This window comes from Terriglobales bacterium (assembly GCA_035691485.1).
Taxonomy (GTDB): Bacteria; Acidobacteriota; Terriglobia; order Terriglobales; family Acidobacteriaceae; genus JAIQGF01.
In genome coordinates this window covers 1-57,671 of the sequence record DASSIZ010000033.1, presented here as the reverse complement: position 1 = coordinate 57,671, position 57,671 = coordinate 1, and the positions used below count along the sequence as shown (strand labels likewise).

Below are 57,671 nucleotides of genomic sequence, written 5' to 3'. Positions count from 1 at the left end.
TCGTCGACTGGAGTCAGAACGACCAATACAAAACCACGGTCTGCGTGTATTCACTGCGCGCCAAGGATCGCCCAACCGTCTCCACGCCGGTCACCTGGGAAGAGGTCGAGCGCTGCCTTCAGAAAGAAGATGCCGAGCTGATGGTTTTCGACTCCAGCCAGGCGATTGAACGCGCCGCCGCCTCCGGCGACCGGTTCGAACCGGTGCTGAAGCTGAAGCAGAAGCTGCCGCCCCTTCCCGCGCTGCAAGAGCTTTTTGCTTCCGGCAATCTCGCCAAGGCGGCTCCTGTCCCCGCGAAAAGGAAAAAGGTTGTGGTGGCAAAAACGCCGAAGAAAAATTCCGTGCGCGTCCGGCGCGCCGGCTGACCGGTACTCTCCCCCTATTTCCTTCGCGGTTAACAAGCAAGCGTGATGCGAGTCACTGGCAATTGTGCGCCCTTCGCTGCATACTGCGTGCGCTCGTGGTATAAACCCAAGGCGAAATTCCGGCTTGGAGGTCCTTATTGTGAAAAGAACTGTCTGTTTCTTTCTGCTGTTTTTCCTGTTCTTCTGCGTTGCCTCGCAGGCCCAAACCATTACCGTGGGGTTCACCGTGTCGAAGACGGGAGCCCTCAACGTCGATTCCCTGGAGCAGTCCAACGGATTTGAGCTGTGGCGCGACCAGGTGAATGCCAAGGGCGGCATCAAAGCGGGCGGGAAGAGTTACCAAATCAAGTTCGTCTCTTACGATGACGAATCACAGGCAAAGCGAGTCCAGCAGCTGTACTCGCGTTTGATCCTGGAGGACAAGGCCGACTTCCTGTTCAGCCCCTATTCCTCTGGTTTGACCACCAGCGCGTCCATCGTTTCGGAGCAGTACGGCAAGGTGATGCTGACCACGGGCGCGGCCGACGAAAAAACCTACCGACAGGGCAACAAGTACCTGTTCCAAATTTTCGCGCCGGCGACGCAATACCTGGAGACTGCGATTGACTTACTGAAGACCAAAGATCCGAAGGCAACAATCGCCTTCGTGTATGAGGACCATGCGTTCTCGGTTGCCGTGGTGAATCCGGCGAAGCCGTATGCGCAGCAGCAAGGGTTCAACGTGGTCTTCAGCGAGGCCTATCCTCCCAACACGACGGACTTCAGCGCCATTCTCGACAAGGTAACCTCTTCCAAGGCGACGGTGCTGCTGGGCGGCGGCCACTACGCCGATGGTTCCACCCTGGCGCGGCAACTGCTTGCGCGCAAGGCCAAGATGAACATGGTCACGATATTGGTAGCACCCGACAGCCCGAAATGGTCGGAACTGGGGGACGCCGCAGTCGGCATCTGCGTGCCCTCGCAATGGGAACCGCAGGTTAGCGTGAAACCGCAGTTCGGACCGACGGTGGCGGAGTTCAACAAGGCGTACGCTGCCAAGTACAACGCCGAGCCCAGCTACGAGTCGGCGGGTGGCTATGCGGCGGGCCTGATCCTGCAGCACGCCATCGAGCAGGCCGGGAGCCTCGACTCGGAGAAGGTAGCCGCAGCACTGAACGGGCTGGATGCGACCACGTTTTACGGGCGGACCAAATTTGCCACCGCGGCGAATGAGCATGGTCTGCAAGTGGGCCACACCATGGTGATCGCGCAGTGGCAGAAGAAGGGCGGAAAGCTGACCAAGGAAGTGGTCTGGCCTCTGGCTAACAAGAGCTCCAACCTGGTTTACCCGATCCACTGATTTAGAAGGCCAGCGGCAAACGGCGGTCAACCGCTTGCTGCTGGCCAATTCCTGGACCACGAGGTAGGCAATGGGCGGCATACTGGCCTCAATGATTGATGGTGTGCTGGTCGGCTCCGTCTACGGTCTCGCGGCCATGGGCCTGAGCTTGATCTGGGGCGTGATGGACGTGATCAACCTCACCCATGGCTCGATGATCGCTCTGGGTATGTTCGGCATGTACACGCTGTTTGCCGCCTTCTCCACCAATGCATACATCCTGGTATTGCCGGTCATCGTCGCGGGGCTGGTCCTCGGGGTGATCGTGTACTGGATGTCGGTGCACTGGGTGGTGGGACGGCCGCCTCTGATGAGCCTGCTGTCCACCTTCGCCGTCAACATGATGGTGATCGGCATCGGCACGATCATCTGGAGCACGAGCCCGTACAACGTGAACTTCAGCCTGCCGGGGATTACGGTGGGTGCGTATACGTTTACCGGGAACCACATTGCGGCGGCGACCTCGGCCGTGGTAGTGGCGCTGGCGTTGGAGCTGTTCCTGTTTCGCACCCGAGCCGGCAAGGCCATTCGTGCCGTCGCCCAAAACCGTGATGCCGCGGAGTTGATGGGCATCTCCTCCACCACGGTGCTGGCCACCGCGTTCGGCATCGGCATCGCGCTGGCGGCAGCTTCGGGTGCGCTGGTATCCACACTTTTCCCCTTCACCATTCTTTCCGGCGGGGTTTACGAGCTGAAGAGTTTCGTGGTGACGGTACTGGCGGGTCTGGGCAAACCGCTGGGGGCGCTGGTCGCGGGCGTGCTGTTGGGCCTGCTGGAAGGACTGGTTTCACCCTTCATCGCGGTCAGTTGGGTGCCGCTGATTGAATTCGGCCTTTTTGTCGTGGTGCTGGTCTTTTTCCCCAAAGGCATCTTCGCGAGGGCAAACGCGTGATTGTCCGCCGGCCAGTGTTTTGGCTAATTCTGATCGTTGCGGCGCTGTTCATCGCCATCCCGCTGCGAACCAATAACGTTCCACTGCGGGAGGACCTTCTTCTTGTCGCCGTAGCCATCATCCTGGCCAGCAACCTCAACCTGATGATCGGCTACACCGGGTACGTCAATTTCGGCAACATCGTGTTTTATGGACTGGGAGGATACATCGGGCTGTACCTGGCGACGGTGAAGAGCTGGAACTTGGTGTTGGCAGCGCTGGTGGCCGGCGTGGTGGTCATGATCTTTGCCTTCCTGTTCGGGCTGGCCATCCTGCGATTACGAGGTGCGTACTTCGCGCTGGCCACGATTGGCATTCTGCAGGCGGTGCAGTCGTTCGTCTCCAATTTCGATCCCTGGGGCCGTTCCACCGGGATGTACGTTTCCTTTGAATCGTACGCGCCGCTGGGCGGCGCCATGCGCGCGCTCTGGATCACGTACTACCTTATGGTCGGGGTGATGGCGCTGTCGCTGTTTCTAAGCCTGGGAATCAAGATTTCGAAATTCGGCCTCGGGCTGTTTGCCATCCGCGAAGATGAAGACGCGGCCGTGGTCCTGGGCGTCAACACCACGGTGTACAAGGCAATCATCTATAGCCTGTCGGCGTTCTTGCCTGCGGTCGCGGGCGCGCTGATGTTCTACAAGAACGGCATGATCGATCCCCAGATCGCGTTCGAGTTGATTGCCTCCATCGAAGGCATCGTGATGCTGATGCTGGGAGGGCAGGGGACGGTGGTGGGCGCGGCGCTGGGGGCGGGGCTGTACGAGCGATTACGATCGTCGTTGCTGACCTCTCCGAAACTCTCCAACTTCCACCTGGTAATTGCGGGTGGTTTGCTGCTGCTGGTGATTCTGTTTGCGCCCGGCGGTCTGATCGGCTGGGTGTATCGGCTGGTGCCGAGAGCGCGGAAGGTGATCGAATGAGCGTGCTGCTGGAAGGCCGCGGCGTCAGCAAGCGGTTCGGAGGGCTGTTGGCGGTCTCCGACGTCAGCTTCGTCGTCAATGAAAACGAAATCCTCGGCCTGATCGGACCCAACGGCGCCGGAAAAACGACCCTGTTCAATATCATCAATGGCGTGTACAAGAACGACGGCGGCACCTTCACGTTCATGGGAAAAGACATCACCGGTTGGCCGCCGAACAAACTAGTGCACACCGGCTTGGCGCGCACCTTTCAGGTGGTGAAGCCGCTGAACGAGATGACGGTGCTGGACAACATCACCGTTGGCGCCTGCTTCGGCCGCGAGTACCTGGGACTGCGCGGCGCTCACCATGTCGCACTGGAAGTGCTGGAGAGGGTGCACCTGACAGACCGCGCCAACGTGCTGGCCAAGCACCTGACGATAGCGTTCAAGAAACGCCTGGAAGTAGCGCGCGCACTGGCGGCCAACCCCAAGCTGCTGCTGCTGGACGAAGTGCTGGCCGGATTGAATCCGACCGAAGTGGCGAAGATGCTGGAGTTGATCCGCGCCATCCGCGACCAGGGAGTTTCCATCATCATGATCGAGCACCTTATGCACGCGGTGATGAACGTCTCGGATCGGGTGATGGTGCTGAACTTCGGCATCAAGATCGCGGAAGGCAAGCCCGACGAGGTGGTGCAGGACCCGGCGGTCATCGAGGCTTACCTGGGCAGCGCCGACATCGCGGACAAATTGCGGGAGGGGCAATGAGCGAAGTTGCCCTCGAAGTCGAAAACGTCGAATCCGGGTACGGCGAGGTGCAGGTGCTGTGGGGCGTCTCGCTGAAGGTGCGCGCCGGGCAACTGACCACCATCCTGGGCGCCAATGGCGCCGGCAAGTCCACGACGCTGCGCACCATCATGCACTGGCTGAAGCCGTGGAAGGGGCGGGTGCTGCTTGGGGGGCAGGACGTGACGCGGCTCTCCATGCACGCCAAGGCGCAGCGCGGCTTGGTTCTGGTTCCGGAAGCGCGGCAATTGTTCGGCGACATGACGGTGGAAGAAAACTTGCAGATGGGCGCCTACACGGCCCGCGCCAGGAAGACCGTGGCGGCGAACCGTGATCGTGTGTACACCCTGTTTCCGCGCTTGAAGGAACGCCACGATCAGCTGGCGGGAACGCTCTCCGGCGGCGAGCAGCAGATGCTGGCGGTGGGGCGCGGGCTGATGCAGGAGCCGCAGGTGCTGATGATCGACGAGTTGTCGCTGGGCCTGTCGCCGCTGCTTGCGCAGCAGCTGTTTCTCACCCTGAAAAAGCTGAAGCAGGACGGCATGACCATTGTGCTGGTCGAGCAGAACGTACACCTGGCGCTGGCGCTGGCGGACTATGCTTACGTCATGGCCGAGGGAAGAGTGAGGCTGGAAGGGCCCGCCGAAGAAGTGGCAAACAATAACGAGGTGCGGACAGCGTACCTCGGACTGTAGCTTCCCGCTTGGTCCGGCATCGAAGACAAAAGCCAGGAACGCACTATGCCCGAGCCGGAAACAAAACCATCCTCCACCTTTTATGCCGGCACGTCAGGTTGGGCGTATGCCGCGTGGAAGCCCCAGTTTTATCCCGCCAAGTTGCCGGCAAAAGACTTCCTGAAGTTTTATTCCACGCAATTGAACGCGGTGGAGGTGAACTATTCCTTCCGCCGCATGATCAATGAAAAAACGATCGCCGCGTGGGTCGCGCAAACGCCGCCTCATTTTCGCTTTGTGCTCAAGGCGCACCAGGCAATCACCCACTTCCGGCGTTTGAAAAATGCGGAGGAGCCGCTGCAGCGCTTCCTGGAATGTATCCAGCCGCTGGCGGCAGCCGGGCGCCTGGGCCCGGTCCTGTTCCAACTACCGCCGAACCTGAAAGCCGATCTCAACCTGCTCAACGCCTTCCTGGACTTGCTGCCGGGAAAGTTGCGCGCCGCATTTGAGTTCCGCGAAACTTCGTGGTTCAGCGACGACATTTACGCACTGCTTCGCCGTCACAACGCGGCGCTGTGCATTGCAGAAAACGACGATTTGCAGACGCCCGAGGTGGTAACCGCGGACTTCGCCTACTTCCGCCTGCGGCGCTCCCAGTATTCGGCTGAGGATCGCACCCTCATTTCCGACGCCATGCGCAAGCGACTGAAACAGGCCGGCGAGCGCGAAATCTATTCCTTCTTCAAGCACGAGGAAGTCCCCGAAAGCCCTCTGTATGCGCGAGAACTGCTGGAATCGGTGAGCGGAATGTCGAACGCCGCTTAGTTGCGCCCAGGGAACCTTCTTTAGTAATTACGACGCCTGAAACTTATCGGACATAATCGCCGCGTGTGGATTGCTGCGCCCAACGACCGTATTCTTGCGGGTTTTTCTGATTACCTGAAGATCGAGAAAGGGCTGGCGCCGCTCTCGGTGAGCGCGTACCGCCGGGACCTGCTGCAGTTCGCGGCATTTCTTCAGGGGCGAAAGCCGTCGCGGGCCTTGCTGCAGGCGCGGCGGCGCGACGTTCGCGATTTTCTCGATCACCTGTTCTCGCAGCAGTCGGACGGGCGTTCGGTGGCGCGAAAACTTTCCGCCATGCGGCAGTTCTACAAGTACCTGTTGCTGGACCGGATGATCGATCAGGACCCAACCCTGAACATCGACACGCCGCGGCAATGGAAGGTCTTGCCGAAAGCGCTCTCGCGTAGCGAGACGGAGAGCATGCTGAAGCCGCGGACGCCTCTGGCAGCCGATCCGTACCGTGCGGCGATCGCGGCGAGGGACCTCGCCATGCTGGAGATGCTTTACGGCGGCGCGCTTCGGGTCAGCGAAATGATCGGGGTTGCGCTCAACGATCTCAAGATCGAGCAGGGCTACGTGCTGGTGCGGGGCAAGGGAGACAAGGAAAGAATCGTGCCGCTCGGGCGCGCCGCCGTGGAAGCGTTGCAGACGTACTTGTCGGGAGCACGACCGCTGCTGGCGGGGCAGCGCAGCTCTCCGCTGGTTTTCCTGGGCCGCGGTGCGCGCAAATTGTCGCGGCAACGCGTATGGCAGATGGTGCGTGCGACTTCGCGGGCATGTGATCGCGAGGCGTCGCCGCACATGCTTCGCCACAGTTGCGCGACCCACATGGTGGAAAACGGCGCTGACCTGCGGACAGTCCAGACGATTCTCGGCCATGCCGACATTTCGACGACGCAGGTTTATACGCACGTCGCCTCCGACCGCCTGAAGGCGGTGTTGATGAGCCATCATCCGAGGGCAAAAAAGAGAGCTCCGTTTTCCGGTTCGAAGTTGACGCTGGTGGAGCGTGCCGGCTCGTAGCAGGTGGCGTGAGTTCATGATCACGAATGGACAAGACGGGCGTGCGGCCCGCACGCCGTGCGAGAAGGGGGTTGCGAATTTCCTGCGCAACCTGCGCGAGCGGAATGCCTCGCGCCACACCGTCCACGCCTACGCGCGCGACTTGGGTGAGTTCGCGCAATTTCTCGGCGGCCAAAAGTGGGAGGAGATCGACCACCTCCAAGTGCGCGGATTTCTTTCTCGGCTGTACGAGCGCGGCTTGAGCAAGACCTCGGTGGCGCGGGCGCTGGCGGCGGTGCGCTCGCTGTATCGCTGGCTGGCGCGGGAAGGCATCGTCGAGCACAACCCGGCGGCGCTGGTGGCGACGCCGCGGCTGCCGAAAAATCTGCCGCGGGTGCCGACGATCGAGGAGATCAATTCCGTGCTCGATGCCGAGATGCCGGAGAGCCGCGCATTTCCGGAGCGCGACCGGGCGATCCTGGAATTGCTTTACGGATGCGGCTTGCGCAACTCCGAACTGGTCGGAATCAACCTGGCCGACATTCATTGGTCGAAGGGCGCAATTCTGATTCGCGGCAAAGGCAGCAAGCAGCGGGTGGTGCCCTTCGGAGAATCGGCGAGCGCAGCGTTGTCGGCGTACCTGCCCGCGCGGGAAGCGGTGCTGAAGGAGCGCAAGAAGACGTCCCCGGCGTTGCTGGTAAACCGCCTCGGCGGCAGGCTGACGACCCGAAGCGTGGGGCGGATCGTCAAGAGCATTGCCATTGCACGGGGATTGCCGCCGGACCTGCATCCGCACACGCTGCGGCACGCTTTCGGCACGCACATGCTGGAGGAAGGCGCGGACTTGCGGGCGATCCAGGAGATGCTGGGCCACGAACGGCTGGCTACAACCCAGCGTTATACGCAATTGTCCATGAAACACGTGATCGACGTTTACGACGCCACGCACCCGCGAGCCAAGTAAACGGCGCTGTTCAAGGAGCAAGCTATGAGTTCGATAGCTGCAGCAACGGCCGGCCGCGAGTCCCAGGCCGCCCGCGCGGGTAAAGAAAGTTGCGCTGCGCCGGCGGCTGGGGGCGGTGAACCGCGAATTGTGGCTGCTGCTGGGAATGTTCGCGATCGCGCTGCTACTGAATTCGATGGTGGCACAGCATCGCATGCTCCTCGGCTTCTACGTGCTGCCGACTATTTTCTCAGCCTACTTTTATGGCCGGCGCCACGCCGTACTGACAGCCGTTGCGAGCGTGTTGCTGATCCTGGCAATCGCCTACTTCAACCCGGTGGTGCTGGGCAGGAGTTTCGAGTTCATCGCCGAGGAACCGTGGTTCGACTTCGTGGTCTCAAGCCTAGTGGGCCGCGGCAGCGGCAGCGGCGGCGCGGCACTTGGGCTCACGCAATGGCGTCCACATCTTCATGACGCGGGACTTCAATTCTGCCGTCAGCCGATCGTATTCCGCTTCAAGATTGGAGACGTGCTGCGGCGGGTAAATGGGATCGCCAAAGACGATCTTCAGGCGAGTGAACTTTTGGAAACCCTTGCCGCGCGGCCAAGCTTCAAAAAATCCATCCAAAGCAACGGGAACGACCGGCACCTTCAAATGAGTGGCGAGAATGGCAGCGCCTTTCTTGAAGACTTTAGGCGTGCCGTCGATGCTGCGTTCGCCTTCAGGATAAAGGACCAGGACCTTGCCGTGGCGCAAGCCGTAGGCCCCGGCGCGCATGGCGGGCACGAGATTGGAGTCGGGATCGACCGGAATGAGCCGGAATGTGCGTGCCAGCATGCGCATGAAGCCGTTGCCGAAGATCTCGCTCGTACCTACATAAAATGTTTCGCGGAAAACAGAGTAGGGAAAAACACTTACCAAGATCGGCGCGTCGATAAAGCTTTGGTGGTTGGGCGAGATGATAAACGGCCCTTGCTGCGGCAGCTTCTCGATGCCTGAGACTTCGAGCCCGAAGCGGTCGCGCACAAAAAGGTTGAGCAATCGAGTGAGCAGGAACCATGCGCGCTCGGCGACGGGCTTGCGGCGAGCGACGGCGAGCACTTCCGGATCGGTGGGGTCGGTGTTGAGGACCCCGTCCCAGGCCTGGAGGTGTTGAACACGCGCTGAGGAGCCGGTGTTCTGGCGAATGGCGTCCACCAGTTCGCGGACGGTATAGACCTCCGAGACCACGGTGTCCGGAACGCTGGCGCCAAGTTCGCGCTCGAGGGCGACCAGAAGCTCGACCCGCTCCATGGAATCGAGGCCGAGGTCGAGTTCGAGGCTGTCGCGAGGATGAATCTGCTTTCGATTGCTGTCGGCGGAGATGCGCCGGATCGCTTCCAGAGCGCGAACGACCGTGGGTTCTGCAAGCCATTCCTGCTCGTCCTCAGTAAGTGAGCGGACCATGGCTTCGCCCTTGGGCTGTGCCGAGGATTCGTCTGCCTTGATGCGACGCTCCACTTCAAAGCGTTTGATCTTGCGGGTGGTGGTGCGCGGCAGGTCCTCCTGCCAGATATCGAAGCCGAGAATACGCTTGGTAGGTGGCAACTGCGCGGACAAGGTTTCGATATCGAAGCGGACCACTTCGCGCGCGTTCACGATTTTGCGCTCCCGCAGCACCTCGAAGTTGGGAACCACCACCGCGTGCAGGCGCTCGGCGATGGGTTCGCCCGGGCGGTTCTGCAAACCCAGGACGCAAATTTCCTTGATGAAGGGACTCTTGAGGTAGTGCGCTTCGATTTCGTCCGGGTAGATGTTTTTCCCGTTGCTGAGGACGATGACATCCTTTTCGCGGCCGGTGATGAAGACGTTTCCGCGGCTGTCGATATAACCGAGATCGCCGGTGTGCAGCCAGCCGTCACGAATGCCCTCGGCGGTGGCCTGCGGGCGGTCGTAGTAACCCTTCATGACCAGCGGCCCGCGAAGCAGGATTTCTCCGATCGCAGGACCGGAACCGTCGTCGAGGGGCTTGGCATCGCGTAATTTCAGTTCCATCCCATGCAGAGGCTTGCCGACGGAACCTAGCATGTTGTCGTCGGGAGGCGTGCCGATGGCGCCGCCGGCGGTTTCGGTCAGGCCGTAGCCTTGGAGCAGTTCGAAGCCCATGGCGTAGAAGTCGCGGGCAATGCCGGGATCGAGCTTGGATCCGCCGGAGATCAAGTAACGCATCTTTGGACCAAGCGCGGCGTGAACCGAGCGGAATAGCAGCTTTCCAAGATTCAACTTAAAACCACGGGCGAAGCGCGACAAGTGCAGCAGAGCGCGAAAAGCGCTCTCGGCGAGGCGGCCGCGCGCCCGGGCCTGATTTTGGATGCGTTCGTGAATGAGATAGAAAAACTGCGGGACGCAGCAGAACAGGGTGATGTCGCACTCGCGCAGGGCACGTAGCAGTTCCTGGGTATTGAGCGATTCGAGGAAAACGATGCGGGCGCCACCGGCCAGGGGCAGGAGAAGGTTCGCCATCTGCGCGAGCGCGTGAAACAGCGGCAGCACGCCCAGGATCGCGTCGCGGGGTGTGACGTCGAGCAGGCGAAAGACACCCTCAGTCTCGGCTTTGAAATTGTCGTGCGTCAGCATGACGCCTTTGGGATCGCTGGTGGTGCCGGAGGTGTAGAGGATGGCAGCGGTGTCGTCGCCGGCAGCGTCAGCAACGACAAAGCCGGCAGACCCGGCCTGGAGCACGGAATCGAAATCGGGAGCGGAAGCCGGGGAGGCGGTTGCGTCCAGCAGCATTAAGCGAATCGGGGCGCCGGCAATGGCGCGTTGCGCGACGGGCAGGTGCCGGGCGTCAACGAACAGAAGGGAAGAGCCGCTGGCCTGAAGCAGCTTGGAAACCTGATCGGAATTGAACGCGGTGTCGAGCGGGACGGAAACCATGCCGGCAGCGACGGTGCCGAGATAGCACGCAATCCAGCGGGGGCCGTTGGCGGCGAGAATGGCGCAGCGGGAGCCCCGGTCAAGGCCGGTGGAAGTGAGCCACTTTCCGACGCATTCGGCCGCGGAGCGCAGTTGCCGGTAGGAAACGCGTTCCGGGGGCCCGGCGTGGCGTTGGATCTCAACTGCCAAGTGGTCCGGCCAGCGCTCCACCGACTGCAAGAAACGGTTGTAGAAATTGGCCATGGACGGAACGTGAGTGTAGCGGATTGAGAGCGGTAGCGCAGCAGGAAAACCGCGGCAAGCAGCGACAGCGGGGACAGCGCTGGATTATGTCGGCACTACCGTTTTGAAGGGACAATTCGGGCGCGCTTTTCGCATCCCCTAAGCGGCCGTGGAATCTAATTACGGGTGCGATGGAGGCCCTTTCCGTGTCCAGCACTACCAGCCATTCTCAGCTCGCTCCGAACCTGGCCATTTTCCAGCAGCGCCGAGTCGATGTCCTAGTTTCTGTGCAGAAGGCGGCACAGCAGATCGCTTCCATTCTCGAGCTCGACGAACTGCTTGACACAATTGTCCACCGCATTGCCGTCGAGTTTGGCTGCATTGAATCCAGCATTCTGCTGGTGGAGGGCGACCAATTTCATCTCGCAGCGGTGCACGGCTGCACGCAGTCCAAGAAGGGCGAACGTTTCCCGGTAACGGAGGGGTTATCTGGCCAGGTTTTAATAACCGGAAGACCGCATTACGCTCGCGATGTCTCGCAGGAACTGCACTACCGGCCGTGCGAACCCGAGACCCGTTCTGAAGTCGTGATTCCCTTGAAGGTAGGCGACCGGGTGATTGGCGTATTCGGGGCTTCCCACCACGAAGTGGATGCCTTCCCCAAGGCGCAGGTCGAGATACTCAAGGCGCTGGCCGGCCACATTGCGGTAGCGGTGGACAACGCGCAACGAATCAAGAAGGAGCGTCACCAGACTCAGCACATACGCGACGAGCAGGAGGAGGCTCGTCGTATTCAGCAGAGCCTGCTGCCGCGCAGCGCGCCGTTGCTGCCCGGGTTTCAACTGGAGACGGAGTGGGTACCAGCCGGCGCTGTCGGCGGCGATTGGTATGACTTCATTCCACTTGCCGACGGGCGCGTCGCCATTGTCCTCGCCGATGTTTCCGGCAAAGGCATGCCGGCGGCGTTGCTGATGTCAGCCGTGCGCGGCATCCTGCGTTCGCTGGCCCCCCTGGCGAGCGGCCCGGGAGAGGTGCTGGCGCGAGTGAACCAGATACTACTTGACGACGTACCGACTGGCCGCTACGTCACCATGATCTATGCGGTGCTCGATTCGGCGTGCCGGACACTCACCTTCGCCAGCGCTGGTCATCCCTGGCCGTTGCTGTGCCACGGAAATGAGGTGCGTCCGCTCCATACCGACGCCGGCATGCCGCTTGGTTTGCTTCCCAGCGAATTTACCGAGCACACGTTGACCCTGTGCCGTGATTTCCGCCTGCTGTTTTATACCGACGGAATTTCCGAAGCGTTGAACTGCGAAGAGCAGGAATTCGGAAGCGCTCGCCTGCACGACTTCATATCGTCGCACGATTGCAGCGTGTCGCAATTGATGGGTGCCATCCATCAGTTTGGCGGCGAATGCGGGCTGAAGGATGACGCCACGGTGATCCTGCTGCGCAGCGTTTCGGTCTAGCGCGCTACCGCTCTCCAGGTATTAAATTTCTCTTCGATTAGGAAACGAACTGGCTGTGATTTGGTTCGACGTGTCCGACATTGGAGAAGACGGCCGGCGAACTCAGAAAGTTCTCTGTTCCAGGGAAACGGAAGGCACGCTGAATCGTTGGTCCGCATACTATAGTCCTTGAGAAATCACCGCGAGCAATCACCGCGAAACTTTTCACGAGCGCTGATCGGAGGAAGTCGGTTTGACTTGGACACAGCTGGTGCAAGCGACGATGACCGCGTTGGTGGTCTGCTCCTCGATCGCACTCTGGCCTCAAACCCTACCTCTCAATCAACGTGTCCTAGTCGTATACAACTCTGATTTGAAAGAGTCGAAGAAGGTGGCGGAGTACTACATGGCGCGGCGCGGCATCCCAGTCGGGAACCAATGCGCCATTCGCCCCAATATATTCATTCGTGGCCCCTGGTCTGAAATCTCTGTGAACGAGTATCTGCGAAATGAACAGGCGCAGATACGAAAGTGCCTCAGTCGGGTGGGTAAGACCAAGATCCTGTACATAGTCCAGACCTACGCAACGCCCTATCAGTTGAAGGGAATGCCGCAGAACAGTGGGTTGGCCGTGGACCAGAGGCTCGCCGACATCTGGAACGAGGCGCCCCAAGCTGGAATGGAGGCAAACCCATATTACGGCGGTGGTTCGGCGAAGACGAATATGTATCCCCCATTCGTCTCATTCGCCCAGTTCCGCGACCGTCCCAACGCACCAACGATTTACTCGGTGTGGCGGCTGGACGCAGACACGCCTGAACTGGCACGAGGGCTGGTGGACAAAGCGATGTACGCGGAGCAACGTGGGCTGAAAGGGCGGGCCTGCTTCGACCTGCGTACGCCAGAGGTGGAGAAGCTGGATGAGTCGGGCTACAGCGCTGGCGAATGGTGGCTGCACCGCGCGGCGGCTTTCGCCCGACAGGCCCACCTCAGCGTCATTGAAGACACGAAGCCGGAGGAGTTCAGTTCTCCCGGCAACCGCTGCGACAACGCGATTCTGTACTCCGGCTGGTATTCGCTGAATAATTACAACGACGCTTTCACCTGGGCCGTGGGCGCAATCGGCTGGCATCTGGATAGCGCTTCGGCACAGAATCCACGCGGCGGCGCCAACTGGTCGGCGAATGCGCTGAAGCGAGGAATCACGGTGACAGCTGGCGCGGTCGGGGAACCATTCCTTACAGGATTGCCGCGTCCCGACCTCATCGTGCACGATCTGCTGCAAGGCGCGAACGTAGGCGACTCGTTCCTGCGGGGCACGCCGTGGCTGAGCTGGATGATCATTTACATTGGTGATCCTCTTTACAGGCCTTTTGCACATCCTGCTCTGCCGTTCCCTTAAAGATCAGGCGTTCGGACTATGCGGCGGCTCCAGCTCCCTACTCTCCTGCTGTTATGTGAAAAAGATTGCGGGCTACTACCACAAATTTCATTCCCGAAATTTGCGAAACCCGCTTGCCAAGCGGGTTTTCGACGGGTATGATGCGCCGCATCATTCCAGGGTAGCCGCCCACTCGGCAACACGTGATCGATAAGAATCTTACCGGGCTCAATGATCCGCGCCTTCATAGCCTGAACTACGTCGCCTGAACTACGTCCTATTTCCGGTCTCAAAAACACAGGCCTGCATTACATCTTCCCAAGGAGAACTCTCATGAAGCCGACTACCCGTCATGTTCAAATTCGCCGTGCGATAGTGGGGTTGCTCGCTGTGTTCATCGTGGCGGCAATCGGCCTCGTCGCAAGAACGAGTGGATCGCGCTCGCTCAAGGCCCAAGCGGATGCGATCGTAGGCAAGAAGGGCGATGTTGGTGAAATCAAACCCGGCAGGAACGCAGAAGCCGGCTTCGGCGCGAGCGAAAAACGCGGGCCTGACTTTTCGCCCGACATCCAGGCATATTTGATCCGGGCGTACCCCGCGGCTGAGATTCCGATGGCAGCGACGCTAGCCGCACAGAGCGGCTGGGCGTCCCTCAATGCCGGAACCCACTCGGCCGGAACCTGGCAGCTCATTGGTCCGAGCAAGGCGACGCAGCCGGGTGTCTTGGACGTCCTGGCTGACGGGGCACAGTACGTCACAGCGGGCCGGGTCACCGCGATGGCGATTGGACCAGCTTGCCATAGCGGTGGCTGCCCAATTTACGTCGCGGCCGCCGGCGGCGGCATCTGGCGGACAAGGGACGGGCTGGCCGGGAGCCCCAGGTGGGAGTTTGTCTCAGGCAGCTTCGCCACCAATGCGATAGGATCGCTAGTCGTTGATCCGAACGACGCGACCGGCAATACGCTCTATGCCGGCACCGGCGAGCCGAATATCTCAGCCGACTCCGAAGCCGGCATGGGAATCTACAAATCCACTGATGGCGGCAACACCTGGACTCTGCTCCCGGGCAGCATCGCCGCTGCGTCCAACTTCCGAGGCCGCGCTGTCGCGAGCTTAGCGATCACTCCCAGCGGCGACATCCTTGCCGGGATCGCGCGCGCTGTTCGGGGCGTCAGTTCCACGGACGGCGCAACGACATCTAACCCGCCGGCGGCGACGAACCCGGCCACGTTTGGCGTCTACAAGTCGTCGGACGGCGGCGCGACGTTTACCAACGTCTCTACCGCCTTGGGTTCGGTGCGCGGCGTGAATCAGGTCGCAGTCGACCCGAACAACGGCTCGATTTATTATGCGTCGTTCCTTGGGGAGGGCGTCTGGCGCTCGTCCAACTCGGGTGCGACGTGGACCCAGATCAAGAACCCGCTTAACCCGCCGAACAATGCTAACAATACGGACCGCTCTGAGTTCGCGCTGGCGAACAACAATGGGACCACTCGGATGTATGTCGGAATTGGCGCCTCCGGCGGGCCCGCGTCGCGCTTCTACCGCGCAGACAATGCGCAAACCGCGACCAACGCCAGCTTCGTCGACAAAACGACGACGCAGAACATCGGTTACTGCGATCCGCAGTGCTGGTACGATAACTTTGCTTACTCGCCGCCTGGCTTTCCCGATGTTGTCTATCTGCTAGGTTCGTTCAGCTACGGCCAGCTCGGCGGTGTATCGAACGGCCGCGCTGTGCTGCTATCGACCGACGGCGGAGCGACGTGGAGCGATCTGACGCTGGACGGCGATCCGAACCACGCCGACGGTACGCATCCCGACCAGCATGCGATCGTCGTCAACCCCAACAACCCATTTCAGTACTGGGAAGGATCGGATGGAGGTGTGGTCCGTTCAGACGGCAACTTTGCCAACGTCTCCTACAAGTGCAACACGCGCGGCTTGAGCCCGAGTGGGTTGTCGCTTTGCCAGAGCCTGCTCTGGCGCGTGCCCAATCAGCTCTACAGCATGAACGAAGCTTTCTCGACGTTGCAGTTCCAAAGTCTTTCGGCCAGCGCCAAACGACCTCAGAACAACGCCCAGGGCGGGACGCAGGACAATGGCACGTGGCAGTACTCGGGTTCGCCAGTTGTCTGGTATCAGGAGATGTACGGCGACGGCGGGCAGTCCGGATTTAGTGCCGCAGACGACTCACTGCGTTTTAATACCTTCACCGGCCAGGCGAACGACGCCAACTTCCGCAATGGCGATCCGACGAGGTGGGTTTTCATCAGTGCACCGATCTTCCTTAGCCCGGAGAGCTCGTACTTCTACCCCCCCATCATCGCTGACCCGAACCCGGCACAGGGAGGGACCATCTTCCAAGGCTCGTTCAGTGTGTGGCGGACGCAGGATTGGGGAGGCAGCCGTAGTTTCCTTGAGGCCAATTGCCCGGAGCTCGGGAACATTCCGAACTTCCCAGCCTGCGGTGACTTCGTGCGCGTTGGGCCGACCGGGGCGACAGACTTGACCGCGGCGGCGTTAGGGACCCGGGCAGGCGGCGCCGTAGCCACGATCACGCGTATGCCGAGCAACACGGGGACGCTCTGGGTGGCAACCGGCACCGGTCGCGTGTTCATTTCTGACAACGCCGATGCAGCGGCAAATTCGGTGACGTTCACACGCCTTGACAGCACCGCTGCGAACTCACCCGGCCGCTTCGTTACCGGGATTGCGGTTGACCCGACCACGGTTGACCCGACGAAACCGCGTCACGCATGGGTCTCGTACTCGGGCTACAACGTCAACACCCCCGCCCAGCCGGGCCACGTGTTTGAGGTGACCTTGAGCGGAAGCACGGCCACGTGGACAGACGTAAGCTATAACTTGCCCGATTTGCCCATCACTGCCCTGGTTCGCGACGACGTCACCGGCGACCTGTACGCCGCCAGTGATTTCGGCGTCATGCGGCTCGCCCACGGGACGACGACCTGGACGGTCGCCGGCTCAGGCTTGCCGATGGTCGAAGTTCCCGGCCTGACCATCATTCCAAGCGCGCGTTTGCTCTACGCTGCTACCCACGGACGTAGCGCCTGGGTACTTCAATTGCCATAGAACAAGCGCACCCTTCCGCAGGCGCCTCCGTGTGGGGGCGCCTTTTTCCTGTCACGTAGCAAACGAGCACTTCAGTGTTACAGTTCGAAACTGTACTGAATACCGACAAGGGATGTGGTGCAAAAGAATTCCCGGAGATTGTGAACCCTTGAGTCGGAACAGCGGCGCTACTCCGCCTGGATGCCCAGATGGGTATCGAGCTCCGCAGGAGGATAGATTAAAGTCCTTCATCACTCACTAACATCGCCCGCGGAAGACCGGATCGGAGTCGCATGGATGTGTACTTGATTGACGGGACCTATGAGCTGTTCCGTCACTTTTTCGCGGTGCCGGCTGCAGCGGATGTGAACGGCCAAGAGATTGGTGCAGTACGCGGTGTCGTAACGTCCGTTCTGTCGATGATCGAGCGCGGTGCCACCCACATCGGGGTTGCAACCGATCATGTCGTGGAGTCGTTTCGGAACGACCTGTACCCGGGATATAAGACCAGCGAAGGTGTGCCTCGGCCGTTGCTCTCGCAGTTCCCGATTCTCGAGGAAGTCCTGGTGGCAATGGGAGTGGTGGTGTGGCCCATGGTCTACTACGAGGCGGATGATGCGCTTGCTTCCGCTGCCGTTAAAGCAGCGCAGGATAATCGTGTGAGGCAAGTGTTCATTTGCACACCGGACAAGGATCTCAGTCAGTGTGTTGTGGGCACCCGGGTCGTTCAGCTGGACCGCAGGCGCGACATCTTGCGCGATGAAGCCGGCGTTGTGGCCAAATTCGGGGTGAAGCCGCAATCGATTCCCGACTACCTGGCTGTTGTCGGCGACAGTGCAGATGGCTTCCCAGGGTTATCCGGATGGGGCACAAAGGCTGCTGCTCTTGCCCTGTCTCAGTACTCTCATCTTGAATACATTCCGAAGGATTGGCGAGAATGGCATCCTTCAATCCGCAAAGCCCGCTTGCTCTCGGAATCTCTATGCAACGCCTGGAACGACGCCCTGTTGTTTCGCACCCTTGCTACCCTGAGACTGGATGTGGCGGTTTTCGATACTGTCGAGGATCTTCGTTGGAAAGGTCCGCGCCCGAACTTCGAGGAACAAAGCCTTCGAATAAAGTCACCCAGTCTCTTTCGAAGAGCCAAATCGGCAAGCACGAAAGCAGTCACTCTGTAATACAGGCAACTCGAAGGTGAGTTGCGTATTCATCGCCGCACCAATGACAAGAAGGTTCAATTCTCTTTATTCGGGCCTTCTGTTCCCGTTTCACTTGGGACGGTAAAGGTGTGAGTTATCCCATCGGGAGCAAAGGTAACAGTGGTCTGCTGATCGTGGTCTCCAAGCGGCGGTAGGAGTTTGCCATTTCGCGAAACCGCGAGCGCGCCCGCATTGTTCGTTTTGAGAACGACTTGCAAATGCGCGTGAACCTTCTGCTTGCGCTGCAGAAACCCTTCGAAGAAGGGCTGGTCATCGGCGGTGATGGAAACCCACGTAGGCTCGTTCGCTTTTATCAGGATCACGAATCCATCGGTCCGCGTGGGTGCCGCTGCGGGAATCAGTTCAGCGGCTGGAGTGGGGGTCGTTCGCGTCGCCGGATGGAGCGTTGTCGACGCCGCATTCTCCACCTGATCCGTTACCGGCGCACCGGCCGGCTGTTCACTTGTTTGGGGAGAACTGAAAGACGCGTGTGTCGCGGTGACGCTCTCGGCCGGAGTCATCGCCGGCTCGCTTCTAATCCCCTGCCGGCCTGACCACGTAGCTCCCTTACCGTAACGTATTATGCGCGTTATGCTCGCGGTCTTCCACGCGCCAAACAGCAACGCGATTGCGCAGACCGCTACGGTCGCCACGCCGCCCCAGGAGCGGCGTTCTCGAGGCTTCCCTATCTCTGGACGGCGCCGTACGGGCGCATCGGGAAGCGGTTGTTCGGGATCGCCCGCCAGGGCTATAAATTCTTTGAGTACCTGCTCCTCATTCATCCCGAGGACGCGTGCATACGACCGCACAAATCCCTTGTTGACGAAACCGCCGGGGAGCTTGTCGAATTCCTCGTTTTCAAGCGCTTCCAGGATGTGGGTGCGGATCTTGGTGGACCCAGAAATAGACTCGAGAGTAATGCCGCGCGTTTCTCGCTCACGCCGCATGCGCTCGCCAAATGATCCCATGAGCCGCCCACCTCCGAAGTAAGCTTGCTTACCGTTCACCCCCGGGCCGCGAACTGCTCTATTCTCCAATGATTTAACCAATAGGGGAGATTACGTAAGTGCATGCGGTCGATGCACTCGACAGCAAGCACGTGCAGCGCCGTCGGTGTTCTTGATTCTCCCTCTCCGCAGCGATAAACCCTGCGCTGGCGCGGTGCGAATTCAAAGTACATATTGTTGCCGTCTCGGCATTTCCCCCGAAACCCTTGCCCAGCCTGCCTTTTAGTCACATGGGCTAGTTCCGATGGAGAATTGACAACGCCTGACCCTGCAGGCAGTCTTCCGCATTGTTTTCCCGTCAAGGCCTGGGAAAGACGTACCGCAAGGAGACGAGCGCGTGCGAAAAGCGCCGATGGTTATAGCGCTTTTGGGCCTGATGTCGGTTGTTGCAGCCGCACAGAGCTACTACGTAGATTATTTCGCCAACAACGGCGGCGTGGGCGCAGCTGACCAGTTAATCCGGATCATCAACGTGGGCACCGGCGGCACACCGCTGAGCTCGCCGACGGGCGACGTGTGCGCGAACCTGTATGTATTCGACAGCCACCAGGTGATGATCGCCTGCTGTGCGTGCCGAGTGACTCCGGACGGATATTTTTCCGCATTTGTAGGCACTCAGTTGACCAACAACCCGCTCACTGGGGCGCTCGCGGCGGATGGAGTGATCAATGTCGCCACCACGCCAGCGACTGGCAGCATTTGTGACCCGACGACGTCTCTCGCCAACGCCAGCACCGACCTGGCCCACATGTTCGCAACTCACTTGCAAATGAGTGGTGGAGGAATGTTCGTCACGGAAAGCGAGCCACTGCCTTCTCCCTTAAGCGCTTCGGAAGAGGGCTTCTTGTCCCAGGCGTGCTTGTTCACGCGGTATCTCGGCAGCGGCGCAGGCACTTGCTCATGCAGCGTGCCGGCAGTTTTCTCGACGATGGGAATCACTCCTAGCCCGATCAGTGTTTCCGCGGGCGACACCTCAATGGCCACACTGCGGTTGTCGACGCCGGCACCAGCAGCCGGACTGACCATCGCTCTGAAGATGGACAACACCTTGTATGCTGTCGGGCCTGCCGTGGCTATCGTGCCAGCGGGGCAAACCTCCGTCTCGATTCCGGTGACGGGCGTTGCCGCCGGGGACACAACACTGCATGCCACGGCCCCGGGACTCCCGGAAGCAACCGCCGGGATTCACGTAAACCCGCTGACGATCACCTTCATACCTAATCCAATCAGTGTTTCCGCATTCATCACTGTCACGGCCACACTACAGTTGTCGGCGCCGGCACCCGCAGCCGGACTGCCCATCACTCTGAAGATGGATAACACGGCCTATGCCGTCGCGCCTGCAACGGTTACCGTGCCGGGGGGTCAAACTACAGCCTTGATCCCCGTGGCGGGCGTTGCACCGGGCAGCACGATACTGCATGCCACAGCCCCGGGGACTCCGGAAGCAACCACCGGGATTCAGGTAACGCCGGCGACCATTGCAATCACTCCTAACCCGATCAGTGTTTCCGCATTCAGCACGGTCACGGCCACACTGCAGTTGTCCGCACCGGCACCCGTAGCCGGACTGGCCATCACTCTGAAAATGGATAACTCGGCATATGCCGTCGCGCCTGCCACGATAATTTTGCCGGCGGGGCAAACTTCCATCGCGTTTTCCATAACAGGCGTTGCCCCGGGCGACACGATCCTGCATACCACGGCCCCGGGGACGATGGAAGGAACCGCCGGCGTTCATGTGACGCCGGCGACGATTGCAATTATTCCGAGCCCGATTAGTGTTTCCGCATTCAACACTTTCACGGCCTCACTGCAGTTGTCGGGGCCGGCACCGATAGCCGGGCTGCCCATCACTCTGCAGATCGACAACACGGCATATGCCGTCGCGCCTGCAACGGTGGTTTTGCCGGCGGGACAAACCTCTGTCTCCATCCAAGTGACAGGCGTGGCCCCGGGAGACACGATCCTGCATGCCACGGCCCCTGGAACCACAGAAGCAACCGCCGGCATTCATGTGACGCCGGCAGCCATGGCAATCACACCTAACCCAGTCAATGTTTATGTTGGAGATACGATCACGGCCACGCTGCAGTTGTCGGCCGCGGCACCGTCAGCTGGACTGATCGTCACTCTGAAGATGGACAACACGGCGTATGCCGTCGTGCCTGCGACGGTGACTGTGCCGGCGGGTCAAACCTCTGTCTTGATCGCCGTGACCGGCATCGTCCCGGGGGGGACGATCCTTCATGCCACGGCCCCTGGAATCACGGAAGCAACCGCCGGCATTCAGGTGACCGCGCTGAACATTGCAATCAGTCCGAACCCGATCAGCGTATCGGTGGGCAATACGGCGTCAGTTACATTGCAGCTGTCGGGCCCGGCACCCTCAGGCGGATTTACGATTAACTTAAAGGTCGGCAACACAGCCTTGGTTACACCTCAAATTCACATTACGGCAGGACTGAACTCCGGCACGGTCTCGGTGACCGGCGTTGCCCCCGGCGAGACCACGCTGCGTGCGACGATCCCGGGGATCGCGAAAGCAAGCGCGCCGGTTCTAGTGATCCAGTGATCGCTCAGGGCCTGGGCGTACCGCACACCGGACAGGCCTGCTCGCTGGCCGCAAAGTATGCGCCACATTCGGCGCAAGGCAGCCCGCAGAGAACCTTCGTCTGGCGCACGCCGTCGCGGCTGGGCCGCGTAGCCGGTTGCTCGGGCGCGGCTGGCGGAGCGGCTTTCAATTTTGCGGGCGCAGGAAGCTTCACGGGAACGGGAGGTTCCAGCGGCTCTGCGATGTCGGCCTCCAGTACCTGGCCGTCGATGGGAGCATCGAGTTGCGGAGTCCAGGCATTCAGCGCGATGGCGAGCATCGCCGCCGCCGAGCGGGCGATCGCCGCCGTCGCCGAACCAAAGGCTTGCGGTTGCCGCGAGAACAGCGCGACCAAACCCCGCGTGTTGCGTCCCCAGATGATGGGAAGGAGCAAGATGGACCTTGCCGGCAGTGCGTTCGGACACTTGGTAAGGGTGTCGTCACAGTGGAAGGATGCGCCGCTGCGGATGCACTGCCCGGAGATGCTGTTTTCCATGCGGATGGCGGTGCCCGGCTGGGGCGCTTCCCCGGCGCTGGCGCGGCAGTGCAGGCCGGTTTCATCGAGCAGGGCAATGGAAACGCCGCAGGCGAAAGTGGTGCCCAGCAGGAACTTGGCGACCATCTCACAACCGTCCGCCATCGCGATGTCGGTTGCCTGCTTCGGCTGTACATCCAGGCTGGTTTGAGGAGTGTGTTCCGCCCTGCGATGCACGAGAGATCGGGAGAGAAGGGTCACCCTGGAGTTGGGTTCCGCGGGGATATTGACCTGCTGCATGAATTTCCTCGTCCGGCTCTACGCTCCAATTATGCCGCTTTGCGTCCTCTACGATTTAGGTTAACCACGTCATACGGCTCGGCTTGTGCAAAGATATTGAGTGCGCGCTGTAGTAGTGCCTGAGGGACCCGGTATTGGCCATCAGCAGCGGCGCACGCTGAGACCCTCTTATATAAATCAACCATTTTGCGGCACTTCTTACAGCCCGTCTGTAAATGAGCCTGCATGCGGTCGCGATCTGTATCTCTTCCAACTGCGCGCACGAAATCGATCCATTGTTCGGCTTCATAATGGGTCGACTTTTTCCAGCTCGTCATGGGCGACAGCTTGTCACGTGGAACATTCGAGTCACTGCGCGAATGGCGTAACGGCCGCATAGACGTCGAGGCGCCCCCAGCCCAGGTTAGAGTTGATCGGCACTGCGTTCTGCAAAGCCTTGGCGACGGAGTCGTAACTCAGCTTGTTTGTGAACTGCTGCAATAGCGCAACAGTTCCGCTCACAAATGGCGTGCTAAAGGAGGTACCCCATGCCGCGGCGTAGTAGCTGCCTGGGTACGTCGTCTGAATGGCCTCTCCTGGCGCCGCCATGGAGGCAACCGGGCCGTAGTTGGTAAAGAGGCTTTGCAGGTCCGGCGCAGGTATCGTAGTGGTGGACGCAACACCAAATACGTTGCCGTTGGCGGCGGGATAGACGAGCACGTCCTGACCGGAATTGCCCGCTGCAGCAACGCACATCACGCCCTTGCTATTGGCGTAATTGATCGCCGCCTTGACGTCCTTCGATTGCGATTGCCCGTAATCGAAACTCATGTTGATAACCGTGGCACCGCCCACGTCTACTGCGTAGTAGATCGCCGCAATGACATCGGACACGTAGCCTACGCCATTAGCATTGAACGCCTTGAGGGGCAAAATTTGGGCGCCTGGTGCAACCAGGTGCACGATGCCCGCGACCATGGTGCCGTGACCAAAATCAGGCGGAAGGGTGCTCGTATCCAGGATGCCGGCAGTTGATTGGTCCAGAATGCCCGCAGTGGACTGATTCAAGACAACGACGGAGTTGATGTCCAGAATCCCTGCCGTCGATTGGTCCAGGATGCCAGCCGTGGACTGATCCAAGTCCAGAAACTCATTGGCCCCGTCCTGCTGGCGCGTGAAATCGAAGCCCGGCAACAACACTCCCTGCAACGCGACATGATTGGGGTCGATGCCAGTGTCGATAATGGCGACGATGCCGGCGCCCGTAGCCCCGTACTGGGTCTGCGCGTCGCTCAGTCGAATCAGGCTTGTGGCTGTCTGGTTCACGTAATAGCTCGGAACTTGCGCGCCGTAGTAAGTGACCGCGCTTACATTGGAGACCGTATCGAGGATGCCAGCCGTGGATTGGTTTAGATTTACAAAAGCGGTGGATTCCGGCGTTGTCGCGAGCCCGTCCAACTCGGCACCCGCAACATTCGGATCCGAATTGAGCTGGCTCATCAACTGGCTGACATCGAGCGATTCAGGCGCGGTGACGAGAAAGAGACTTTGGTTCGGAATCTGCTTGACAATTGTCAGACCGTACTGAGCAGCAACGGCGGGCGCATCCGAAGGCGAAACTTGTAATAAGAAGCGCCGCGCAAAAAGGGGTACGGCCGAGACCAACAACAGGATGGTGACCAGCAGGCTTTTTCGTCTCATGCAGATAACTCCGTGGGCCGCACGGCACCGGCACCGTCGGCGCAGCCACTCAAGCGGTACTTCGAACTGATGAAGCCTGGCCTAACCGGACTTCGATATGGTTTTCCCCGGGAATCGGGGCAAACAGGCGCAAGCCGCTCCTCGGTATGTACTCCATCGCGAACTCGCCAAACTTGTTGGTCGTAGTTTTGTTAACGACCAAATTTCGCGACAGCAGGAACACAGGCACTTCGGGAACACCGACGGCTCCGTGTTCTCGATTTGCAATTTGCCCGACGAGGCGAACGTTTGTGGAGTCCCGCTCTTTTTCCAGGCGCAAGTCCACACAGTACGGTCCTGCTTCGTACATCAACTGGTGGGCGACGCACTGCTGACTTCGCACTCCGGCGAGAAGAGGCTCACGGAAGCTGTCGTAGACGAGCCGCGCAATCGTCCGCGGCAACAGGCGCACTTCCTCTGGGCGATGCAGGGAGTAAAGAGCCCGCGCATTCCTGACGACGTGGTCCGGCACCTCATAGCTGGCATCTGCAGTTGCCCGTTGGGCAATGCGGGAAAGCAAGCCGGCTAATTCGCGACACTCCGTGCAGCCGCCGTCCAGGTGAGCCTGCATTTTTTCGCGGTCTCGCGTATCTACTACACCGCGTACGAAATCAACCCACCGTCCAGGATCGTAATGAGTGCTTCTTCCGTTACTTAACATCGCTAGTTCGCTCCTGCACCTACCCCTGAATGTGGGCACAGTGATGAAAATCAGATGACGCAAGCTACAGGCATCGACTCAATGCACACTTACGCCCGCCTCTCATAAAGAGTGACGCTTGTGCCGAAAAAATAGGGTCCTGAAAAAATTCTTTGGTATGACCGCAATTAGCCGACCTGGAGTTGGTAGAGATCATTTAGAAACCCATCTTCGTTAAAATCTTCTGCAAGCGCGCAAGGCAGCGCCCCCGGGTGAAGCCGATCGATCCGGTAGCAAGCCCCAGTCGTCGTGCTACTTCGGCGTACGGAATCGGCGGCTGTTCATAAAAAAGTAGCCGGACCAATTCTTGACATCGCGCCGGCAGTTGAGCAACTGCTTCGCGCAGGCATTGTTCTTTTTCAGCCTCGACAATTTCCGCGGAAGACATCGCGATCGCTTCTGGGTAATCCCGCTCCACATTGTCCAAAGTCATTTCCATCCGATTCGACTTTTTCCAGTGAAAGCTCTTGCGCGCTGTGACCACCATAAGCCACGACTTGAGGGACTCCACTTTGCGCAAGTTCGAGAGTTCGCAGAAAAGCTCCATGCAAACGCTCTGCACGATGTCGGCGGCGTCCGCCGGACGCGCCCCGTACTTGATAGGAATGGAATACATTAAGCGTTTGTATTTGTGGATGAGCGCTGCCCAAGCGTCCTCGCTGCCCTTGAGACACTCCGAGACAAGATGGGCGTCACCGGTTGCTGCAACCGGCTCGGCGGAATGCGAACTTGTGCGTGCGGGTGGTTGCTTGGATGTAGCACTGCGACAATTTAATTTGCCCAGGTCTTCCGCGCGCCAGTTGTTTCGCAGATCGGATGTGGGATGTGTCATGGTCAAGAATGCTTCTCTCCGCTCTTGGGCGGCGAATCTCGCGTGGCGAGCGCTGCAGACACTGCTGCGCTTCCGAGAGCCGCGTTCTGCTGCCAGGTTTCCGCTGTCTTTTCAGGCGAGCCTGGGTTGGAAACCTGGTCATCTGGCGCGCTGATAGATACTGCGAACGTATGGCGAATTCTCGGCGGTGTCAATAGTGAAAAAAACCTAGTGGTGCAATCTCGCGAGGGCATTTCCACAGACAAGCTGTGGACTTTCGTTCCTCAATGGCAGGAATTCGTATGCAGCATCATTCACTTAACGCATCTGTACAGACCCGCTACAGTTTCGGGCACAGAGAAAGTTTTATGAAGACCAGTGTCAAGGAAGTCTTGCCTCGAATGAGCCCCAAGGTCTCCGACATGCCCCGGTAGATCATAAATATTTCTCTATGTGCAGCGCCTGCTGTGAATTGACGAACAGGCGCAGGAAGGCGGGCTCATGCTCTCAATTGCCGGCGCAACGAAGCGACACGCAGGATTGTTCGTCGAGGGCTCTCTTTACGGCCTGCATTATCACCGCTAGATTCCCCTGCCCCTTAGTGAACAGCTGTTGAACACCTCGTCGCTTCCATTCTGCCGCCGGGATGTGAAATGCCGTCAGGATGAAGACCTGTGGTCGAATTGACTGTTGTTGAGCCTCTCGGACGACCGTCCATCCAGCCGTTTCAGTTTCCATAGCCATGTCGGTGATTACCAGGTCGTAAGCAGCCTCTTTCAGAGCCGTCGCAGCAGCAGCGGCTGAGCCAACTGCTTTCACTTCGCACTTCTCGCCTGACAGAATGGCTCCAAGGCATTCAAGGATGACGGGTTCATCGTCCACGAGGAGCACGCGCGCTTTCATGCGATTGCCCCTTGCCTCCTGCAGGCGGTCCAAAACTCGATTACATTGATCAGAACTGATGGTGCGGTGGGCTTGGAAATGAAGGCATTTACGGCGCGCAGAGCGCTGGCCGGCACTGAGGTACATCCGGACAGCATAACAATCGGAACCACCTCGTTTAGGCGCCGAATTTTGGCGGCAAGCACGCCACCGTTTACGCTTGGCATTTCGTAATCAAGCACGACCGCATCAGGCGTTTCACTTTCGAATAAGTGCATGCCGTCGCGAGCGTCGCCAGCTGTTAGAACTTCGTAACCCGAATGTTCCAGAATGTGCTTCCGTGCGGCCAGCTGTCTGCAATCATCATCGACGAGCAAAAGCATTTTCTTTCGATTTCGCACAGGACCTCGGCTACGGCAGAGCTGAAGCCCTGCCTTGCATTGGACTGAAATTCGATCGTTGTTGATAAGGGTGAATGAACGGCCGGAAAAATATAGTGCCCGTGCAAAAATTTGGGGCGCGGCCATTGGTAAGGAATCGCGCACGCCGTAGAAGGACTAAGGTTTCTTGCGGCCATGCGTATCTTCTCCAACGTAAAAATAGGGTTATACTGAGTTGCCGCTTCAGTCGAATGGTGATTGTATTCACCGTACGTTGCCGCTTCTGGTCAACCACGCTTCGCCTTTTGGCGTTTTCCGGTACCGGTTGTTCTCGGCTGTAGTATTCAGCCGTTCGCAGTGAGGTATCCTCGGCATGGCTCCGATACTACGGGTCCGCAGCTTAAGCGTGGTCTACGCCGGCAACGGATTGCAGGTACCTGCGGTCAGGGATGTCAGTTTCGATGTCGATCGAGGCGAAGCAGTCGGGATTCTCGGCGAATCGGGCTCGGGTAAGACCACTCTGGCATTGACGCTGTTGCAACTGCTGCCGCGATCCGGAAGAATTGTCAGCGGCTCCATCCAATTCAATGGCCGTGAACTCGCCGGTTTGAGAGAAAAAGAACTGGAAAGTGTTCGTGGAGCCCAGCTGTCGCTTGTATTTCAAGAGCCCGCAATTTCGCTGAACCCAGTGATGCGCGTCGGAGCGCAAATTGCGAACGTGATGCGCGCCCATCGCCGCGGGAATCGTGCGGCCTGCCACCACCGCGCAAAACAATTACTGGCGGAGGTGGGGCTTTCTGATACCGCGCGGATTTACGAGGCGTACCCCCACGAACTGAGCAGCGGGCAGAAGCAGCGTGTAGCCATCGCCCAGGCGATCTGCTGCGAGCCGGCGATCATCATCGCTGATGAACCGACGGCGAACCTCGACATCGAAACCCAAACCCAAATTCTGCAGCTGTTGACGGGCATGAAGGCTCGTTATGACCTGGGTATTCTGCTCATCACCCACAACCCCGGTCTGTTAGCCGGCTTCGCCGACCGCATCATGGTGATGTACGCCGGACAAATCGTGGAACAGGGACCGCGAGAGCCCGTGCTTACGCGGCCGCTGCATCCCTACACGGTCGCGTTACTTGGTTGCATGCCTGGCGATCGTGCAATGACAACGAGCCGCGCACGTCTAACAGCAATTCCGGGAGATCCGCCGGATCTCGCGAAGTTGACCGACGCATGCTCTTTTGAAAACCGCTGTGGTTATCGTCAGGCAATCTGTCGCAGTCGTATTCCCGATGTGACGCAACCGATTCCAGGGCAATCCGTCCGCTGCTTTGTCCCGAGGGTAACGTGATGCCTTCCGACCTCGTGACCGCAAAAAATATCTGTAAAATCTATACTCCACGCCGCCTGCTTTTCGGCGCTAAGCATCCCATCATCGCTCTGGATGATGTCAGCATTACTATTCCGCGAGGTAGGACTCTTGCACTGGTTGGGGCGTCCGGTTCAGGTAAATCAACATTGGCCCGATGCATTGCACGTCTGGAAGAGGCATCGTCAGGAGAGGTCTGGTTTGATGGTCAAAACATTTCGCGCCTTGACGGCCGTTCTCTCCTGCCATTCCGAAGGCAGATCCAATTCGTCTTCCAAGATGCGGCTACAGCCCTAAATCCACGGTTCTCCGCCGCCGAAATTGTGGAAGAGCCTCTGCTCGTCGCAGGCTGGAACTCTAGAGACCGTCGGCGGCGGGCTGTAGAACTCATGGACCGAGTTCAATTGCCGGCCGCATGGGTCGACCGCCGTCCATTTGAGTTCAGCGGCGGGCAACGGCAGCGCCTCGGCATCGCACGGGCGCTCGCGTTGAATCCCAAACTACTGATTCTCGACGAGGCTCTATCCGGCGTCGACGTCTCCATTCAGGCACAAGTGGTCAACCTGCTCCTGGAATTGCAGGCTTCTTGGGGGCTGACCTACCTGTTCATTACACACGATTTGACCCTCATCCCATATATTGCGGATCAGGTCGCAGTGATCAACAACGGCCGAATTATCGAACGTTCCGGCAGTACTGAACTGGACAAAAGCAGTGCACCGTGTCTGCAGTTATCCGTGTCAGGTCTGGGACAACGGCACCAGTGATTGGGTAACTCTCTGAGGAATAGCAGTATGGGCTATTACGCACTAAACAGGGTCTTACACGGCGTGTTACTTGCATTTGCCGTATCCGTGTTCACGTTTGCGCTGCTGGAACTTGCTCCGGGAAGCTACTTTGACGAGCTCAAAGCGAATCCGAATATCTCGCAAGACGCAATAACGCTCCTGAAAACAAGATACGGACTCGACCAACCGCTGCTGATCCGTTATGGGCGGTGGTTGAAGTCCACTTCTCACGGCGATTTCGGTCTCTCGCTCGCCTACAACGCACCAGTCGCGCCGTTGCTGCTACGGCGCGCGAAAAACACGATGATGTTGACCGGACTAGCAACAATGCTGGCCTGGGCTATAGCCATTCCCCTCGGATTGTGGACTTTGACGAACAAGAGTTCATGGCGCGGGCATGCAGTAGAAATGGCGACCTCCGGTCTGCTCGTCGTGCCCGACATGATTTTGGCGCTGGCATGTCTCTGGATCGCCGTTCGCACCCATGCTTTCCCTGTCGGGGGAATGACCTCCCTGGGGTTCGACGAGTTGAGCGTTTGGGCGAAGGCAAAGGACCTTGCTCTTCACCTGATGTTGCCAGTGCTAGCGCTCGTCCTCAGCACGTTGCCTGTCTTAGTGCGGCACTTGCGCAGTTCGATGGCCGAGGTTTTGAGCTCCCCGTTCATCAGCGCTGCTCGCGCTCACGGGATACCACGCCGCTCGCTGCTATTCCGCTACGCGCTCCCCGCCGCGGCCAACCCGCTCATCTCGCTATTCGGTCTTTCGCTCGCAGGTCTCCTGAGCGGCTCGATGCTGGTTGAAGTCATCATGGGGTGGCCGGGGATCGGCCCCCTGCTGCTGGAAGCGATTTTGGCGCGCGACGTTTATGTCGTCATCGGTTCGGTCATGCTGTCGGCTTTGTTGGTGATATTCGCCAACCTCGTCGCCGACTTGCTTTTGTATGCCGCTGACCCGCGTATCAGGAGCGTTTCCGTGTGAGTACGAGAAAACCACTTCGGGTCGCGGTCTACAGCCTTATCACTGTGCACGCGATTGTACTGCTCGGCGGATTTATTGCCCCGTACGACTATTCTGCACAAATCCGTAGTTACTCATTTGCGCCTCCAACTCGCATTCATTTCATGGATGGTCAACGTCAATTCCATCTTCGGCCGTTCATTTATCCGCTGGAATATAGCTCCGCAGGGTACGTCGAGGCACGGGAACATGCCTATCCCATCCGGTTTTTCGTTCGCGGCGCTGAATATAAAGTGGCGGCACATTGGACCGAACGCATACACCTTTTCGGAGTGGATGAACCGGCACACCTTTTTGTCTTGGGCACAGACCAGTACGGCCGAGATCAGTTGTCTCGGCTCCTGCGGGGTGGCCAGATTTCGCTGGTGGCCGGATTGCTTGCCGGCGCACTCTCGATAGGCATCGGACTGCTGTTCGGGATCATAGCTGGATACTACGGGAGCCCAGCTGACGACGTGGTCATGCGTGCGGCGGAAGTATTCATGGTATTGCCATGGATTTACCTGTTGCTGGCAGTCAAAGCATTTCTGCCTCTGAATGTTGATCCAACAAGAAGTTTTCTTCTTGTCATTGCGGTGATCGGAATTGTCGGCTGGGCGCGACCTGCGCGATTAATCCGCGGCATCGTGCTCACAGCGAAAGAACGAAACTACGTGATCGCCGCGCGAGGTTTCGGCGCATCGAACCTCTACGTCCTCCGGCGGCACATTGTTCCGCAAACTCTTGCAGTCGCGCTAACCCAGGCCACGCTGCTCGTGCCAAGGTACAGTTTGAGCGAGATGACACTGTCATTTCTGGGTCTTGGTGTAAGCGAACCGGTTCCGAGTTGGGGGAACATGCTGAGCGCGTTACTGCACTATCACATACTGAGTTCGTATTGGTGGATGTTCTTGCCGGCGATTCCGGCCATCGTAATTTTCTGGGCCTACTACACCGTTGCGAATGCCTTGCAGGAGTCATATCAATGAAGGACTACGCGAATACCTACAGACATCATCATGTGGCAAGACCTTTCGCGGTTGGAATTGCGTTGGCGTTTGCTTTCTCAACTGTACTGGTTGTTAATGTACACGCCCAAGCTAACGAAGAACTCTTTAGCACCAGTTCTGAAGTCGGGCGCTCCGGTGGCGTTTTGGTAGTTGCACAACGCGTCGAGCCGAAGACACTGAATCCTGTGATGGCTTTGGATGTTCCGTCTCGGGACATCATCTGGCGCATGATGGCCGACTTGGTGCACATCAACCGGCATTCACAGCAGACGGAGCCCGCTCTGGCTAAAGCCTGGAAAATTTCACCTGACGGGCGCCGCTACACGGTTAACTTGCGTCGAGGAATTCGTTTTTCCGATGGCCATCCCTTCGACGCCGATGATGTTGTTTTCTCTTTCCAGATTTACATGGACGAGAAGGTCGGCTCTCCGCAGCGCGATTTGCTCCTGCCTGGTGGCAAGCCGATTGTGGTGCGCAAACTGGACCAATATACGGTGGAGTTCCAATTGGCGCAGCCGTACGGTCCAGCCGAGCGTCTCTTTGATAGCATTGCGATACTTCCGCGCCATGTTTTGGAAAAGACCTATCAACAAGGCGCTTTCGCAGACGCGTGGCGCTTGGACAGCAAGCCAGAGACAATCGTTGGGCTCGGACCGTTTCGCTTGAAAGAATATGCGGCAGGCACACGGGTCGTCCTTGAACGCAATCCTTATTACTGGAAGGCAGACCGGACGGGAAAACGATTACCGTACTTGGAACGACTCACGTTTCTGTTCGTCGGTACGGACGATGCTCAGGTCATGCGTTTTCAAGCGGGAGAGACCGACATCATCAACCGCATCGGCGCTGAGAACTATGCGGTCTTGTCGAAGAATACCTCCGGCACCTATCGTCTCTACGACGTCGGACCTGGACTTGAATACAATTTCGTCTTTTTCAACCTGAATGACGTCGGCCAGTTTCCGCGAATTGCCAGCAAGCAGACTTGGTTTCGTGAGGTGAATTTCCGCCGAGCCGTATCCGCTGTTATCGACCGGGAGGCGATCGCCAAAATCGTTTATCGCGGCAATGGGAGCCCACTTTGGGGACCGGTAACACCGGGCAACAAGTTGTGGCTGAACGCTGAGTTACCTAAACCATCGCGCAACCTCGACCACGCCAAGGCTTTTCTGAAAAGCTCGGGGTTTTCGTGGGCACAGGACGGCACTCTTTTGGCGCCAAACGGGGAACGTGTCGCCTTCTCGATCGTTGTAGCCGCGGGTAATGCTCCCCGCGTAGCCATGGCAACCATGGTTCAGGAAGACCTGGGCCAGCTTGGAATGCGGGTTGACATCGTGCCGATGGAATTTCGTGCGATGGTCGACCGCATTACGAAAACATACGAGTACGAGGCTGCGTTGATGGGGATCGGTAGCGGTGACGTAGATCCCGCGTCGGAGATCAACGTGTGGCTCTCAACCGGCAGCACCCACCTCTGGCACTTGCATGAAACACAACCGGCGACGTACTGGGAAGCGGAAATTGATCGGCTTATGCAACAACAGCTTGCCACGGTGCAATTCCACGATCGCAAGCAGCTCTATGACCGCGTGCAGCTATTGATTGCAGAGAACTTGCCTATCATCTGTCTTGCTACTCCTGACATTTTAGTCGGCGCGAAAACCGGAATTGGAAACTTTCGCCCCGCAAATCTCGACCATTACACCCTTTGGAACGTCGAAGAACTGTTTTGGGTGCAATAGCTCGCGTGGTCCGCTGTGCCATGGAAATGTCTGTCGCATTGCGAGGCATCGCGACATCAAGGAGGTTTAGTTCACACTGTGGCCGCGGTTACTCGAAGTTCCGAACGGGACAATTGGCTCGATAAGCTCGCAGAGTTGCCCACTGACATTGCGCGACAGAAGTTTCTGCGGCGCAGAGGCTGGCTGCATAATTTGGCAGCAGTTGAACAACTCTATGACGAGGTCGTCCGTCTCGCTCGCATTGACCTTCGCCGCGCGGCAGCGCTGGCGCGAACCGCGCAATGGCTCGCAAAGCAACTTAGCGATGACCGCGCTGGCGCTCTGGGCCTTCGCGCGAAAGGCCATGTTCTCCATCTCAACGGCCGGCATGCGCAAGCCATCCAGGAGTACGACGCCGCGGTGTCCATTTACCGCCGGCTAGGGTGTGATCTCGACATCGGTCGCACTTACAGTGGGGCCCTGCACAGCCTGATTTATTTAGGCCGTTACGGCAAAGCAATTCAATGGGCAAAACGAGCCCGAGCCATTTTCAGAAGACATGGCGATCGCCTGCGACTAGCGCGGCTGGATTTGAATCTCGGCAATATCTATTACCGACAGGATCAGTTCGACAAAGCCCTGAAACTCTACGACCGGGCGCATCGTGAATTCCGGCGCTCGGGCGAGCCGCAGGACATCGCCATCGCGCTCCGGAACATTGCCGTCTGTTACATCAGTCTGAATAAGTTTGCCCGCGCTCTCGACGTCTACGTTCAGGCCCGTTGTTACTGCGAGCGCCACAACATGGCGGTGTTGGTCGCTGAAGCAGATTACAACATTGCTTATTTGCATTATCTGCGTGGCGAATACACGATAGCCATTCAAATGTACGAAGCCGCGCGGCAACGTAGCGAGGAGGCAGGTGATACCTATCACAAGGCTCTTTGTGATCTTGATCAGTCCGAACTCTACCTGGAACTCAACTTGAGCGAGGACGCCGCTCACTTGGCACAGCGTGCCTTGGCAAACTTCAAAACATTGCGCATGCGCTATGAAACTGCAAAAGCGCTGACCTTCTGGGCCATCGCTCAAGTACACCATGGAGAAAACTCAAAGGCAATTACGATTCTGCGACGCGCTCGGCAGCTCTTCACTCGTGAGAACAATCGCGTTTGGTCTGCTCTGCTAGATCTGTACCAGGCGATGATTTTGTATCGGAGCGGCTTCAATTCGCAGTCCCGCCGTTTGTGCGAGTCGGCGTTGGAAGTGTTTCAACTATCAAGGCTGCCCACAAAAGCAGCGCTCTGTGAACTTTTAATCGCGCAATTGGACCTTCGAAACGGTGAACTGGTTCGAGCCAAGGAAGAATGCCACATGGCGCTGCGAAAACTTCGAAAGGCAGAGAGTCCGATTGTCGCTTACCAGGCTTACTTCGTTTTGGGCCAGGTCCAGGAAGCGTTCGGGGAGCAGCATGCCGCCTACCGCACCTACAAAAAAGCGCACGAAATCTTGCGTACTCTGCGCAGCCAAGTTCATGCGGAAACAAAGATTTCATTTCAGCAAGACAAATTAACCGTTTACGAAAAGCTGGTTAGGATGTCGCTCACCAGGCCTGACGGTAACCAGCAACTCGCCGCTTTTTCCTATATCGAGCAATCAAAATCACGGGCACTGGCCGATCTGATCGCGTTCCGATCGCTCAACCGGAGTGGGACACCTCGACAGACCAACAATACGATGCAGGCTGCAATTGCGCTACGGCAGGAATTGAACTGGATTGACAGACGTATTGAATTGGAAGGCCTGCAGGCCAGCAGGTATTCGTGGGAACACATTACAACTCTGCAGAAGCGCGCTCGCAGACTGAAGAAGAGACTCGACCAGATTGGGCCACTGCTTTGGACAGCAGATGAAAACTCTGCCAATCTTCAAGCGGCAGACGTCGCTACCGTGGAAGAGATCCGCTCTGCAATTGCCCCGGGCACTTTGCTGCTTGAGTACTATATCGCAGAAGACACCATATACGCTGCCTTGCTCGGCCCCGACACCTTTCAGCTTGTGCCTCTCTCGCCTTCAGCTCGTATCCGACAGGAACTGCTCTTGTTGGAATTTCAGTTATCGAAGTTTCGCCTTGGGGACGAATATGTACGCACCTTTTCCGACTTGCTGCGTGCCGCAACCAATGATCATCTTAACGTCCTATATCGGGATTTAATCTTACCGCTTCGCCACCTCTTACAATGCCAGCACCTGGTCATTGTTCCCCACGGCTGTTTGCATCGCCTACCGTTTCATGCGCTTTTCGACGGAGAGCGCTATCTGATCGATTCTTATGGGATTTCGTATGCTCCCAGCGGCAGCGTGTATTACCTGTGTTCCATGAAAAAAGCAATGAGCAGCGTTGGCAGGTCGACGGTTCTCGGAATCCCAGATCCGCGTACGCCGCGAATCGGCGAAGAGGTTGATGCGGTAGCGGCGCAGCTTCCCAACCCGCACATCCTCATGGGTGCCGCGGCAACTATCGACCAACTCCGTAAAGTCGCCGCGAATAGCCGATTTGTGCACATCGCCACTCATGGCGAATTTCGTACGGATAACCCCATGTTCTCCGCTATTCGCATGGCTGACTCTTATCTGAGCGTTTACGATCTTTACGATTTCCGACTCAAGGCAGAGCTCGTGACTCTCAGCGGTTGTGGCACTGGCCTGAGCGTCGTAACCAGCGGAGATGAACTGTTAGGGCTAGTGCGCGGCCTTCTTTATTCCGGTACTCGAGCCGTGCTGTTGACTCTTTGGGACGTCAATGATCGAAGCACGGCCGATTTCATGAGATTGTTTTATGCGAAACTGTCCACGACCGCGAACAAGAGTGACGCACTGAGGCAAGCTGTGCTGGAGTTGCGTCAAACCTACCCTGACGCTTACCACTGGGCACCTTTTGTCTTAATTGGCAATTCTGAAAGCTCCCGCGTGACGAAACGCAACACTGCCACAGAGGTTGAAGGCACGAACTGAGGCCGTCACCTCTTCTCCAGTCACTAATTCGCGAAATACTAATAGTTGTTGCTTAAGCCGCCGAAGCGCGGCTCTTGTCCAACAGATCGCGTATTTTCGCTCCCAAGTCTTCCATGGGAAATGGCTTCTGGAGAAAAACTGCGGCCGGATCCTCGATTTCTTCTTCCGGATAGCCAGAAACGTAGAGCACTTGCGTCCTCGGTCTGTCCTTCAACAAACGATGAGCCAACTCCGTACCTCTCATGCCGGGCATGATTACGTCCGTAAGTAGTAAGTGAATTGGCTCCGAAGAGGCTTGGACGAGTGCCAGTGCTTCCACTCCGTTTGCCGCGGCCAGCACCGTATAACCCTGCTGCTCGAGATATGCCTTTGTAAGAATTCGAATCCCTTCCTCATCTTCAACCACCAAGATAGTCTCCGAACCGCCGCAGGCCTGGGCAGTGACATTGGAGATGGAGGGGGCAGCCACGGATGGAGGGTCGAGTCTTGGCAAGTAAATCTCAAATCTTGTTCCGCGGGCGCATTCACTCTCAACCGATATATGACCATGGCTCTGTTTTATGATGCCGTAGGCCGTGGACAGCCCGAGTCCCGTTCCTTGTCCAGGTTCTTTGGTTGTAAAAAACGGCTCAAAAATCCGGGGCAGTGTTTCTTGCTTGATCCCGATGCCCGTATCCGCGACGGTTAGAAGAACATAGCTCCCTGGTGGAACAGATGTAGTTCCCCTCGTGCAAGCATCCTTGACATCTACAGAGGACGCGATCACTGTTAGTCGTCCGCCTTTCGGCATTGCATCCCGTGCATTGACGACAAGGTTGACAATCACTTGATCCAGCTGGGCGGGATCAGCCTTCACAAATACCGCCGACTTAGATGGCGTAACCAGCAATTCAATATCTTCACTTATCAGCCGGCGAAGCATGGGGTAGAGTCCGGCCAAAGCGAGGTTCACATCAAGTACGCGTGGTGACAAAACCTGTCTTCGGCTGAAAGCCAAAAGTTGCTTGGTCAGCGACGCAGCCCTCACCGACGCCGCAAATATCTGGTCGATACTGTGCCTCGCAACATCCGAAGCGACGCCATCCCATGCATTCAGTTCTCTACAATGGCCCATAATTACCATCAGAAGGTTGTTGAAGTCATGCGCTACTCCGCCCGCAAGCCTCCCCACCGCTTCCATCTTCTGTGCTTGCCGCAGATGTTCCTCCAAGTGCTTTCGTTCGGTAATGTCACGAAAGCTCCAAACCCTTCCGACGATTTTTCCCGAGATCTTTTGCGGTTGCGAGTAGCGTTCGAACATTCTTCCATCTTTGAACTCGAGCACGTCATAGCTGGACTGCTCGGGATGTTCATAAAGATCTCTGACTTTGGCCAGAAATTCGGCAGGAGTCCTGAGTCCACCCAGAACGTAGTTCAATAATTCTTCGTCCCTTCCCCATTTCAAGACATGTTCCGGAATGCCCCACATTTCGACAAATCGACGGTTGTAGCTGGCGAACCCGCCCTGCATGTCAACGACCAGAATGCCGTCTGCCGTTGATTCCAATGTCGCCTGAAGCAGCGATTTTGATTCGCGAAGCGCTTTTTCGGTGCGCTCTCTTTCCCTGATCTCCGCTACCAATATCCGGTTTGTGGCTGTCAACTCGGCGGAGCGCTTGCGATCTCGTTGCTCGAACTCTTGTTTGTATTCTTCAAATTTGCGTTCAGCGGTTTTTCGAATGCTAAGATCTCGCGCGGTAATTACAACCCCGGCGACGCCCGGCGTGTCGATCAGGTTTGTAGCTGCGACTTCACAATGAACATAGCTCCCGTCCCTGTTGCGGAGGCGCATCTCGACAGGCATTGCGTAACCAGATTTTTGGAGAGCTGCTGCAAAAGCACTCTGCGCCGCTGGTACATCGGAGCTGTGAACGTAGTTGAAGATATTCTGCCCCATGACCTGCTCTGGCGAATATCCTAATACGCGCTGGACAGCAGCGCTGATGTACTCGATAGACGCCTCGGGGGTGGCGATCGCGACAATCTCCGAACTGCACTGGACCAGCGATCGAAACCGTTCCTCGGCCGCGCGGAGTTGTTGTTCGGCTTTCTTGATTTCAGTGACGTCGGCGGCATGACCCAGAACGTACGCAGGTTTGCCGGACTCTTGCCGTAATACATTTGAATACGCGAGAATTCTTTCATCACCTGACCTGGTGACGACCCGTACTAGCCCTGATGCGGTACCGTCTTGCCGTATGCGGTCTAAGTAGACGGCTAGATTGTCGCGGACATCGAGCGGAAGAAAATCGCGCATTGGCCGCTCAATCATCTCCTGGGCTTCGTAACCGAAGGCCTTAGCCGCCGCCGGACTAACCGAGAGCAGTCGACCATCCAAGCTATGAATGCAGACCAGCCCAAGTCCATGGTCGGCCGGGAAGGGCCAGTCGCTGTCCGGGACAGGTTTGTGCGCGGAATGCTCAACTGGAACGCTTCGACCCGCCGAGTGCGTGAGTTCGTCCACACTCAACTCCTCGGACCAGCAGGGCGCTCGCACGCCCTGGAAGTTTTGGTTTTTCTCGTCGACGAAGGGCGAAGCCGCTTTGAAATGAGCGGAGCGCCCAACAGGAACAAAGGCTACTGCCTCTGTGGCTGGCGCTCACTGCTCGATGAACAGAATTATACAACCAATTTTTGCCGGCCGGTGTTGACCATCGCGACGAGATTGCAGCCGAATGGGAAAATCGCCAGAAACCTTGGCGTGTTCCCTTCGAAATCAACACTCTGCAGTTCAGGATCTTAGCCGCAGCTTTGGCCAGAAGCTGCGGTTGGCCTATTTCCGACCGGGTGGAACACAGCGGGAATCGTACACACGACGAGCTCGGATAACGGGAGTTGCGTCGACGGCGCTTAAGGCCGTGAACTGGCTGCAGCGGTGTCCATCAAATTCCTTGCACGCCCGCTCAGCGTCGGCGTAGCAAATCGAGTAAGGAGTCCTCTCCTGCAGGAGATACTGCCAACTACACTCGCTGCAATCGAACGAAATAATGGAGGTACCGTTGGCGTCGCGACGAGGAACCAAAAGTCGTAGCCGGCTCATTGTCTGCTACCTCTGCACCGAGTGGCTCTTATCCAATAAGTGTGACGATCGCCTCAAGAAAATATAGGGGAGCAAAATCCTTCCTTTTGTTCCATGGCACGATCGTTCTGTTCCATGGCACGATCGTTTGCAGTTCCGAACTCCAGGGCAAGGGAAGGGAAAGGCTGGAGGACAACGATTGAGCAGGCACCGGTTGAGCGTCGCTCCCGTGAAGTAGTTGGCGTTGGGTCCGGCGAGGGCGGCGACAGCCCCGGGGCGATTTCCTCTGGCGTAATGGTCATAAAGAGGTCGAATTGGAAAATGATCCGGGGTATGTCACGCGAAGGTGGCATACCCCGGATTTGCGGATCCAAGTTGTAGGGCCTGGAGCGAATAGCGTCTGTCCTTACTGCACCTTGATCACCGTTGGCCGGCAGTGGAGGATCGGACTTGTTGAGACGCGGAATACGTCATTGTGGTACACGCGCTTGGGAGCGGTTGGTACCCGCTGGACTGGTCCGCCGGCGCGCCGACGGCATGTCAGAAGAATCCCAAATGTGTCAGGAAATCAGACAACGAGAAGCTCCCCGGCAGGCGCTCACATGAGGCTGTGACGGCTATCACTGACCCGTGAGACAAGTTCGCAGTTCCATGCAGCACACGCCGCTCATGGCGTCGGGAGAAGCCCTGATGGGCCGTCCTGCCCAGCAGCGCAATTGGTTCTGGGTAACGCTGACATTGTCCAGTATCACCGTCATCGCCCTCGTGCTGGCGGTCTGGGAGCTTTTCGAGAATCACTTCTTTCGCAATCTCGACTACGTCACGCTGCATTACCTTTACATCAGCCGCGGCATTGCAGTCTCTCTAATCCTTGCGTTCTGGGCGGCATGGTTTGTCCTCCGGGAACGGAAGGAAAAAGAAGAACATTTGCGACGTTCCAGCGAGCGCTATCGCGCCATCCTGGATGGCTCGCCCAGCGCCATCCTGCTGCTGGACAGTGCATTGCGAATCTCGGAATGTAACGCGGCCGCGGAACGGCTCTATGGCTACTCCAAGGAGGAGTTGCTGGGAGAAGTGCTGCCCACGGTGCCTGAAGATTGCAAGGCAGAGCTGGCGACGTTCATGCGACAGGTGGAGAGCGGCCAACCGGTGCTCGATGTCGAAACGCGGCGGCAGACCAAGAGCGGCAGCCCGCTGGAAGTGCAAGTCAGCCTGCTGCCGTTCCGGGAAAACGCCAACGAGAACTATTTCCTTGAGATCACCGACGACATTCGGGAGCGCGTCCGCCTCCGCCAGACTCTGCTGCAGATCGAGAAACTTACGACCATGGGACAGATGGCGGCCGGCACCGCTCACCACCTGAATACGCCGCTTGCGGCCATGTTGCTTCGCATGCGCATGATGCGGGAGGGAAAGTTCGAAGGCAATCTGAACGCGGACCTGGAACGGCTGGAAACAAGCATGGTATTTTGCCAGCACTTCGTCCAGCAACTGCTGCGCTTCAGCCGCAGTTCGCCGTGGCAAAAGCAGCCGGAATCGATTGCGGCGACGCTGCAGGCAGTAGCGAGCTTTCTGTCGCCACAACTGATGGCCAAGCGGGTACGGCTGACGCTGGACCTGGACGGCGTGGACGGCACGCGCGTACTGGGGGACCGCAATCAACTGGAGGCGCTGTTCCTGATCCTGCTGAGCAATGCGGCGGATGCCGTTGGCCCCGAGGGCAATATAAGGATGACGTGCACGCGGACGGGGCAGGATTCGATCGAGGTGCGAGTGGCTGACAATGGCTGCGGCATCGATCCTGAAGCTCTGCCGCGCATCTTCGAACCGTTTTTTACCACCAAGGCGCCCGGCGTCGGCACCGGCCTGGGCTTAGCGATCGCCAGCAACATCTTGCAGGCTCACGGAGGCGCGGTGCGCCTCGATAGCGTCCCGCGCCAGGGGACCACGGCCATCGTGAATTTACCCGTGTACAGCGAAGCGGCAGTATTGGGAGCCCGCGGATGAAACATTGCATCGGCAAACAGGGCACGATTCTCGTCGTGGATGACGACGCCAGCCTGGCCCATACTCTGCGGCACTTCCTGGAGCAGGAAGGATACTCGGTGGAAGTGGCGCTTTCGGCGGCTGAAGCGCTGGAACTGCAGCAGTCGACCCGCGATCTTTGCCTGGCATTGGTGGACCTGCTGATGCCGATCAGCGACGGGTTGACGCTTATGGACCGCCTGCGCCAGCACGATCCCGACCTGGCGGTGATCATCATGACCGGGTTCGCGACCATTGAGACGGCGGTCGAATCCGTGAAGCGCGGCGCGGAGGACTACATTACCAAGCCGCTCGATCCCGATACCGTGCGCAAGAAGGTCGGCCGGCTGATGGAGGTGATGCAGCTGCGCGGCCGGGTGGCGGAGCTCGAGGCCAAGGTGGACGAGAGCACAACGCCTTTTGAATCGTTGGTGTTCGTGTCGCCGATGATGCAGCGCGTAGTGGAAGTGGCGTGTACGGCGGCGCAATCCGACGCCTCGGTGCTGCTGCTGGGCGAAACCGGCACCGGCAAGGAGATGGTGGCGCGCGCCATCCACGGCGCGAGCAAGCGGGCAGCGTCGCCGTTCGTCGCCGTGAATTGCGGTGCGCTGCCAAGGGAGCTGGTGGAGAGCGAGTTGTTCGGCTTTCGGCGTGGCGCATTCACAGGCGCTTACGCCGATGCCCCCGGCCTGTTCGTCAGCGGCCATCACGGCACCGTGTTCCTCGACGAAGTAGGCGAGATGCCGAAGGATGCACAGGTCAAGATCCTTCGCGTGCTGCAGGAGAAAGAACTGCGTCCGGTGGGCAGCACGAAATCCATTCCGGTCGATGTCCGGATCATCGCGGCGACCAACCGGGCAGTCGGTGAACTGCGCTCGGAGTGCCTGCGGGAAGATCTGTATTTTCGGATTGCAACCGTGGTCATCGAAATTCCACCGCTGCGTGCGCGGCCCGAGGACACCCTGGTGCTGGCGCAACACTTCGTGCGCGGGCTGTCGGAACGGTATGACCGCGACATCGTGCTCAGCCGCAGCGCGATGGAGTTGCTGCTGGAGCAGCCGTTTCCGGGCAATGTGCGCGAACTGGAAAATCTTCTGGAGGCAGCCACCGCGGTGTCACGCGAGGACCCGCAGCGAGTGACCGACAAGGACTTGGCGCGGCTGCTTCGTTCCTCCGCCGTCCCAGAGCCGCGCGACCGCGGTTTGGACCAGCCGCTCGGTTTGGAACAACTGGAACACATGGCCATCCAGCGCGCGCTGCGGATTACGCACGGCAACCGGCGCAAGACGGCGTCGCTGCTGGGCATCTCGCGCGACACCTTGTATCGCAAATTGCGCGAAATGGAACCCGAGTTGGATGAAAACGCTTTCAAGAGCAATAAATAGCGCGGTGTACGAGAAGCGGACACACTGCAAGAGCCTGCCCACGAATTCCTCCCGACATCTTCACTGACATCCGGTCGCATGCACCATCGTGTGCAGTTGTCGATGGCGCAGCTTTGTGCCCGTATCTAGCTGCGTTACAGGGTAGTTGCCGGATGCCAACGGCTGGCTGGGCGCCGTGGTGTGCCGGCTGCCGGCGTGCGCGCCGAGGTTGGCCCTCAAACTGCACTTGCAGGTGCAGAGTGTGGCCCGTCATGACGATGAATCTTCGGCGGCGACCGGTGGTCTGGCTGGCAGCAGCGGTGATTGCACTGACGATTCTTGCAGGCGTGCTGGCGTGGCAGCGGAAGCACATGCCGCAGCGCAGCGTCAGCTTCCTTTCGGGCGATCCGGTGGCGGGCGGGATGCTGTTTCAATCGAAGCGCTGCTCGCATTGTCACGCGATCAATGGGTCGGGTGGAAAGCTCGCGCCGGATCTGGGCGCCGGACGAAATACGTCGCGAGCCAATCTGGGCCAGTTGGTCACGACCATGTGGAACCACGCGCCCGAGATGTGGAAGCGGATGCAGCAGGAGAACCTGCGCGCTTCGTCCATGAGCCAGTCCGAAGTCAGCGACCTGTTCGCGTTTCTGTATCTGGCGCGCTATATGGACGAAGCCGGCGACGCTGCCAGGGGCCGCCGGCTGTTTGAAATTAAGGGATGCATTCAATGCCACGCCATCCACGGGGAGGGCGGCAGCGTCGGTCCGGACCTGGCGAAAATTTCAGGGGTTGATACTCCAATTCAGTGGGCACAGACACTGTGGAACCACGCCCCCGAGATGGAGAAAAACTTTCCAAAAATCGGAATGCCGTGGCCGCGATTCGACAAATCGGAAATGAGCGACATGCTGGCCTACGTGCGCGAAGTCTCCAGTTCGCCAAGGTCGGAGTTCCAACTCCTGCCCGCCGATCCTGTGCACGGCTGGCAACTCTTCAAATCGAAATCCTGCATTGCATGTCACGCGGTGCAAGGCGAGGGTGGTCACATAGGTCCTGACCTCGGAGCCGGGCGTGAGGCGCCGATGACGATGGTGGAATTTGCGGGCGCGATGTGGAACCACTCTCCGCAGATGTACCGCGAAATGAACAGCCGTGGCATTCAGCGGCCAGCGTTCAGCGGACAGGAGATGGCGGACCTGATGGCGTTCTTCAACAGTCTTCGCTATTTCGAACCGAATGGTTCAGAGAAGGCGGGACGCGGGGTTTTCGCCTCGCGCGGCTGCAGCCGATGTCATGGAGCGAACGGAGAGGGAACTTCGCTTGGGCCAGGACTGCGCGGCCAGCGAGTGAACTCGATTTCGCTGGCGACGGCGCTCTGGCGGCACGGGCCGGAAATGTACCGGCGAACTCAGAGCCTCGGAATTGCCTGGCCGAAGTTGAATGAAAACGATCTCGGCGACTTGTTCGCGTTTCTGAATTCGCCTCCCGAGGAGGGCCGCCATTGAAGCTGCCCGGTTCGCCATCGCTGCTGAGCGCCGCCCGGTTCGCCGCCGGAGGTTTTGTCTTGTTCTTCGTCCTGGGTACAGCGGGCTTCGTTGGTTTACAACACACGGCTCGCAAACAGCCGATCGCATTTAACCACTCCAAGCACGTGAGCAACGGCGTGGCTTGCGCGGACTGCCACGCCGGCGTGCAAACCCAGGCGAAGGCAACCCTTCCATCGGTTGATGTTTGCATCGGCTGTCACCAGGTAGCACTCACCAACAGCGCGGAAGAAGAACGGGTGCGTACCGTCGCCGCGGCAGGCCAGGAATTGAAATGGGTGCAGTTGACCCAAACGGCGCCGCACGTGTTCTTTTCGCACCGCCGGCACGTCGCCGTAGCCCACCTGCCGTGCGCCGAATGTCACGGCCCCATGGAACAAGCGTCCAAGCCGCCGGATCGCGTGTTTCGCGTGTTCAATATGGCGACCTGTATCGGTTGCCATCAACAACATCGAGTTAACGCGGATTGCAATGACTGTCATCGCTGATCGCCGATCGTGGTGTGTGCTCTTGCTTGCCGTGGCGGCAATGGCCGTCGCCTGCGTCATGATCGCCGTGCCGTTGAGGGCGCAGGGCGGAGGCGGATATTTCATCCCGGGCGATCCCAAGGCCGGCATGCGCAGCTTCTTCGATAAGGGCTGCGCACGCTGTCACTCGGCACTGGGCGAGGGAGGCCACAGCGCTCCTGACCTGGCGCGCGCTCCGGCCGGACACCTGAGTTCCGCCGAACTGCTGGCCGCCATGTGGAACCATGCCCCGGAAATGTGGGAGAAGATGCGAATCGAGGGCGTGGCTCCGCCGAAGTTCGCCGAAAGCGACATGGCGAACCTGTTCGCATTTCTTTATTCCGTGCGCTCCCTCGATGAGCCCGGCAACGAAGATCGCGGTCGCCGCTTGCTGCAGGAAAAGAAATGTCTGGAATGTCACGGCGTGGGGGCGGAAGGGAAGCGGCAAGCGCCCGATCTGCTGAAGTGGGCAGCGTATCGCAACCCGGTGAGCTGGGTCCAGGCGATGTGGAATCATGCGCCGGCCATGCAATCCGTCATGGCGGCGCGCGGCGTGAAGTGGCCGGTCTTCGACGGCAACGATGTTCCCGACATCATCGCCTATATCCGGCAATCGGCGCCCAACGCGGCGAAGCCAACCTACCTCCGTCCCGCGGATCCCGAAGCCGGACGCAAGATCTTTCGCGAGAAGGGATGCGCTGCCTGTCACGCCGTGGGGCACGGCAGCCGCACGGCGCCCGATCTTCGCTCGCGGGCACTGCCACGCACGCTGGGCCAGTTCGCCGCGGACATGTGGAATCACGCGCCGGCGATGCGGGCCAGCATGCAGGCGCAGAACATTGCCCGGCCACAGTTCACCAACAAAGAAATGGCGGACCTGATCTCGTACCTGTTTGCCGAGCGATATTTCGAGCCGGCTGGCAGTGCGGCGCAGGGCGCCAGATTGTTCGAGTCGAAAGGCTGCGCGTCGTGCCATCGCAGCGGCGGCGCGGGGCCTGACCTCGTCGGCGCCTCGGTTTCACCGATCCACATTGCGACATCCCTGTGGAACCACGGCCCGGTGATGTTTCAGAGCATGCAACAGCAGCAGATCGCGTGGCCGAGATTCCAGCCGGGCGAAGTGGTGGACTTGCTGGAGTTCCTCGGTTCCAAACCGGCGCACGGGCACAACTCGGGGGGACGGCAATGAGCTTCACTTTCGATCGCAGGAACTTCTTGCGATTCGCAGCCGGCGGCGCGGTTGGCTTGGCGGCGTCGGGCGTGAGCCTGCAGGGCATCAGCACGCTCAATGCCGCGCTGAGCAGCGAACTGGTGAGGGTTCCTTCCGGTCCGGAATCGTGGGCGACGGGAGTTTGCAACATGTGTCCCGGGGGATGCGGCCTGCGCGTGCGCTTGATCGGCAATCGTGCGGTCAAAATCCAGGGAAACCCGCTTCACCCTGTAAATCGTGGCGGACTGTGCCCCAAGGGACTGGCCGGATTGCAGGAGTTGTATCATCCGGACCGGTTGCGAAAGGCAGTGCACAACACCGGCACGCGTGACAATCCGCGATGGAAAGAAATTTCGTCGGATGAAGCCGCGGGCCTGTTGACGGATCGCCTGCGCAAACTGCGCGATGCGGGCGAGGCGCGGTCCTTGGTTGTGGTCGATCGCGCAAGGCGAGGCTTGCTGCCGCGCCTGCTGACCCGGTTCTTATCGGCCTACGGCTCGCCCAATTACGTCATGATGCCCAGCGGGATCGACGCGCTCCAAGCCGCGGTTTACGCACAACAGGGCATCCGTGAACCGGTGGCGTACGACTTCGCCAATGCAGGTTATGTGCTGAGTTTCGGCGTCAACCTGCTGGAGGGCTGGGGCGCGCCGGTGGCGATGATGCGCGCGTTTTCGCGGTGGCGCGATCTCACTTCAGGGCGCAGGGCAAAGTTTGTGCAAATCGAGCCGCGGCTTTCCATGACTGCAGCTCGCGCCGATGAATGGGTGCCGATTCGTCCCGGCACCGAAGCCACGCTTGCCCTGGGAATGGCCTACGTGCTGATTTCCGAGGGACTGTACGACGCCGACTTTGTCCGCGATCACACCTACGGATTCGAAGACTGGCGGGACGCCGAAGGCAACTTCCACACCGGATTCAAGTCGCTGGTGAAATCCGAGTATCGGCTGAACGATGCGGCCACCGTGACCGGCGTTCCGGCCGACACCATCCTGCGGCTGGCGCGCGAAGCCGCGCAGAACCGTCCCGTGCTCGCCATTGGCGACCGGCATAACAGCTCGCTGCCGGGCAACGTGTACGCAGCGATGGCGGCGCACTCGCTCAATGGGCTGCTGGGAAGTATTGACGTTCCCGGTGGCGTGCTGGTCCAGCAGCCGTTGCCCGGACAGACCCGAGTCTCGAATGTCAAGGACCCGCTCCTGCCGCCGGCGGAAGCACACGTTGCGCATGCCGGCGAGTTGCCGCAGGCCATCGCGTCGAAGCGGCCGTATCCGGTGCAGATGCTGTTGCTGAATCAGGTCAACCCGGTTTTCGCGCTTCCCAACGGCGCTGCGTTCCGAAGCTCGATGAAAGATATCCCGTTCATCGTCAGCTTCAGTCCATTCCTCGACGACAGCGCCACGCTCGCCGATCTGGTGATCCCGGCGCCGACGGGACTGGAATCGTGGCAGGACGGCGGAACACCGCCGACGGTGGCCCACGCGATGGTCTCAATCTCACCGCCGGCGGTTCGCCCGCGCAAAGATGTCCGTCACCCGGGCGACGTGATGCTCAAGGCCGCGGGATCGCTGGGAGGACCGGTCGCGGCGGCGCTGCCGTTCGCCGGTTACGAAGAGTTTTTACGCAGCGAAGTTGACGGCCTGTACGCGGCGCAGTCCGGCGCCGTGTTCGGCTCCACACTGGAAGACAGTTGGAACCGGCTGATGGAACGCTCGGGGTGGTGGGCGCCGAGCTACACGAATGCCGATGAGCTGTGGCAGCAGATGAAGAAGCAAGGCGGGTGGTGGGAGCCGGCGTATTCCCATGGCGAATGGAGCCGCGTGTTGCGCACCAAGTCCGGGCGGTTCGAATTCTATTCGCAGGCGCTGGCCGACGCGGCAAAGCAGCGGCGAGGCACGGCAAGGATCGACGACCGGGAATGCCTGCCGCACCAGCCAACGATTCCGGAAGCGACCACCAACTTCCCGTTGTTGCTGATGCCGGTCGAGCAACTTCCGCTTGCCGGCGGAGAGGGCGCGCACCTGCCCTACCTGGAGCAGATCGCCGGCGTGCACGTATTCGCCAAGTGGGGTAGCTGGCTGGAGATTCACCCGGAGACGGCGCGGACCTTCGGCATTGGCGATGGGGACTCGGTGTGGATTGAATCGCGCCGCGGACGCGTTCAGGCGCAGGCTCGTTTTTATGAAGGCGCGCGGCCCGGGGTGGTGCACCTGCCGCTTGGTTACGGGCACAAGTCAGGGGGCGAATGGGCGTGCCGCGGCGCCAATCCGCTGGAAATCGTCGAGGAGCAGGCTGACCTGGCCACGGGCCTGCCATCGGCCCATGGGACATACGTCAAGGTCTATCGCGCATAACAAAGGATGCCGCATGCCGCGTTGGGGGATGGTGATTGATCTCGCGAAGTGCACAGCCTGCCAGGCCTGTACGGTCGCCTGCCAGACAGAGAACAATGTTTCCTGCGTGCCGCCGAAGGAGGCAGAGCGCGGGCGCGTGATTTCGTGGATCAGCGTGCTGCCGCAGGTAGAGGGCGAATACCCCCGGCTGAGCATGCGGCCGACGCCGCTGCCGTGCGTCCACTGTGATAACCCGCCCTGCATTCGCGTTTGCCCGGTACAGGCAACCGCGATCAACCCGGAAGGCGTGGTGCGGCAGATTTACGCCCGATGCATCGGCTGCAGGTACTGCACCAATGCGTGCCCGTACACGCGGCGCATGTTTAATTGGTACAAACCCGAGTTTCCCGGGGAGTTTGCTGAAGCGCTGAATCCCGACGTTTCGGTGAGGCCGAAGGGCGTGGTGGAAAAGTGCACGCTCTGCCATCACCGGCTGCAAAAGGCCCGCGACGAGGCACGCGCCGCGAAACGGGAATTGGTGGAGGGCGACTATGTTCCGGCGTGCGTCGAGATCTGTCCCGCGGGGGCCATGTACTTCGGCGATCTCGAGGACCATAACTCGACGGTATCCACATTGGCCCGCAGCAGGCGTGCTTTCAAACCCCTGGAAGAACTCGGGACTCATCCCAAGGTGATTTATCTGGCGCAAGGAGAGTGGAGCGGTGGAGACGGGCAAGGACCACGCACATAACGAACAGGACTCGGTGCTGTTGCAACCCGTGATCGCGACCCGCAGGCCCTTTTACTACCTGGCCTTGGTCTTTCTTGGGTTCACCACGATCGCCTTTTTCGCCTGGATGCACCAGTTAAGCCGGGGCTTGGGCGTGACTGGCCTGAACGTGCCGGTGTATTGGGGCTTTTACATCACCAACTTCGTATTCTTCATCGGCATCAGCCACGCGGGCACGCTCATCTCGGCCATCCTCCGCCTGTGCCACGCAGAATGGCGACGCTCCATAACCCGCGCTGCCGAAGTGATCACCGTGCTGGTGCTGTTTTTCGGTGTCGGCAGCGTGATCATGGACCTGGGACGTCCGGAGCGCGCGCTGAACGTGCTGCTCCATCCAAACTTCCACTCGCCGCTGCTGTGGGACGTGTGCAGCATCAGCGTCTACCTGACTGCCAGCACGATTTACCTGTTTCTGCCGCTCATACCTGACATTGCCATCCTGCGCGATTGCGGCGCCAAGCCGGCGTGGCTCTATCGCCTGCTCGGGGTTGGATGGTGCGCGAGTGAGAAGCAGAAACGATTGCTCAACCGCGCCATCTCGGTGATGGCTGTGCTGGTGATCCCGATCGCGATTTCGGTGCACACGGTGGTGTCCTGGGTGTTCGCCATGACCGTCCAGCCGATGTGGCACTCCAGCATCTTCGGTCCGTACTTCGTGGTGGGCGCGATCTTCTCCGGCATCGCTTCCTTGCTGATCGTGATGGCGCTCATCAGGAAGATCTATATGCTGCAGGACTACCTCAAGCCAATCCACTTCAACAATCTCGGGCTGCTGTTGCTGGTGATGGCCCTGCTGTGGTTCTACTTCACATTTGCAGAATTCATCACCACGTTTTACGGCAGCGATCCCAGCCATCTGGTGGTCTTCTATTCCAAGCTCAACGGGCGCTACGCCGTGCCCTTCTGGACCATGGTGGTGACGTGCTTCATCATCCCGGTCGGCATTCTTGCCCGCCGGAAAACGCGCACCATCACGGGATGCGTGATTGCTTCGATCTCCGTCAACATCGGTATGTGGCTGGAGCGGTTCACCATCGTGGTGCCGACCCTGTCGCAGCCACGGCTGCCGTGGGCGAAAGCCACCTACTCGCCCACATGGGTGGAGGTCGCCATCACCATCGGGTTCGGCGCCACCTTCATGTTCCTGTATATGCTGTTCACGAAATTCTTTCCGATAGTCTCCATCTGGGAAGTGCGGGAAGGTCGTGAAATGGCCGTTCCCGAAGTTGTCTTGCGCGTGCAATCGTACTTTCCCAGCGACGTCGTCCCCTCGGCGTGAATGTCCTATCGCTGACACGCGAATTCTTGACCCACAAATTCGCAAGCATTCGCCGGTACGAATTTCGGACACAAGTAGCAAAATCGGACACGACGCCGTGGCCGTATTGCCGAGATATCCTCGGGTTCTTGCCTAATTGCAGATTTCTCAGCACGATTCCTGTTGATTTTTTCCTCAGCCGGCATGGTGAGTGGCAGCGCAGGTGCAAGTTAGCGGCTGGAACACCCGATATATGGAGATAGCATGAGAATCCCGCGTGGTTTCCTTGCGCCGTGCGCGCTCGCCCTGGGTCTTCTCGGGTTCGTACCGTTGACGGCAGCAGTGGTGGACCGGTCCCTTGAAGGGGATAAGAATTGTACCGTCTGCCACGATGCAGACTGGAAACCGCCGGTACTTTCCATTTACCAGACCCGGCACGGGGTCAAGGCCGATAAGCGCACGCCCGGGTGCCAGTCCTGCCACGGCGAGAGCCTCGAACATAGAGAGGATCCAGGGAACAAGTCGCCGGAGTTCGTTTTCGAAGCCAAGTCGAAGAGATTATCGCCCGCGGAGAAGAGAAACGAAGCCTGTCTTAGCTGCCACGAGTCGCGCATTCTTCCCCGGACGAATTGGTCGGGCAGCCAGCATGAAACCCGTGGCGTAGCGTGCAACGATTGCCATGAGATACACGCCCCCACCCAGAGGGTGTTGAGCAAACTAACGCAGTCCCAAGTCTGCTTTGCTTGCCACAAAGCCCAGCGGGCGCAGATTCAGCGCTTCTCGAGGCACCCGATCCTGGAGGGCAAAGTGACATGTTCCGACTGCCACAATCCGCACGGCTCAAACGGTCCAACGCTGCTGGTAAAGAACTCGGTTAACGAGACCTGCTACACGTGTCATGCGGAAAAGCGGGGCCCCTTCCTCTGGGAGCACGCCCCCGTTGTCGACGACTGTACGAATTGCCACACCCCCCACGGCTCAAACTTGGGGAGTTTGTTGAAGATGCGGTCGCCGATGATTTGTCAAAGCTGCCATAGCGGAGATCACGGAAAAAATCTCTACAGTGGTGCAAATCTGCCTGGCGGGGCTGTAACCACCGCCAATGGCCGGCTGCCCCTGGCCAGCCAGAGCCCGCCTGCCCAAGGGAATACCCGGGGTTGCACGAATTGTCACTCGCAGATTCACGGCTCGAATCATCCGGCCGGCGCCAAATTCCAAAGATAAAGATAACGATATTGAACTGGGGAAGGATGACGCAATCATGAAGGTTAACCATAGAAACGATCGCGGCACCAGTTCGGTGTGGGCTGTGCGCGGCGCGCTCATCGCTATCGTTCTGATGCTGGCCGTGCTGGACGGTTTTCAGGTCAACGCGGTTGCCCAAAATTCCGAAGCGAGCCAGACCACGCCGGAGAAAAGGGTTGAAGCCGGAGTTGGCGTGGTCAGCGACAACTCCTTCAAATTCGGCGAATACAACGGTTTGCATAATCAAGGGCCATTTGGCCTGAGCAATTTCGATCTCCGTGGCGGCGCCTCCTATAGCAGTGACAGCACCTGGCGCTGGTGCCTCCGCGGCACGAATATTGGCCTGGAAACGCGCAATTTCCTCGCTGAGTTCGGGCACCAGGGGAAGTTTCGGATCAGCTTCGGCTATGACGAGCTGCTGGCCAACCGCTCCGACACCAACCAGACGATGTTTCTGGGTGCAGGCTCCAACAACCTCAGCTTGCCCGCCAATTGGCTAGCGCCTAGAGTGCCGCAGCAAAACGCGAGCAGCGTCAATTTCCGCGCCTTCGATCCGATCGCCGGAACGGCAAGCGTCTACAACAGTGCCGGCGTGCTGACGGCGCCGACTGCGGCCCAGTTAGCCACCCTCGCCAACATTCGCGCCAACGACGTCCCGGACTTCAGCAATGTCGATCTCGCCACCAAGCGCACCAGGTTTGATGCCGGGTTCAGCTATAGCCCCAATGAACAATGGGACATCCCCATTAGCTTCCGTCATGAACACAAGTCGGGCAGCAAGGCACTTGGTGCTGTTACCTCGCAGGTCAGTGAGAACGCGGTCATCATTCCCGATCGTATCGACTACGACACGCAACAGGCCAACGCCAGCGTGAATTACAAGCTCAAGAAACTTCTGTTGACGTTCGCTTATTACGGTTCGTTCTTCACCAACAACGTCAAGTCCATGACTTGGCAAGACATCAACGATCCAACCAAGACTGCGACCATGTCGAGCATGCCGAGCAACCAATCCCACCAGTTCAGTTTGACCGGTGGCTACAAGATTTCATCTCACGCCAAACTGGTGGTGAGCGGAACGTATGGGCGCAACAGTCAAAATGACGCGTTTCTGGGCCCCTCAACAGCGTCCAATGGGCAGTTGGCATTCGGCCTTCCGACCGCGTCACTGGACGGGCTGGTCGTGACGGGCACAGTTACCGCTAAGCTAACCGCCAAAGCCGGCAAGAAGGTGAACCTCAGCGCAGCGTACAAATTCGACAACCGTGACAATCAGACCCCGGTTAACCTCTTTTTATTCCAGGATGCAAACGAATCAAAGAGTAGCGTCTCCCCCTTCGCCGGACGCAATGGACTGCCAACAACCCTGGGAAGCAATACAAACATTTATAACAACCGCGCCTACAGCAAGCAGACCAACCAGCTTAACGTGCAAAGTGAATATGCCCTGACCAAGAAGCAACGGCTGCAGAGCGGATACGACTGGCAGAAGATTGACCGCAGTTGCTCCGGCGCATGGATTAACTGCGCCGACGTGCCCACCACCAATGAACACACGCTGCGTGGGGAGTGGCGCACCAAGATGGTCGGCAATTTTAACGCCAGACTGGGCTATGCCTATTCCTGGCGCAGAGGGAACTATGACGAGAACGCCTTCCTGGCATTGGTACCCATGGCAAACGTCGTGCCCGCGGGGGCAACGACGAGCGTTTTAGGGTACCTTAATGCGACCGGTCTGACCGGGTTCGGTCCTGTGGCAGGCATGCCAGGCACACCCCTGACCGGCGATGCATCCCTCTTCAGTCCGAACGACAACATCGTGCCCCAGTCCCTCTATGGCAGCCGCAACAACATCAACGAACTGCCTGGTATGAGAAGGTACATGGTGGCTGACCGCAATCGCCACAAGGTGCGCTCATCTGTGGAGTGGCAAGCGACCCAGAAGTTCTCGCTGCAGGGCACGGGCGACTTTAACAATGACGATTACCTCCATTCGGTCTACGGTTTGAAGAAGGGAACCGGCTGGGAGGCAAGTGTCGATCTCACGTACACCGCGAGTGAAAACTTCGTTGCAAATTTGTTTTACACCTACGACGACCAGCGTTTTCTCACCGCAGGCGATGCCTATGGCAGCAACAGCGCCGTGGCCTTTCAAGGCCGGGCCGGCGATACCCTCGTTGCCGGCGATTGCTTCACTACCGTCGCGGCCAAGAACGCCAGCGCCAAGATAGATCCGTGCCTGAACTGGTCAAAAGACAATCGTGACAAGATCGATACGATCGGTTTCGTAATCCGGAGAAAGAACCTGATTTCCGGCAAGTTCGAACTTGCTGCGGAGGTTATGTTCACCCGGGGACGGACCAATACCGCGGTCAGCGGCGGGAGTTATGTCAACAATCCCCTGGCGCTCGCAGGGGCTCCCGTCCTCTCCGCCGGAACACCCGCAGTCTTTTTGATTTCCGCGTCCGATTACCCCGTGCAAAGAAACGACGAAATGATGGTGCGGCCGAGTGTCACGTACGCGCTCAGCAAAACGACGTCGTTCCGAACGTCGTATATGTTCCAGCGCCTCATGCCCACGGATTGGGCCTACGATGGATTGCAGTACGGAACGGGTACGAATTATCTGCCCACCGTTGAAAAGTTACCAAGCTACGGAGTTCATGCCGCCAGCTTCTCTCTGATTTACACGTTTTAGAGCTTGTTGAAGGAGCACGTAATGAGTAATGCCGAACGCCGCAACTCGACTGTCGGTCCAAAGTTGTTGGTAATAATTTTCACCGCGATTTTTGTGCTTGGTTTGTCGATCACCGTGTCTGCCCAGGACGCCCCGGCCACCTTCAAGACTAAGTGCGCCATGTGTCACGGCGCGGATGCGAGCGGCAATACGACCATGGGCAAGAAGTTCAACATTCCGGACCTGCGCGCACCTGAAATCCAGAAGAAAACCAAAGCAGAGCTCGGGACTGCGATTGCAAAGGGCAAGAACAAAATGCCCGCGTTCGAAGGCAAGATTACGGCTGACCAGGTAAACGAACTCGCAGCCTATGTTCATCAATTGAAAAAGTGAACTGCAGTCTGCCGCGACCCTTGCCTGCATACTGAACCCCAAGGTGAGGAATTACGTTTGCCGTTGCCCCGTCGTAACTGCCTGGTTGCAGACGCCCAGCAGTACCATCGTTATTCGCGGGGGTCTGAGGTACTGCCATGATCAGAGCGGCATCGCGTTTTGTTCCCATCATCCTGCTGGCAACGTTCGTCTCGGCGCAGCAGATACAGGTTCGTATGAATTCCCGGCTGTCTAGCGAGTCCACACCGGCGGGAAGTGCATTTGCGGGAGTTCTAGCTAACCAGGTGCAAATCAGCGGGCGAGATTGTGCCAAGGGCAGCCCGGTAGGCGGGGTAGTCACGCAGTCAAAGCGCTCGGGCCGGCTGAGCAGCCCGGGAGTGCTGCAGCTGCAGCCGACATGGGTTTCGTGCCATGGACGTAGGGTGTCTGTATCGGCGGATCCGGTTGTCCTCGAAGGGCGCTCGCATACGAAGCGAAATGCTGTCCTGATAGGCGGTGGCGCTGGAGCGGGCGCGGTTCTGGGTGGCGTCATGGGCGGCGGCAAGGGGGCCGTGATTGGAGCGGCGGTGGGCGCGGGTGCCGGTACCGTGGGCGCAGCTGCTACCGGACGTCACGAAGCGGTGATCGAACCCGAAGCCGTCGTAGGTTGGAACTTGCAGCAAAGCAACCCTGCCCAAACTCGTGATAGCCACTCGCCGCAAATGTCTTCCTACAAACATTCGGACGCGGCTCACCGTAGACAAGACGACGACGATGACGATGATTACCGGGATGACGATCGCCGGGAGAACGACCGCGCTTCACATGATGTGCGTTTCACCGATCACGACCGTGTTTATCTGAGCCGCTGCCTCGCGTCGAATTACCGGTTGCCTCCGGGGCTGGCGAAGCAGGGCAAGATCCCTCCCGGACACGCGAGAAAGATGCAGCAGGCCGGCTACACGGCGATTCCGTATGCGTGCACGGCTGAGCTTTCTCCCATTCCGAGCGGATGGGAACGGGTGATCATGGATATCCGCGTCATTTTGTTCGACACGGCGCATCGGGAGATCGATTCGTTTGTGTGGAGGAATGACGGAGGAGAGTAAGTATCGATAGTTGCGTCTCTCTTCAATCGGGGCGACCGGTATAGTGCTCGTCGCGATGCACAACGTGGTGGTCCTCCGCCGCTTCTAGGTGTGTGATCACTTGCGCCCGCACACCCAACGACTTAGGCAGGCTTTCTTCCAACTGCGTGGCGATGGTATGCGCCTCGCCGACCGAAACTTCGTTGGGAAACAACAGGTGGACCTCAATCATTAGCGTGCATGATGGGATTGTAAGCATTAGACACGAGCCGATGCACCAAAACGAAAACGAAAATCAGTTTCGGCTCATCATCCCTTGGCCGCTGGCGGCACGTGATCACGCAACAATCGCAGGTGGAGTCCGGCGGTCGGAGTTTGGCCGGCGGCGAAGCCGGCTAGAAGCAACGATAAGACCGAGAACAGGGCACTTCAGCGAGGCGGCAATGCGTCTGCCGGGCATCGTCTTGCCGGCGCAAGACGGGCCCCCAATTGCGATGATATGACCTTTGGGAAGCTGTTCAAGCGGTATTCGCTGAAACGATCAGGCCTGCTGCACCGCCTGAAACCGCTCAACCATTGCCGCGATACCGTACTGCCCGTCAATGGTTTCGGAGCGCACAACCTTTCCGTAGCAGCAGACCATCCCGCTAATGGTCAGGCCAAGTTCCCTCGGCAGTACCAAGACAACCTGAATCTCGGTGCCCTCGCGGAGCGCGACGTCGGTGACGATAAAAATCCCACCGAGGCTGATGTCCCTCGTGGTGGCAGCGAGGGTGTGCCCACCCGCTCTGATAGTTGCGGGAGTAGCCATTTCAATCCGTTCATGCAGTCGCCTTATCGCTGTAAGTGTCATGCACCGACCTCTGTTGCGGGACTTGCCGGCACTAGAACTGGGCCGAATACTCACAGTGGGTTCTTCAAATGAACAAAGTCTGCATTCTTGACGCCACGTCTCATGCCGTCAGGTTGGCTCCTAAGTGGCTGATACCTCAGCGATTGGAATGGCAATCGGACTTTGCCGAAGAGGAATGATGGGAGCGAATGTCGCAAACATTTGCGCTTCAGGGGCAGAAAACTTTCCAGTGAGGACGATTGCTTAGCGCTCCTGTTTCCGGTACATAGGACGCGCTCGCACAGCGATATCCGTAATCTCTCGCACCTCGAAAGTGTGGAGCTCCGGACTGCATTTGAGAAAGGGGGCGAAGCATATTTTCGACGTCCGGGTCAAGCAGAGGACTCTGGTGAGATGACTGCTTTGAGGGATACACGAAGAAGACGCGGCGAGAGCAGTTTCTGGATGAGATTGGGCAGGTGGTGCCGTGGGCGAAGCTGTGCGCATCGATCCAGCCACATTATCCCAAGGCGACGGGTGACCTCCGGTGGAGCAGGTGCAAAATCATCGGCTGTAATTCATTGCGGTATCGCACTTATTAAGAGTCCGATCCAATTTCCATCTGCCACTCTTCGGGACTCATGAGGCCTTACGCCTGGTCTTTCTAATTATGGTGGACACTCCTTTTCTGCTGTTTACCGTTGCCTCAACCTGCCCACCAGGTATCGTCCTCACAACCCGTTTCTCGGTTTTGCGCGCGCGGGAGGACGTCGACTTCTTCTTCGTCGATCTCCGTCTTAAGTAATTAAGTTACACTACCGACTATTCACGCCAAGCTACCGTAAGCGGAAGGCCACTTGAAGGGACGGTGCCACTGTATGGGGATAGTCCTCCGGCCTACGCCATATTGGGAATTGGCCTTTAACCGTTAACGAGGCACAATCAACCTTGAGTTTGTGTATCCGGCAGCCCGGCGCGCAAACGGTTGAGGGCCCGAGCATGAACACCGAACTCGAACCGGGAGATTGGGAAGCAGAACGCGCTGAATGGATTTATGTTCCCTATGAGCAAGCCGACAACGCGAACAGCGTGCTGGCTCTGCTGCGCTGGATTGCTGGCTTTGCGGTGATCGCTTGGCTGGCGTGGAAAGTCAAGGGAAGCGTCTCTGGCAGGGTGTGAAATCGCCTTAAGCGTAAGTGAAAGACAGGGCGCGTATGAAGGTTGATTGTCGGGTCCCAGTTCTTGGTCTGGCCGTTCTGGTCCTGATTCTGTCATCCAGTTCAGAGTCCTCCACCGCTGCGAAGACGTCGGACCAAATACCTCCTGCATACCAGGACAACCCATACCAGTACCTGTACGGGATCGTGGTCAAAGCCGAGGTGTTTCGGCTCGGGGATCAACTGTTCACGAACCTTGAAGTCAAACCGGTGCAGACGTACCTCGTGTTTTCTCAGTCCGTCACATTTTGTGGCAATCAAGAAGGTAAGCTCGACTTCGCCACTTCGCAGACAGTGGTGATGGTCTACAGTCGC

General features: G+C 58.7%; 44 protein-coding genes (1 of these 44 running past the window's edge). 34 read left to right on the top strand and 10 right to left on the bottom strand.

What is annotated here, in order from left to right; genetic code table 11:
• The 9 genes from ligD to VFI82_04340 all read left to right on the top strand — a co-directional run.
• Positions 1–365 carry the 3' portion of a non-homologous end-joining DNA ligase gene (gene ligD / locus VFI82_04380; GenBank protein ID HET7183895.1) on the top strand. 700 nt of this gene lie to the left of the window's left edge, so the window shows 365 of its 1,065 coding nt (coding positions 701–1,065); its start codon lies off the left edge, out of view; its stop codon occupies positions 363–365.
• Positions 366–504: 139 nt separating this feature from the next.
• The gene (locus VFI82_04375; GenBank protein HET7183894.1) at positions 505–1,704 is read left to right on the top strand and encodes an amino acid ABC transporter substrate-binding protein; all 1,200 of its coding nucleotides are present in this window, start codon (positions 505–507) and stop codon (positions 1,702–1,704) included.
• Positions 1,705–1,774: 70 nt separating this feature from the next.
• On the top strand, positions 1,775–2,635 hold the full coding sequence (locus VFI82_04370; GenBank protein HET7183893.1) for a branched-chain amino acid ABC transporter permease: 861 nt from the start codon (positions 1,775–1,777) through the stop codon (positions 2,633–2,635).
• A 14-nt stretch (positions 2,636–2,649) separates the two neighbouring features.
• Positions 2,650–3,597, top strand: a complete 948-nt coding sequence (locus VFI82_04365; protein ID HET7183892.1) for a branched-chain amino acid ABC transporter permease — start codon at positions 2,650–2,652, stop codon at positions 3,595–3,597.
• On the top strand, positions 3,594–4,346 hold the full coding sequence (locus VFI82_04360; protein ID HET7183891.1) for an ABC transporter ATP-binding protein: 753 nt from the start codon (positions 3,594–3,596) through the stop codon (positions 4,344–4,346). Before VFI82_04365 ends, VFI82_04360 begins: the two co-directional genes overlap by 4 nt.
• The gene (locus tag VFI82_04355) at positions 4,343–5,059 is read left to right on the top strand and encodes an ABC transporter ATP-binding protein (GenBank protein HET7183890.1); all 717 of its coding nucleotides are present in this window, start codon (positions 4,343–4,345) and stop codon (positions 5,057–5,059) included. The genes VFI82_04360 and VFI82_04355 overlap by 4 nt, the downstream gene beginning before the upstream one ends.
• 45 nt (positions 5,060–5,104) lie before the next feature.
• The gene (locus tag VFI82_04350) at positions 5,105–5,863 is read left to right on the top strand and encodes a DUF72 domain-containing protein (GenBank protein HET7183889.1); all 759 of its coding nucleotides are present in this window, start codon (positions 5,105–5,107) and stop codon (positions 5,861–5,863) included.
• 63 nt (positions 5,864–5,926) lie between these two features.
• Positions 5,927–6,904, top strand: a complete 978-nt coding sequence (locus VFI82_04345) for a tyrosine recombinase (protein ID HET7183888.1) — start codon at positions 5,927–5,929, stop codon at positions 6,902–6,904.
• 16 nt (positions 6,905–6,920) lie between these two features.
• Complete coding sequence (locus VFI82_04340) at positions 6,921–7,847, top strand: tyrosine recombinase XerC (protein ID HET7183887.1); 927 nt, start codon at positions 6,921–6,923, stop codon at positions 7,845–7,847.
• Between the two features lie 382 nt (positions 7,848–8,229).
• Here the strand turns inward: VFI82_04340 and VFI82_04335 are convergent, their stop codons facing one another.
• The gene (locus VFI82_04335; protein HET7183886.1) at positions 8,230–10,986 is read right to left on the bottom strand and encodes an AMP-binding protein; all 2,757 of its coding nucleotides are present in this window, start codon (positions 10,984–10,986) and stop codon (positions 8,230–8,232) included.
• A 185-nt stretch (positions 10,987–11,171) separates the two neighbouring features.
• Between VFI82_04335 and VFI82_04330 the strand changes: the two genes are divergently transcribed.
• The 4 genes from VFI82_04330 (at position 11,172) to VFI82_04315 (ending at position 18,050) form a co-directional block, all read left to right on the top strand.
• A complete protein-coding gene (locus tag VFI82_04330; GenBank protein HET7183885.1) occupies positions 11,172–12,437 on the top strand; it encodes a GAF domain-containing SpoIIE family protein phosphatase in 1,266 nt (421 codons plus the stop codon).
• 262 nt (positions 12,438–12,699) lie between these two features.
• The gene (locus VFI82_04325) at positions 12,700–13,818 is read left to right on the top strand and encodes a TIGR03790 family protein (GenBank protein ID HET7183884.1); all 1,119 of its coding nucleotides are present in this window, start codon (positions 12,700–12,702) and stop codon (positions 13,816–13,818) included.
• A gap of 312 nt (positions 13,819–14,130) precedes the next feature.
• Positions 14,131–16,893, top strand: coding sequence for a hypothetical protein (locus tag VFI82_04320; protein HET7183883.1), 2,763 nt, complete (start codon positions 14,131–14,133; stop codon positions 16,891–16,893).
• Between the two features lie 278 nt (positions 16,894–17,171).
• Positions 17,172–18,050 carry a 5'-3' exonuclease H3TH domain-containing protein gene (locus VFI82_04315; protein HET7183882.1) on the top strand — a complete coding sequence of 293 codons (879 nt, stop codon included), beginning with the start codon at positions 17,172–17,174 and terminating at the stop codon, positions 18,048–18,050.
• Between the two features lie 56 nt (positions 18,051–18,106).
• Here the strand turns inward: VFI82_04315 and VFI82_04310 are convergent, their stop codons facing one another.
• Positions 18,107–19,039 carry a RodZ domain-containing protein gene (locus VFI82_04310; protein ID HET7183881.1) on the bottom strand — a complete coding sequence of 311 codons (933 nt, stop codon included), beginning with the start codon at positions 19,037–19,039 and terminating at the stop codon, positions 18,107–18,109.
• 376 nt (positions 19,040–19,415) lie between these two features.
• On the opposite strand from VFI82_04310, the gene VFI82_04305 reads away from it, so the two are divergent.
• Positions 19,416–21,653, top strand: coding sequence for a hypothetical protein (locus VFI82_04305; GenBank protein HET7183880.1), 2,238 nt, complete (start codon positions 19,416–19,418; stop codon positions 21,651–21,653).
• Between the two features lie 4 nt (positions 21,654–21,657).
• On the opposite strand, the gene VFI82_04300 is transcribed toward VFI82_04305, so the two are convergent.
• Together VFI82_04300 and VFI82_04295 are read right to left on the bottom strand one after the other, a co-directional pair.
• Positions 21,658–22,446 (bottom strand): GAF domain-containing protein, encoded by a 789-nt coding sequence (locus VFI82_04300; protein ID HET7183879.1) that lies wholly within the window; start codon positions 22,444–22,446, stop codon positions 21,658–21,660.
• 348 nt (positions 22,447–22,794) lie between these two features.
• Entirely contained in the window at positions 22,795–24,126 is a 1,332-nt protein-coding gene (locus VFI82_04295; protein ID HET7183878.1) for a S8 family serine peptidase, read from the bottom strand.
• Positions 24,127–24,481: 355 nt separating this feature from the next.
• On the opposite strand from VFI82_04295, the gene VFI82_04290 reads away from it, so the two are divergent.
• Positions 24,482–24,694 (top strand): hypothetical protein, encoded by a 213-nt coding sequence (locus VFI82_04290; GenBank protein ID HET7183877.1) that lies wholly within the window; start codon positions 24,482–24,484, stop codon positions 24,692–24,694.
• A 328-nt stretch (positions 24,695–25,022) separates the two neighbouring features.
• Here the strand turns inward: VFI82_04290 and VFI82_04285 are convergent, their stop codons facing one another.
• The 3 genes from VFI82_04285 to VFI82_04275 form a co-directional block, all read right to left on the bottom strand.
• On the bottom strand, positions 25,023–25,697 hold the full coding sequence (locus tag VFI82_04285; protein ID HET7183876.1) for a sigma-70 family RNA polymerase sigma factor: 675 nt from the start codon (positions 25,695–25,697) through the stop codon (positions 25,023–25,025).
• 486 nt (positions 25,698–26,183) lie between these two features.
• Positions 26,184–26,579, bottom strand: a complete 396-nt coding sequence (locus tag VFI82_04280) for a response regulator (GenBank protein HET7183875.1) — start codon at positions 26,577–26,579, stop codon at positions 26,184–26,186.
• A complete protein-coding gene (locus VFI82_04275) occupies positions 26,576–26,959 on the bottom strand; it encodes a response regulator (GenBank protein ID HET7183874.1) in 384 nt (127 codons plus the stop codon). The genes VFI82_04280 and VFI82_04275 overlap by 4 nt, the downstream gene beginning before the upstream one ends.
• Positions 26,960–27,344: 385 nt before the next feature.
• Here VFI82_04275 and VFI82_04270 point away from each other — a divergent pair, with 385 nt between their 5' ends.
• The 6 genes from VFI82_04270 to VFI82_04245 all read left to right on the top strand — a co-directional run bounded on the left by VFI82_04270 (position 27,345) and on the right by VFI82_04245 (position 35,837).
• Entirely contained in the window at positions 27,345–28,289 is a 945-nt protein-coding gene (locus tag VFI82_04270; protein HET7183873.1) for an ABC transporter ATP-binding protein, read from the top strand.
• On the top strand, positions 28,289–29,074 hold the full coding sequence (locus VFI82_04265; protein HET7183872.1) for a dipeptide/oligopeptide/nickel ABC transporter ATP-binding protein: 786 nt from the start codon (positions 28,289–28,291) through the stop codon (positions 29,072–29,074). The genes VFI82_04270 and VFI82_04265 overlap by 1 nt, the downstream gene beginning before the upstream one ends.
• A gap of 27 nt (positions 29,075–29,101) precedes the next feature.
• On the top strand, positions 29,102–30,073 hold the full coding sequence (locus tag VFI82_04260) for an ABC transporter permease (protein ID HET7183871.1): 972 nt from the start codon (positions 29,102–29,104) through the stop codon (positions 30,071–30,073).
• Positions 30,070–31,080, top strand: a complete 1,011-nt coding sequence (locus tag VFI82_04255) for an ABC transporter permease (GenBank protein HET7183870.1) — start codon at positions 30,070–30,072, stop codon at positions 31,078–31,080. Before VFI82_04260 ends, VFI82_04255 begins: the two co-directional genes overlap by 4 nt.
• Complete coding sequence (locus tag VFI82_04250) at positions 31,077–32,843, top strand: ABC transporter substrate-binding protein (protein HET7183869.1); 1,767 nt, start codon at positions 31,077–31,079, stop codon at positions 32,841–32,843. Before VFI82_04255 ends, VFI82_04250 begins: the two co-directional genes overlap by 4 nt.
• A gap of 78 nt (positions 32,844–32,921) precedes the next feature.
• Positions 32,922–35,837 carry a CHAT domain-containing protein gene (locus VFI82_04245; protein HET7183868.1) on the top strand — a complete coding sequence of 972 codons (2,916 nt, stop codon included), beginning with the start codon at positions 32,922–32,924 and terminating at the stop codon, positions 35,835–35,837.
• Between the two features lie 52 nt (positions 35,838–35,889).
• Here the strand turns inward: VFI82_04245 and VFI82_04240 are convergent, their stop codons facing one another.
• A complete protein-coding gene (locus tag VFI82_04240) occupies positions 35,890–38,340 on the bottom strand; it encodes a PAS domain S-box protein (protein ID HET7183867.1) in 2,451 nt (816 codons plus the stop codon).
• Positions 38,341–39,525: 1,185 nt separating this feature from the next.
• Between VFI82_04240 and VFI82_04235 the strand changes: the two genes are divergently transcribed.
• The 11 genes from VFI82_04235 to VFI82_04185 all read left to right on the top strand — a co-directional run bounded on the left by VFI82_04235 (position 39,526) and on the right by VFI82_04185 (position 55,328).
• Positions 39,526–40,902, top strand: a complete 1,377-nt coding sequence (locus VFI82_04235) for an ATP-binding protein (GenBank protein ID HET7183866.1) — start codon at positions 39,526–39,528, stop codon at positions 40,900–40,902.
• Positions 40,899–42,305, top strand: coding sequence for a sigma-54 dependent transcriptional regulator (locus tag VFI82_04230; GenBank protein HET7183865.1), 1,407 nt, complete (start codon positions 40,899–40,901; stop codon positions 42,303–42,305). The genes VFI82_04235 and VFI82_04230 overlap by 4 nt, the downstream gene beginning before the upstream one ends.
• Positions 42,306–42,556: 251 nt before the next feature.
• Positions 42,557–43,789 carry a c-type cytochrome gene (locus tag VFI82_04225; GenBank protein ID HET7183864.1) on the top strand — a complete coding sequence of 411 codons (1,233 nt, stop codon included), beginning with the start codon at positions 42,557–42,559 and terminating at the stop codon, positions 43,787–43,789.
• Positions 43,786–44,316, top strand: coding sequence for a cytochrome c3 family protein (locus VFI82_04220; GenBank protein HET7183863.1), 531 nt, complete (start codon positions 43,786–43,788; stop codon positions 44,314–44,316). The genes VFI82_04225 and VFI82_04220 overlap by 4 nt, the downstream gene beginning before the upstream one ends.
• Complete coding sequence (locus VFI82_04215) at positions 44,300–45,523, top strand: c-type cytochrome (GenBank protein ID HET7183862.1); 1,224 nt, start codon at positions 44,300–44,302, stop codon at positions 45,521–45,523. Before VFI82_04220 ends, VFI82_04215 begins: the two co-directional genes overlap by 17 nt.
• Positions 45,520–47,898 carry a molybdopterin-dependent oxidoreductase gene (locus tag VFI82_04210; GenBank protein HET7183861.1) on the top strand — a complete coding sequence of 793 codons (2,379 nt, stop codon included), beginning with the start codon at positions 45,520–45,522 and terminating at the stop codon, positions 47,896–47,898. The genes VFI82_04215 and VFI82_04210 overlap by 4 nt, the downstream gene beginning before the upstream one ends.
• Positions 47,899–47,911: 13 nt before the next feature.
• A complete protein-coding gene (locus VFI82_04205; GenBank protein ID HET7183860.1) occupies positions 47,912–48,628 on the top strand; it encodes a 4Fe-4S dicluster domain-containing protein in 717 nt (238 codons plus the stop codon).
• On the top strand, positions 48,600–49,946 hold the full coding sequence (gene nrfD, locus VFI82_04200) for an NrfD/PsrC family molybdoenzyme membrane anchor subunit (protein HET7183859.1): 1,347 nt from the start codon (positions 48,600–48,602) through the stop codon (positions 49,944–49,946). Before VFI82_04205 ends, nrfD begins: the two co-directional genes overlap by 29 nt.
• A 1,240-nt stretch (positions 49,947–51,186) precedes the next feature.
• A complete protein-coding gene (locus tag VFI82_04195) occupies positions 51,187–53,868 on the top strand; it encodes an MtrB/PioB family decaheme-associated outer membrane protein (GenBank protein ID HET7183858.1) in 2,682 nt (893 codons plus the stop codon).
• 21 nt (positions 53,869–53,889) lie between these two features.
• Positions 53,890–54,240 carry a cytochrome c gene (locus tag VFI82_04190; protein HET7183857.1) on the top strand — a complete coding sequence of 117 codons (351 nt, stop codon included), beginning with the start codon at positions 53,890–53,892 and terminating at the stop codon, positions 54,238–54,240.
• A 137-nt stretch (positions 54,241–54,377) separates the two neighbouring features.
• Positions 54,378–55,328: a hypothetical protein gene (locus VFI82_04185; protein HET7183856.1), complete on the top strand. Its 951-nt coding sequence runs from the start codon at positions 54,378–54,380 to the stop codon at positions 55,326–55,328.
• Positions 55,329–55,350: 22 nt separating this feature from the next.
• Here the strand turns inward: VFI82_04185 and VFI82_04180 are convergent, their stop codons facing one another.
• Both VFI82_04180 and VFI82_04175 read right to left on the bottom strand, forming a co-directional pair.
• Positions 55,351–55,539 (bottom strand): cation transporter dimerization domain-containing protein, encoded by a 189-nt coding sequence (locus VFI82_04180; GenBank protein ID HET7183855.1) that lies wholly within the window; start codon positions 55,537–55,539, stop codon positions 55,351–55,353.
• Between the two features lie 309 nt (positions 55,540–55,848).
• A complete protein-coding gene (locus VFI82_04175) occupies positions 55,849–56,160 on the bottom strand; it encodes a PilZ domain-containing protein (protein HET7183854.1) in 312 nt (103 codons plus the stop codon).
• 978 nt (positions 56,161–57,138) lie between these two features.
• Here VFI82_04175 and VFI82_04170 point away from each other — a divergent pair.
• Together VFI82_04170 and VFI82_04165 are read left to right on the top strand one after the other, a co-directional pair.
• Positions 57,139–57,318, top strand: coding sequence for a hypothetical protein (locus tag VFI82_04170; protein ID HET7183853.1), 180 nt, complete (start codon positions 57,139–57,141; stop codon positions 57,316–57,318).
• A gap of 35 nt (positions 57,319–57,353) precedes the next feature.
• On the top strand, positions 57,354–57,671 hold a 318-nt coding region (locus VFI82_04165), incomplete at its 3' end, for a hypothetical protein (protein HET7183852.1).

Excerpts from the sequence above, each read along its gene's own strand:
- VFI82_04370 (HET7183893.1), top strand. The coding sequence starts at position 1,775 with ATGGGCGGCATACTGGCCTCAATGATTGATGGTGTGCTGGTCGGCTCC.
- VFI82_04360 (HET7183891.1), top strand. The coding sequence starts at position 3,594 with ATGAGCGTGCTGCTGGAAGGCCGCGGCGTCAGCAAGCGGTTCGGAGGG.
- VFI82_04355 (HET7183890.1), top strand. The coding sequence starts at position 4,343 with ATGAGCGAAGTTGCCCTCGAAGTCGAAAACGTCGAATCCGGGTACGGC.
- VFI82_04350 (HET7183889.1), top strand. The coding sequence starts at position 5,105 with ATGCCCGAGCCGGAAACAAAACCATCCTCCACCTTTTATGCCGGCACG.
- VFI82_04340 (HET7183887.1), top strand. The coding sequence starts at position 6,921 with ATGATCACGAATGGACAAGACGGGCGTGCGGCCCGCACGCCGTGCGAG.
- VFI82_04335 (HET7183886.1), bottom strand. The coding sequence starts at position 10,986 with ATGGCCAATTTCTACAACCGTTTCTTGCAGTCGGTGGAGCGCTGGCCG.
- VFI82_04325 (HET7183884.1), top strand. The coding sequence starts at position 12,700 with ATGACCGCGTTGGTGGTCTGCTCCTCGATCGCACTCTGGCCTCAAACC.
- VFI82_04320 (HET7183883.1), top strand. The coding sequence starts at position 14,131 with ATGAAGCCGACTACCCGTCATGTTCAAATTCGCCGTGCGATAGTGGGG.
- VFI82_04310 (HET7183881.1), bottom strand. The coding sequence starts at position 19,039 with ATGGGATCATTTGGCGAGCGCATGCGGCGTGAGCGAGAAACGCGCGGC.
- VFI82_04300 (HET7183879.1), bottom strand. The coding sequence starts at position 22,446 with ATGCAGCAGGTCAATATCCCCGCGGAACCCAACTCCAGGGTGACCCTT.
- VFI82_04295 (HET7183878.1), bottom strand. The coding sequence starts at position 24,126 with ATGAGACGAAAAAGCCTGCTGGTCACCATCCTGTTGTTGGTCTCGGCC.
- VFI82_04285 (HET7183876.1), bottom strand. The coding sequence starts at position 25,697 with ATGACACATCCCACATCCGATCTGCGAAACAACTGGCGCGCGGAAGAC.
- VFI82_04280 (HET7183875.1), bottom strand. The coding sequence starts at position 26,579 with ATGAAAGCGCGCGTGCTCCTCGTGGACGATGAACCCGTCATCCTTGAA.
- VFI82_04265 (HET7183872.1), top strand. The coding sequence starts at position 28,289 with ATGCCTTCCGACCTCGTGACCGCAAAAAATATCTGTAAAATCTATACT.
- VFI82_04260 (HET7183871.1), top strand. The coding sequence starts at position 29,102 with ATGGGCTATTACGCACTAAACAGGGTCTTACACGGCGTGTTACTTGCA.
- VFI82_04250 (HET7183869.1), top strand. The coding sequence starts at position 31,077 with ATGAAGGACTACGCGAATACCTACAGACATCATCATGTGGCAAGACCT.
- VFI82_04230 (HET7183865.1), top strand. The coding sequence starts at position 40,899 with ATGAAACATTGCATCGGCAAACAGGGCACGATTCTCGTCGTGGATGAC.
- VFI82_04225 (HET7183864.1), top strand. The coding sequence starts at position 42,557 with ATGACGATGAATCTTCGGCGGCGACCGGTGGTCTGGCTGGCAGCAGCG.
- VFI82_04215 (HET7183862.1), top strand. The coding sequence starts at position 44,300 with ATGACTGTCATCGCTGATCGCCGATCGTGGTGTGTGCTCTTGCTTGCC.
- VFI82_04210 (HET7183861.1), top strand. The coding sequence starts at position 45,520 with ATGAGCTTCACTTTCGATCGCAGGAACTTCTTGCGATTCGCAGCCGGC.
- VFI82_04205 (HET7183860.1), top strand. The coding sequence starts at position 47,912 with ATGCCGCGTTGGGGGATGGTGATTGATCTCGCGAAGTGCACAGCCTGC.
- VFI82_04195 (HET7183858.1), top strand. The coding sequence starts at position 51,187 with ATGAAGGTTAACCATAGAAACGATCGCGGCACCAGTTCGGTGTGGGCT.
- VFI82_04190 (HET7183857.1), top strand. The coding sequence starts at position 53,890 with ATGAGTAATGCCGAACGCCGCAACTCGACTGTCGGTCCAAAGTTGTTG.
- VFI82_04185 (HET7183856.1), top strand. The coding sequence starts at position 54,378 with ATGATCAGAGCGGCATCGCGTTTTGTTCCCATCATCCTGCTGGCAACG.
- VFI82_04180 (HET7183855.1), bottom strand. The coding sequence starts at position 55,539 with ATGATTGAGGTCCACCTGTTGTTTCCCAACGAAGTTTCGGTCGGCGAG.
- VFI82_04175 (HET7183854.1), bottom strand. The coding sequence starts at position 56,160 with ATGACACTTACAGCGATAAGGCGACTGCATGAACGGATTGAAATGGCT.
- VFI82_04170 (HET7183853.1), top strand. The coding sequence starts at position 57,139 with ATGAACACCGAACTCGAACCGGGAGATTGGGAAGCAGAACGCGCTGAA.